Raw genomic sequence first — 57,671 nt, forward strand, 5'->3', positions numbered from 1 at the left:
GGTAGGTGCCGGCCGTGACTTCTACCCAGGGCAGCATGCGCAGCAGCCAGCGGGAGGAGATTCCCGCCATCTGAGGTGCGGACTTGGTGGTGGTCGCCAGATTCCGGGCAGCAGCCGTATCAAGGCTCGTATGGGACGGGCTGTTTCCCTGAGCGGGCGCGGATTCCGGACGGGCTTCGATCGACATGGATGGAGTCCTTTGCCGTGGCGTTCTTTTATGTCCGTGGATTGCTTTTCCCACACGAAGTACGGCGTCAGTTCCTGAATGCGTATGCCGTGGTGACTCGGAGGAATTCCTGTCGCCGGGGCCGGCGGCCGACCTGGTGCCGTCTTCGGCCCAACTCTCGTGATTGCAGGGGAACTCGCCGGTTGAAGTATTGCTGATCTTCCTCCGCCGCGCTATCACTCGATCGAGTGAGTGTCAGATGCAGCCATGACGGTAATGATTCAGCCCAGGCGCTGCGCCCACATGGCTCAGAATCAACTTATTCATTGGGTTACCGCGAAGGATTCCGGCGTGGCGCGTGAACGGCATCGAACCTATCGCCACGTCAGGCAGGGAGAGCCACGCAATGACCACCACCGGCCGGGGTCAGCCCCCGGCCGAAGCGCTGGAACGAGTCCTCGCCGGGCCGACCGGTCTGGGAAGCGCCGCCAGCCGCTTCGCACGTCCGCCCCACCCCCCGGCCCGCCCGGCACAGCCACCGGCAACGGCGCCGGCCCACCCGGCACCTGCGACGGCACAGCCACCCGCACTCGCCCCGGCCCCAACGCCTACGTCGGCACCTGCACCTGCGCGGATCGAGGGCCTGCACTGCCCGCCCGCGGTCCGCGACGACCGAACGCTCGCCGACCTGATCAATGAGCAACTTCTCCAATGGGCCGACGACGTGGACCTGTTCCGGTCTCCGGACCTGCGCGCCGGTCTGCTGCAGTTCGACCCGGGCCGTTCCGTCGTGCTGTGCCACCCCGACGCCCCCACCACCGGCCACCTTCTGACCGCCGCCAAGCTCCTGGCCGGCGAGAACGCGGTGGACGACTACTTCTGCGAACCCGAGTTGGGCGGCACACCCGACGGCCTCGGCGCCCGTCTCGCGGTCGCCCAGTCCGCGATCGACCCCAGCCACATGCCCGCCCCCTACGACGCCGACTGGCGGGCGGCCCTGGCCGCGCATCCGGCGCTGCGCGCCATGCACTCGGCGATGGAGTCCTTCACCCAGCTCGCCACCCCCGCACAGTCCCACCGGTACCGCCATGAGATCGCCAGCCTGTACCTCGGCTACGAGGCCGAAGCCGCCTGCGTCCAGGAGGAACGCACCCCCCGGGTATGGGAGTACCTGGTGCAGCGCCAGCTCAACTCCTTCCGCCCGTGCCTGGCGATCACGGACGCGATCGGCGGTTACGAACTGCCCGCGGAACTGTTCGCCCTGCCGTCCGTGCAGCGCGCGACCGCGCTCGCCTCCACCGCGTCCACGGTCCTCAACGACCTGTACTCCCTGCGCAAGGAACAGGCGTCGGGCCGCTTCCACTACAGCCTGCCGACCGTCATCGCGGAGGAGGAGGACTGCGCGATCGAGGACGCCTTCACGAAGGCCATCGAAGTGCACAACGAGCTGGTGCGCGCGTTCGAGACCGAGGCCGCCGCGCTCACGGCTCATCCGGTCGCCGCCCGGTACGTGGCCGGGCTCTCGAACTGGATGGGCGGCAACCACGAATGGCACGCCGGCCACGTCGGCGGCCGGTATGCCACCTCGCCCTGAGAGCGGAACCCGCCCCGACGAACGACGCCGCACTCCCGCATGCGTCCTGCCCAGCCTGCCCGGCCCCTGAGCCGAGCCGCTGAGCCCAGACCTTGAGCTCAGCCCCTGAAGTGACCTGACGATCAAAGGAGCAAGCCCGCACATGACCATCGACCACATCACCGCCCCCGCCCCTCTCCTCAACACCAGCCCTTACCAGCGGTCCGTCGCCGCCTACTGGAACGCTGAGAAGAACCCGGTCAACCTGCGCCTGGGCGACGTGGACGGCATCTATCACCACCACTACGGGATCGGTGACGTCGACTGGTCGGTCCTCGACGCGTCGGAGGACATGCGCGAGAACCTGGTCACCAAGGAACTCCACCGACTGGAGTGCAACCAGACCGAGTTCCTGCTCGACCAGTTCGGCGCGATCGGTCCCGAGGACCGGCTGCTGGACGCCGGATCGGGCCGCGGCGGGGGCAGCATCGTCGCGAACCAGCGGTTCGGGTGCTCCGTCGACGGGGTGTCCATCTCCCAGTCCCAGGTCGACTTCGCCAACGACCAGGCCGTCAAGCGGGGTGTGGACGACAAGGTGCGGTTCCACCTCAAGAACATGCTGAGCACCGGCTTCGACTCGGGTACGTTCCGCGGGATCTGGAACAACGAGAGCACCATGTACGTCGATCTGGCGCAGCTGTTCGCCGAGCACTCCCGGCTGCTGGCACGCGGCGGGCGGTACGTCACCATCACCGGCTGCTACAACGACACCTATGGACTGCCCTCCCGGGCGGTGAGTCAGATCAACGCGCACTACATCTGCGACATCCACCCCCGCAGCACGTACTTCAAGGAGATGGCGGCCAACCGCCTCGTCCCGATCAGCGTCGTGGACCTCACCGCCGCGACGATCCCGTACTGGGAGCTGCGCGCCAAGTCGTCGCTGGTCACCGGTATCGAGGACCCGTTCCTCACCGCCTACAAGGACGGCAGTTTCCAGTACCTCCTCATCGCCGCCGACCGCGTCTGATCACTCAGGCCCTCACTGCCCCTCTGCCGGACCGTCGCGCGACGGTCCGGCAGAGGTCCTTCCGTACGGACAGCCGCCTCCCTGGATCGCCCGGTCAGCGTGGCGGGTCGGCCAGCGCCCACAGCGGCGACGTGTGTGCTCCACGGGCGCGCTTGGCGGCCAGGGACTTCATCCCGGCGTGGAGATGTGTGCAGCCGTGCCGGTACGCGTCCTCGATCGGCAGGTAGTAGGCGAGGTTGAAGTACTCGAACGCGTCCCCGGTGTGCTCGGGATCATGGCCGACGGCCCGCAGCCACGCGGTGTTCCCGAAGTGGTAGACGAGAGAGAAGCCGACCATGGCGGGGCCGTCGTAGGCTGCGGTGACCTGGGCGTCCTCGCCCATGGCCTGGGCCTGGCGGCGCATGACGCCGGTCATGGCCGCGGTGTCGGTGACATGGCCGTGGCGGCGCTGCAGGATCGCCAGCAGCCGTCCGGCGTCGTCCACGCAGTTCGCGAGCGGTTCGGTGCGCACGGTCAGGGCCCGGGCGTCGAACGCGCGGCGTTCGCCGCGGATGCCGCTGCGCCGCTTGGCCGGGAGCGCGGCGAGGTAGTCGTCGAAGCCCGTGCCGGGCAGCGAGATGGTGGCGTCGTCCTCGATCCGGCGCGGCGCCGTGCCATAGGAATCGCCGAGTTCCGTGGCGGCCCGGTCGGTGAGGTAGGGCCACCAGTGCCAGGTGCTGTACCGGGCGGCGTGCTCACGTGCGGCGTCGCGCAGCATCGTCAGGCAGTCGGCACGTTGCCGGCCGTCCAACCCGGGGGCCAGCAAAGGGGCGTTGTGGTACCCGCGTCTGGCTCCGGCGATGACGCGCGGAGCTTCGTCCTGCCCCACGTCCAGATGGTGCTCCGGCCGGTAGTTGGTATTGGGCTCGTCGTGCACCAGGTACAGGGGGGCGGCGGCGGTCAGCCGGCCGTGCGGGTCCCGGACGAGGAGGTAGGTGCAGGTCGCGCTGGGGTCGGTCTCCTCGCCCGCCAGCCAGCGGTGGGAGAGGTACAAGCTCGTGTCACGGGCGAGGTGGTCCCACTCGGCGGCGGGGACGGCGGTCAGCGTGGGGACGGTCTCGAGGTTCACCGATTGCGCTTTCGACGGGGGCGGCTGGACGGGAACGCTGACCCCGAGGGGACCAACGGGAGGACGGCCAGGGCGGCGAGGACGCAGAGGATCGCCTCGAAGGCCCACGGCAACAGCGACGAACGGTGCAGCAGCACGGTGAAGAGCACGGGCGCCGCCGCGCCGCCCACGGACCACGACATCTGGAACAGCGCCTGGTGGGATCCCCGGGCGGCCGCCGGACCGAGCGTGGTGGACAGTTCCGCCATGGCCGGTGAGCAGAGGATCTCCCCGACGGTGAACAGCACGATGCCGACCGCCAGCGCGGGCCAGGCCAGTGGGCGCAGGCCCGGCAGGGCCGGTGCGGCGAACGCGGCCATCGACAGGGCGAGCACGGCGTAGGCGACGGAGACCGCGTGCCGGGCGGCGCGCGGGGCCAGGTGTGCGGTCACCGCTGTCGCGGTGAGGGCGACGGCCACGGTGTTGACGAGCAGCAGCACGCTGGCGGACCAGGCGGACAGCCGCAGAGCGCTCGTGGCGTAGAGCGCGAGCAGGACCGACAGGATCGCCTGGGCGAACACATAGGGCAGGTTGAACAGGACCAGGGCCAGGTAACGGCGGTCGATGGACCATGTCGTGCGTCCAGGAGGTGCGTTGGGGCGTCCGGACGCCACATTGAGGGTCGCGAACAAGGTGGCGGCGAGGCAGTAACTCGCCGCGTCGGCGACCACCAGAGCGGTCAGTGCTCCGGTGCCCCACAGGGCGAGGGCCGCGGCGGCGATCGCGGCTCCGGCGGCGAGACCCGTGTTGCGCAGCGAGGAGGTGAACGCGAACCAGGTACGCGGTTCGTCCCCCGCCGCCACCAGCAGGGTCAGCGACCGCTGGCTGGTGTAGTAGCCGTTGATGCCCGCCTGGACCGTGAAGTACGCGGCCGCGATCTGCCACGGCCGTTCCGCGACGAGAAAGCCGCCGAAGCCCGCCGCGCAGACCAGATTGGAGGCGACGGCGAGGTGCTTCGGTCCGGCCCGGTCCATGATCCGGCCCGCGAGGGCGGTGAGCGGGAGGGCGGCCAACTGGCCCGTGCTCGCCGCCGCGCCCGCCGTCGCGGCCGGGATGTGCCGGACGGTGATGAAGAACAGCAGCCCCAGCGGCAGCAGCAGCCCGTTGCCGATGGAGTCGATGACGTGGGCGACGACGAACCGCCCTCGTCCGCGCAGCTCGGGCAGACCGGCGACACCGGCGATCCGGGCGGCCCGGCGGCGGCGGGCACGGCGGCCGGTCGCTCCGGTCACGGGCCGCACAGCAGAGCGCGGACCTTGTCCATCATGACGGGGGCGAGGATGCCCGAGTGGGAGTTGATCGTGTCGAGTTCCTTGACGGCGCGCTGCTCGTCACCTTCCTCGCAGGTGAAGGTGACGATGTCGCCGTGGCTGGTGCCGTCGATGACCAACTCGTGCGCGGTGACCAGGCCGAGGCGGTCGCGGAGTTCGTCCGCCGCCTGTCCGACGGGCCGGTCGGCCAGGAACTCGATCGCCCAGCGCTTGCGCCGGGTGTCGGGTCGCGCGGCGTCCGGGTACCGGCCGCGTGCCATGTCGGCGAGCGTCGCGAAGGTGTTGGTGCCGGAGGCGGCGCAGGACAAGGTGGTGGCTCCGCCGATGCGCGGATTGATCTCCAGGACGACGTAGCGGCCGTTGACGTGGATCATGTCGACGTTGACCGAGCCGTACACGCCGAGGCTCTCGCACAGCCCGACGAGACGCTCGGCGACCGGGGCGAAGTCGGCGTCCGCCTGCGGGCGCGGTCCGCACCAGCGCAGGTCGGCGAAGGTGAACGCGGCCCCGCCGCCCGCCTGTCCGGTCCAGCACAACGGCAGGACGCTGTAGTTCCCGGGCGCGCCGACGATGTCGACGGAGCACAGCTCGCCGGTCAGACACTCCTCCAGCACGGCGCTGACCGGGGGCGGGTCGGCGAGATAGGCGTCGAGCGCGGCGCGGTCCGGAAGGAAGCGGATGCCCATGCTGGTGGAGTCCCACAGCGGTTTGGAGAGCAGCGGGTAGCCGATCTCACCGGCGGCGACGAGCAGGCTCTGACGGTAGGCGGGCACGGGCAGACCGCGCCCGGCCGTCAGATCGCTGTCCGCCCGGATCCCTCGGGCGACCTCGAGTCCTGCGGCGATGAGGGCCTGCTTCGTCTCCCACTTGTCGCAGAGCAGCCAGGTGGCGGCCAGCGGTGTCATCACGGTGGGGATGCCGCGTGCGTCCAGGAGTGCTTTGGCGGTCGCGTCGCGCAATGCGTTCTCGCAGGGCAGCGAGACGGAGACGGCGGCGTCCGCTCCCCACGCGCTCACGGCGTCGGCCAGTTCCAGGGGTGTCACCGCGGGGTCGAGGTGCTCACCCCCGGCGGGGAAGTCGGCCGGGCCGCACGTGCCGTGGGTGCGGAACAGCCGGGATTCGATGCCGTCGGCGGTCAGTTCGCGGACGGCCTGCTGGATGTAGGGGTCGGCGCGCTGGATGTCGACGGAGCGCAGGAACGCGATCTTGTGCATGGGTCAGGCCACCTCGATAGTCGTCTGGGATATCGCCCGGTCGGCCAGCAGTTCGGCCTGGGCGGGGTTCGGGGCTGTCGCGATGACATGGCCGATCCGGCAGGAGTTGTCGACCGGGGCGCGCAGCGGATCGCCGGGTCGTACGGTGAACTCGCTGTACACACCTGGGAGATCGGCGGTGCGCAGGGTGCGCAGGATGCCCGCTCGGGGCGGGACGAGGAAACGGATCGCGCAGGCGGCATCCCGCAGGGCCGTCGTCTCCGGGGCCTGGCCGAGGACCACGCGCAGATAGGCCCGGGCCTCGCTGATGCCGGTGGCGTGCTCCACCACTTCGCAGATGTTCCCGCCGGGCAGCCGTGCCCCCGTCTCGATGACGACGGGGCGGCCGCTCCCGGGGGGAAGCTTCAGTTCGGTGTGGGCGACGCCGTCGCGTATCCCCACCGCGAGCGCGGCGCGGGCGGCGACGGCCTGAATCTCGTGCGCGGCGGCGTGGGGGAGCGGTGCGGGGCAGGTGTGCCCGATCTCGATCCGATACGCGTCCACGGTGGTGTGCTTGCGGACCACCGGCAACGGGAACGGCCGGCCGTCCTGGACGACCGTGTCGGCGCTGTACTCGGGGCCGTCGACGTACTCCTGGACGATGACGCGGGGGTCGAGCGACAGGCCGTGCGGGGCCGCGACGGTGTACTGCTGGGCGGCGTCGACGGCCGCCCGGACCTCGTCAGGACCCCCGACGACGCTCACGCCCCAGGAACCGCCCTGCTCGGCCGGTTTGATCACCAGAGGGAAGGCGAGATCCGCGGCGCCGATGAGGTCGAGTGCCTCGTCGCCGGTCCCGGCGACGACGGTGCGGGGAACGGAGACGCCGGCGTGTTCCAGCGCGGCGGCCATGGCGATCTTGTTCCGGGATGCCTCGGCCCGGTCGGGGTCGTTGCCGGGGAGGCCGAGGCGGTGCGCGAGCCGGGTGGCGAGCGGAGTGAGCAACTCCCAGCAGGCGGCCACCGCGTCGACGCCCTCGGCCCGGCAGTAGGCCTCCATCTCGTCCAGGGCGCGGTCGGGGTCGGCGAGATCGGTGCGGCAGACACCCGCGAGCTCCGCGCGCAGACCGGCCGGGTAGCTGTCGTAGATGTCCTTGTGCGTACCCGCGTGGACGACCGCGCCGAGGTCCCGGGCGGCCGCGGTGAGAAAGCGGCCGGAACTGCCGAGCGGCTCGACGACGAAGATCTTTGCTGTGGCGTTCCCCCAGGTGCGGTGCATTGGACCACTAAAACCGGGATGCGGTCCGGCGGTCCATCGGGACGTCGTCCGAAAGATCGTGCTCGTCCGACCGGGGTTGTTGGAGATACCTATGAACAACTCGCCAGTAGGGCAGGCCAAGTTGGGCCATGCCGCCTATGGAGGAACCGGTCGCCGGTGAGGTGGAGTGGAGCGCACAAGGTCAACTTCGATGACCTCACGCCCAGGAGAGGGAATCCGTGAGCAATCCGACCGACCAGCTCGCCGACTGCATAGCCCAAGGTGTGATTCCGCCCTACAACTACTCCTATCCGCCGCGGTCCACCTATCGCCCGCTGGCTCCCGGCCAGTGGGATCTACAGGAACTGTGGGCACAGGATCTGACGAAATATCAGGTACCCGAGCTCAATCTGTACCTGCACGTGCCCTTCTGCCGCTACAAATGCGGCTTCTGCAATCTCTACACGGTTATCTCCACCGATCAGGACCTCTACGACGCCTATACCGACGCGCTGTGCACCCAGATCCGTGACCACGCCGAGATCATCCAGGCGCGCCGCCTGCGGACCGTCTACATCGGCGGCGGCACCCCGGCGCTGCTGTCCCTGCGGCACTTCGAGCAGATATTCGCCACGATCGCCGAGATCTACCCCAACTGGCGCAGCACCGTCGAAGAGGTCGCCGTCGAGGCCACGCCGGACTCGATCGTCGCCGACCCGGACGGCTTCGAGGGGCTGATACGCCTCGGGCTGACCCGGGCGAACATCGGCATCCAGTCGCTGGTGCCCCAGGAGATCCGCGAGGCCGGGCGCGGCCAGGCCGGGCAGGACGTGATCCGCGAGGCGATCCGGATCGTCCAGGACAAGGGGCTGCCGGACCTGTCCACGGACCTCATCATGGGGTTCGCCGGACAGACCGACGAGAGCTGGCGGCACTCGGTCGACGAGCTCGCGGCGCTGGCGCCCACCACGATCAGCACCTACTTCCTCACGGTGCGGCCCGACGCCTGGTTCTCGAGGACCGGTGCGTACCAGTACATGTGGAAGCCGGAACTGTACGACCGCTACGACTACGCCCGCGAGGTCTTCACCGAGCACGGCTATGTGCAGGAAGGCTCCGTCCGGTACAAGACACCGGGCCGGGGCGGCTATGTGCAGAAGGTGCTGACGTTCCACGGGGTGCCGCTGCTCGGGCTCGGGGTGGGAGCCCGCTCCTACACCGGCGTGCTCGACTACATGACCGGTTCGGTCAAGCCGTCGATGAGTGAGGTCGCCGACTACATCACGCAGGCCAGGAACCATTCCCTGGTGCCGACCACCGGGTTCGCGCTGACCCCGGAGGAGATCGTCCGCAAGCGCCTGGTCCTGGACAGCTTCGACCTGGATCTGGGCGAGTTGGACGCCATCGGGCTCGCCGGGCTGCGCGACCGCATCGACCCCGTCCTGGAGGCGGCGGAGGCCAACGGGCTGATCCACCGTGTCGGACCGCGCAGGATCCAGCTCACGCCCAAGGGGTTCAAGTACCGCGACATCCTGTCGTGGTCGTTCTTCTCCGACCGGGTCATCGAACTCGACCGCGAGCACTACGAGAACCTCCACGACAGGAACAGCCGCGCGAAGAGGAACATGGGCACTCCCGTGCGGATCACCGGCGTCACCACGCAGGAGAACCCGCAGGAGAACCCGCAGGAGAACCTGCAGGAGAAGAACGAGCAGCGGGAGAAGTCCGCTTGAGCGACCTGCTGATCGCCGCGGGAGGCGGCGGAGATCCCGTCGGCACCGCCATCGTGCACGCCGCCACCTCCCGCGACCCGCACGCGGTCATCGCGACCTACGCATGGGAACGGCTCGAGGTCGACCCCACGCCCGGCCCGCTGGGGCCGGCCGCCTTCACCGGGTGGAGAGGGAGCGCCGGCGGACACCGGTTCACCGGGCGGACGACCGCCGTTCCACCGGCCGGCTCCACCCTGCCGCGCCTGTCGGAGAGCCTCGGTCCGTCGCTCCTCCTGCTCGATCCGTACCAGGGGGTGCCGGGACTCGCCCGGCAGATCCGCCGTGCGGCCGACGCCTCCGGCTGCGGGCAGGTCAGGATCGTGGACATCGGAGGCGACATCCTCACCCACGGCGACGAACCCACCCTGCAGAGCCCGCTTCCCGACGCACTGACGCTGGCCGCCTGCGCCACCGCCGGGGTCACGGCGAGCGTCCATGTCGCGGGTCCCGGCCTGGACGGTGAGATCCCGGAAGGGGTTCTCCTCCCTCGGCTCACCGGCGGACACCTGACGCCGACGGACCAGGACGTCCGGGCCGCGGCAGCGGCACTCGCCTGGCATCCCTCGGAAGCCTCCGCCCTGTTCGCCGCGGCGGCCACCGGCCGGCGCGGCACGGTACGGACGGTGGGCGACGAGGTCCGGCTCACCCCGGCGAGCGGGCAGGTCCACCATCTCACCCTGGACCAGGCGCTCGCCCACAACCCGCTGGCCCGTGCCCTGTACCAGGAACAGCCAGGAAGCCTGGAGGACGCGGAACGCCTCGCTCTGCGGACGTGCGGCTTCTCGGAACTGGCCCGCGAACGCGAGGCTGCCGAACGCCTTTCGGCCACCGCGCCCGCCTCGCGAGCGGTCCCCGTACCCACCAGCAGGGACCAAGTCCTGTACACGCTCTGGCAGTCCGCACCGGGAGCCGGCTGCGTCACCTTCCGGTACGCGGCGCGCGTTCTCGGCCTCTCCTGGCGGGACATCCCACGGCTACGCGAACTCACCAAGGCCGACGGACCGTTGCTGCCCCTCGTGATGTGAACCGTCAGGGGTTCCTCCTCCTTCGAGTGCTCTGCGGCCCGGCGACGTAACTTCGGTTTCCTTGGAGAGTTCTCACCTCGTCCGACCGATCCGCAGTCGGTCCGAAGGCTCCCGCCGCGAGGAACCGTATGTCCCAGCACCACCGCACCGCCCCCCGGACCCGCAGTGCCGAGCACGCGGCACCGCGGACGGCAATGTCGCCGGCTCCGGCCCGCCGCGTGCTCGCGTGACCGGCGCGGCACACGGCGGGCACCAGGAGGCGAAGGCCTACACGACGGGCACGGCGCCCGGCAGGTGGTGGCTCCTGGGCCACGCGCCGCGCATCATGAAGGATCCGCTGGCGTTCCTGACCTCGCTGTCCGCCCACGCGGACCTGGTCCGCATCGGCATCGGTCCGTGGCACGGCCTGGTCGTGTGCCATCCGGACCTGGTGCACCGGGTGCTGATGGACGACCGGACCTTCGACAAGGCCGGACCGATCTACGAGCAGAGCAAGCGCACTCTGGGAGAGGGCCTGGTGACCTGTCCCCACCAGGCCCATCGGCGCCAGCGACGCCTGCTGCAGCCCGCCTTCCGGCGCGATCGCCTGCCGGCCTACGCCGCGACGATGACCGGGCACATCGACACCATGACCCGCTCATGGACGGACGGGCAGACCATCGACGCCTTCTCGTGCATGCACGCGAACTCGGCGCGGGTGGCCACCGCGACGCTGTTCGCCGCCGGGCCGGACGAAGCGGCGATCGCGGAGATGGTGCGGTGCATCGACATCATCGTCAAAGCCGGGTTCTGGAACATGTTCGCGCCGCTCGGCAGGCAGCTGGCCCCGTGGAGCCGGCGCTGCGCGCGGGCCCAGGCCACACTGAACGCGACGATCGACGGGATCATCAGCGACTACCGCCGACGCGGCCAGCGCCACGAGGACATGCTGTCCCTGCTGTTGGAGGCCAGGGACGGGGACGGCTCGGACGGGGACCGGGACGGCTCGGACGGCGAGGGCACGGACGGCCTGGCCCCGTCCGAGATCCATGACCAGGTCATGTCCTTCCTCATGGCGGGCATCGACACCACCGGATCGACCATGGCCTGGGCCTGCCACCTCCTGGCCGGCAACCCCGGGATCCAGGAGCGCGTACGCGCCGAGGTCCACACCGTGCTGCGCGGCAGGGCAGCCGAGTGGCACGACCTGCCGCGGCTGGAGCTGACCGGCCGTGTCATCTCCGAGGCGCTGCGTCTGTACCCGCCCGGCTGGATCTTCACCCGCAAGGTGACTCAGGACAGCCGACTCGGCGACACGGTCCTTCCCAGGGGTACCACGGTGATCTTCAGCCCCTATCAGATGCACCGTCAGGGAGGACTGTTCCCCGACCCCGAGCGGTTCGACCCCGACCGCTGGCTCACCACCCCCGCGAGCCGGTTGCCGCGCGGGGCGTACATCCCCTTCTCCGCCGGCGCCCGGCAGTGCATCGGCAACGACTTCGGACTCACCGAGGCCACCCTCACCCTGGCAACCGTCATCGACCGGTGGCACCTGAACCCCCTGCCCGGCTCCCCTGTCCGCCCGGTCCCCGGCCTGGCCCTGCGCCCCACCCCGATTCCGCTGCGCCTGCACCGCACGAGCCACGACGCATCGACCGGCGCATGAGGGAGGACCACCGGCGTCACGCCAGGTCGAGCAGCTGCTCGTAGAAACCGCCGAAACCGTGCTGCTCGTCGATCAGATGGATCTCCAGGATCCAGTGGCAGCGCCGGCCCGCGCGGTCGGTGCGGCGGATCGGGGTGTCGTTGTCCGGAGCGATGTACGACTCGGCCTTGGCGCCACAGATGCGAGTCGGGTGATCTGTCCGTTCCTCCGGAAGGACTGCCAGGCGTCGGGCCAGTGGTCGGGCCAGGCGTGGGACGGACTCAGCCTGCTCGATGCCCGGCGTCGTCCGGGCGCGCGCCGGTGGTGCGGCCGGTCGCGGCCAGCAGGGCGAGTGCGGCGAGTACGGCGAGGAGGATGAGCACCAGCAGCAGGACGGTGAGCACCGTGGGGTGGTTCCAGAGGGCGAAGATCAGCGCGAGCAGCAGCAGCACGCCGGTCGTGAGCCACTTCCGGTAGCGCACCGTGAAGGTGCCGGCCTGGCCGGTGCGCACTCCGTGGGCGGCGCCCCAGCGCGCGGCGGAGTCCGCTGTGCGTTCGGCCGTGCCACGGACGGCACGCGGCAGCCGCCCCATGCCGGACAGGTAGGCACCGAGCGCGACGACCACGCCAAGGACCAGCGCGGTGCGGATGCTGACCTTCAGGAAGTGCAGGAGGGTGTCGAAGACCGCTGCGGCCGCGGGGGACTGGACCTGTGCGGGCAGGTGGTCGAGGTAGTAGTGCCGGGCGACGGCGAGGCCGATGGCGAAGATCAGGCAGATGCCGGCGGCGCCGAGCATGACGGTCACCAGTGCGCGGCGGCGTCGGCGGGCGAGCAGCACCCCGGCGGTGCCGAGCAGGGCGGTGAGCGCGGGCAGCCAGTTCCCGACGACGTCGAGCAGATGGGCCGCACCGCGGACCTTGGCGATCTTGTCGGACTGCAGGAGCACCATCTGCTTGTCGACGTCGGGGATCTTCGCAGCCGGTGCGAGGCCGGCGTCGACGAGTTCCTGCTTGACGCTGTCCACGGCGGCGCCGACATCAAGGGTGACGGTGCCGTCGTCGACGCCGACCGCACCGCGCCCTTCGCCGGTGAGGGCGTGCACGATGGAGGAGTGGGCACGCCGGTTGGTGTTGGTCCAGATGGTGGCGAACTTGTCGCTCCGCACGAACTTGCCCGCCACTTTTTCGACGACCTGCTGTGCGGCGTCGTCGATCTTGGGACCGAGCGCCTTGAGAGCATCACCGGCGCGGGGCGGCAGGCCCTGGGATTCCAGCCAGGCGGCCAGGTCGGAGGCGACCTGCCTGCCGTCGACCCGGACGCCCACGGCCTCGCCGATCCGGTTCACGGCGGCGTCCTGGATCGCCGGGTTCTCCGCGAGCGGGGCGACCGTGGAGACGTACCGGTCGGTGTCCAGCGCGATGTCGTGGACCCAGACGGCGATCAGTGAGACCGGCACGAGGATGCAGGTGAGCGTGATCAGCACGATCGAGAGGGTGCTCTTCACGATCCGTCCGGCGCGCGAGCCCCCCGTCCGGTCGGCTGCCGGCGGATCGGGCATGGGCGTCGCGGGCGGGGTGCTCATAGCGCTCCAAAGGCAAGTGCGGCCAGCCTGCCGCTACCTTCCATTGGCAGGCCGGGCCACCGTCCCCGCATCCGGGGCTAGGCCTCCCGGGCGACTGGCCGTCCCGGAGGAAGCGGGCGCGGGGGAGTGCGGCCGGTCGGTGCTCGCGTCGGCGTTGGGGAGCAGGATCACGGTCGCCGCGAGCACGGCCGCCGCGGTGCCGGCGATGATTTCGGACCGCTTGTTCGCCTGTCGGTGGCTCATCTCGCTGACCTCCAGCTGGATCACGAAGAACGCCCACGGGTGTCCGGCACGGTGCTGCCCCGCAACACCGTCGACGGTTGCTACGTGGTCCTACGCGGCCGGTCCGCACGGGACTCACGACCACTCACTCTTTGACAACCGCCGAGTGGTGCGGCGGCGCGGCGTGTCGGTCTTGCCGCGCAGGCCCGGGGCGGGGCGCGCGGTTACCGTCGGTGGCATGGTCGGTGATCGCCAAGGGTGGCGCCTGTGTTTCCTCGGCGGGGCGGTGTTCGCCGTGTGCATGGCCGGCACCACGTTGCCGACCCCTCTCTACGGTCTCTACCAGGAGAAGTTCGGGTTCTCCGAGCTGACGGTGACGGTCGTGTACGCCGTCTACGCCCTCGGGGTCATCGGTGTGCTGCTGCTGGCGGGCAATGCCTCGGACGTCGTGGGCCGGCGGCCGGTGCTGCTGGCGGGCCTGGGATTCGCGGTGGCGAGCGCCGTCTGCTTCCTGTGCGCGGTGGGGCTGGGCTGGCTCTATGCCGGCCGGCTGTTCTCGGGACTCTCCGCCGGACTGTTCACCGGGGCCGCCACGGCCTACGTGATGGAGCTGGCACCGGAGGGTGGCACCTCCCGGGCCACGTTCGTGGCGACGGCCGCCAACATGGGTGGACTCGGCTGCGGCCCGCTGCTCGCCGGAGTGCTCGCGCAGTACGCCGCCTGGCCGCTGTACCTGCCGTTCATCGTGCACCTCCTGCTGGTGGCGGTCTCGGCGGCCGCGCTGCTGCGCCTTCCCGAGACCGTACGGGAGCGGCGACCGCTGGCCGCTGTACGGCCGCAGCGGCCGGGACTGCCGCAACAGGTGCGCGCGGTGTTCGGGCCGGCGGCGATCGCCTCGTTCGTGGGGTTCGCCCTGTTCGGGGTGTTCACATCGGTCAGCCCCGCTTTCCTCTCGCAGTCCCTCGGAGTGGACAACCACGCCGTGAGCGGGCTGGTCGTCGCACTGGCCTTCTTCTCGTCGACCGCGGGGCAGCTCGCGGTCGGCCGGGTCGGGGTGGAGCGATCGCTGCCGCTGGGCTGCGCCGGGCTCTTCGCCGGGCTGGCGCTGCTCGCCGGCGCGTTGCGGTGGGACCTGCTCCTGCTCGTGGTGCTGAGCGCGATCGTCGGTGGTGCCGGGCAGGGGCTGGCGTTCCGCGGGGCGCTGTCCGCGGTGGCCGCGGCGTCTCCCGCCGACCGGCGCGCGTCGGTGATCTCGACGCTGTTCGTGGTGGCGTACGCGGGTATCTCGGTGCCGGTGATCGGGGTGGGGGTGCTGACCGGTCCGATCGGTCTGGAGGGTGCGGGGCTGGTGTTCATCGCGTGCATGGCGGTCCTGGTCTCGACCGCGGCCGTCTATCTGCTCCGGCGGCCGGAACGGGCGGCGACGTGAGCGCGGGCCCGAAGTCGGTCCGCCCGTCGGCCTGATGGGGGCTGTGGGTCGGGTGCGGGGGAGCGGTAGCCCGCTCGCGGTGTCCCGATCGAACACTTGAGGCATGGCGAACCCGAACGATGGCCGATACGGTCTGGGGGCCCGACCGAACCGGACGGCCCGATTCCGGCCGCCGGCTCCCGCGGGATCCCGGGACCACTACAGTGGCCCGCCGGGCCTCGCCCGATCCGATCCGTCCCCTCTGATGTGCGGTGTGTGAACATGGCGCGACCCGGCGAGCGTCCGTCGTGCTCCCATGGATGGCCGGCCGCGGTCGGGGTGCTCGCTCTCAACTGCCGAAGACCCGACGAGGAACGTCCGCACCAGGTTGGTCCCTCAAACGAGCAGGGCCGGGGGTGACGGCGTGGCCGACCGGGCAGAGCAGGAGGCAGTCGTCCCCCGGCGGGGCGGGAGCCGCACGGCGTGAGCGCCGACGCGGCACGCCGTCCCTGCCGGGCCCGCTCGTCGGCACGTCCGCGTCATGACGCCCGGCCGCAGGAAATGGGTAGTCCATGAACACGGCCACGTCAGGTCCGGTCGGCCGCGACACGGAGATCGCCGAGGTCGAGGCGATGCTGGCCGGAGCGGCCGAAGAGGCCGGCCGCGTAGTGGTGGTCAGCGCCGGTGCCGGGACGGGGAAGACGGCTCTGCTCGACGACGCGGTCCGCCGCGCCCGGCGGAGCGGCTTCACCGTGCTGACCGCCCGGGGCAGCTCGGCCGAACGCGACCTGTCCTTCGGACTGGTGAGCAGACTGTTCGAGCCCGTGCTGCCGGACCTCGTGGAAGCCGGCCTGGTCACCTGTGCCGGCTCCGTGTCCCGGGCCCGGGAGCTGCCGGTCACCAGGCCTGCGGGCGAGGCGTCGCTGACCGAGCTCTACGCCCTGCACCGCGGGCTCGCGCATCTGGCGTCCCGGGCTCCGGTACTCGTGGCGGTGGACGACCTGCAGTGGCTGGACCGGCAGTCGCTGCGCTGGCTGAGCACCCTCCCGCAACGTGTCGAACATGCCCGGATCGCGGTGCTGCTGACGGTATGCCCCGGTGAGCCCTGCACGGATGCCGCGGCCCTCGACGAGCTGCTGGCCGTCAGCACGGTGGAGCTGCACCCGGCGAGTCTCGGCGCCCCGGCCGTGGCGACGCTCGTCGAACGCGCCCTGGCCGCCCCGCCGGACGCGTCGTTCGTCGCCTCGTTCCTGCGCGAGACCGGCGGCAACCCGCTGTGCGTGACCGAGCTGACCGCGGTCCTGAAGGACCGGGCGGTCACGCCCACCGCTGGCCCGGCAGCCGTGCTCGGCGATATCGCGGTACCCCGGCTCGCCTCCCGGCTGCACGCCCGGCTGCGCCGAATATCGCCGTACGCGCTCGATGTCGCCAGGGCCGTCGCCGTCCTCGGCGACGATGCGGACGTGGGCCGCGTCGCCGCCGTCTGCGGTGTCGAGCCGCCGGTGGTCATGGAGGTGACGACGGCACTCGGGCGGGCGGGACTGCTGCGCGTGGAGGACCGGTTCCTGTCCTTCGCGCAGCCGCTGCTGCGCGGCACGGTGATCCAGCACCTGCCGTTCGCGGAACTGCGGACCCTGCGTGGCGCGGCGGCCCGGATCCTGCGGGACACCGGCGCCCCGGAGGACCGGGTGGTCGAACAGCTCATGGCCACTCCCGCACCGGCCGAACCGTGGGTGGTCGCCGTGCTGCGCGATGCCGCCGAATCCGCCCTCGGCCGGGGCGAGCCCGACATGGCCGTCGCGTATCTGACCAGGGCGCTGGGCGAGCCGGTCCCGGACGAGGACCGCGTACCGCTCCTGAGGGCGCTGGGCCGGGCCGAGGGGTATCTGGACTTCGGCGCGGCGATCCGCCATCTGACCGCGGTCTCCTCCCCTCCGGCGGAGCCGGAGGGCCGGCCGGGTGTGGTGCGGGAGCTGGCGGAGCTGCTCGCCATGACAGGACGCCACGAGGCCGCCGTCGAACTCGTCCGCACGCAGGCGGGTTCCGGCTCCACCGACATGGCGCTCTGCTCGGTGGAGCTGCGGTTCGACTGCGAGGCGACCGCCGAGTCGGCGGCCAGGCAACTGCACCGTCTGCCCAGGCCGGCCCCCCAGGGCGGCGCGGCCGACGGGCGCTATCTGAGCCTGCTCGCCCTGCGGACCGGGTGGGCGGGCAGGTCCCGCTCCCGCGCCGTGGCCCTCGCCCAGCAGGCGTTGATGGTCCTGCCCCTCACCCCCGACGCGATGCGGCCCATCCTGCGCAGCGTCCTGGTGCTGGCCCAGGCCGGCCGGGCCGAGGAGGCCCACGAATTCTGCGACGCGATGGTCGGTCACGCCGAACGCTGGCAGCACCGGCCCGCCCTCGCCGCGGCCCGGTCGCTGCGCGGTGTCGTCGCCCACCGGCTCGGCCGGCTGCCCCCCGCGGCCGAGGATGCCCGGATCGCGTTCGAGATGCTCATCGGCTGCGGGGCACCACGGCGAACGGGCGCGGCGGTGGAACTCCTGGCCCGGCGGGTGGAGATCCTGGTCGACCTGGGCGCGTACGACGAGGCGGAGAGCCTGGTCGAACTGTCGGACCTGTGCGGCGATCTGCCGAAGACCTGGGGCGGCACCGCCCTGTTGCTCGCCCGGGGCCGGCTGCGGGCCGTCGCGGGACACCCGGCCGAGGGGCTCCGGGACCTGCTGGCCGCCGGCCGCCGGCTGCCGTCCTGGAACGTGCTGAACCCCGCCGTCGCAGCGTGGCAGACCGAGAGCGCGGCGGCCCTGCTGACGCTCGGTGAGACCGCCGGGGCGCGTCGCAAGGCCACGGAGGCGGTCGAACTGGCCCGCCGATGGGGTGCGCCCGGTCCGCTGGGGGTCGCGCTCCGGACTCTGGGGGCCGCTGTCGGCGGGCCGCAGGGGCTGGCCGCGCTGGAGGAGTCGGTCTCCGTTCTGCAGCGCTCCGCCGACCGGTTCGAGCTCGCACGGTCCCTGGCCGAGTACGGCACGGCCCTCAGCCGCGACAAGCGTCCGGTGCCGGCGAGGCGGGCGCTGCGTGCCGCGCTCGACCTGGCGGAGGAGTGCGGCTGCGAGGACCTGGCGACCCGCTCCCGTATCGAGTTGTCCGCGTCGGGCGGCCGCCCGCCGAAGTCCTCGCACACGGACGGAGTCGCCGCGCTGACGGCCGCCGAACTGCGTACCGCCATGCTCGCCGCCGAGGGCAAGTCCAACCGGGAGCTCGCCGAGGTCCTGTCGGTGGGGCAGCGCACCGTCGAGATCCATCTCACCAACGCCTACCGGAAACTCGGCATCGGCGGACGCGACCGGCTTCCCGCGGTCCTGCAGGGCATGCCCACGGCACTCGCCGACTCCCGGTGAACCGGCGGCGACCATCCGTGACACCCCGCCGCCCCCGGTGATCCTGCACAGCGCGCACGCGGAAAACGCACAGCGGCCCGGCGGGATCACGCCGCCCCGGACGGGCGCCGAACCCTAAACGCGGATATGTCCGTTCAGGATCGACGGCAGGACCGGCCCGTGCGAATGGCCCGTTTCCGGCATGTGAAGAAGTCGTCGGCATTCGGTGGGCAATGCCGTCGGTGCACGTCTCGCGGTACCGAAACGCCGACCGAAACACTGTGACGGGCAAGGTGGCCCGGCAGCGCGTTGACGTGGTTGTGTCTTGCGACATACGGGAGTTGCGAAACGGATTTCCGAATTATTCGGGCATCGGACGACCGTTGAACCGGCCGGACCGGCTTTCCGCCGAACCGGCCGACGCTATTCATGAACCCCCCACCGCTATGAAGGGAACCGCAAGTCATGCGCAACGACTTCACCCCCCAGGTCGAGACCCGCGAAATTGCCGACAGCGACCTGGACAACGTCTCCGGCGGTGTCGGCGTCGGTGTCGGCGTCGACGGTCTGTCGGCCAGCTCCATCGTGGGCACCGTCGAGTCGGTCCTGCCGGTCTCGCTGCCGCTCTCGACGGTCACCGGTCTTCTCCCGGCGCAGGTCAACGGTCTGGCCGCCGGTCTCTGACCGTCAGGTTCGCCACGAGACGTCATAGCGTCAGCAAGACCCGGCCCAGCGGTGCTTCTGACGCATCGTAAGGCTGGACATAGGCCCCGGAACCCCTCGTTCCGGGGCCTATGAATGCCGCACCCGAATGCAGTTGAAGGAATACTTCCGTGCAGTTCCGCCAAAGGGCGCTGTCCAAGCTGCAATCGCCAGAGGACCTCGACGTACCGGTGCTTCTCGCCCGGCCGCAGGGCTGGCTCGTGCTGACCGTCACAGCGGTCGTCATGGCCGTCGGCTGCTTCTGGGCGGTGACGGGCACGGTGTCGTCCAAGCTGAACGCACCCGGAATCCTGACGCATGCGGAAGGCAGTTACCTTCTGCAGAGTCCGGTCGCCGGCCAAATCACCGCGACCCTCGCCAAAGAGGGCGACACGCTGCCCGCGGGCGCTCCGTTGCTGACCGTACGCACGGACGGGAAGGCCGAGACCGTTCGCACGGTGGCGGCGGGCCGGGTGACCGCGATCATGGCCAGGACCGGCGCCGTCGTCGCCACCGGCGCGGACCTGGCGACGGTGGAGCGCATGGACAAGCCCGACGACCCACTGGTGGCGGTGTTGTACGCGCCGGGCGGCAGCGCGCCGACGATCCCGGTGGGCGCTTCGGTGGAGCTGACCGTCCAGTCGGTGCCGGCGCAGCGGTTCGGTGTACTGCGGGGCCGCGTTCTGGCGATCGGCCGGATTCCCGAGACCCGGCAGCAGATCAGCAACTTCCTCGGGGACCGCCAGCTGGGCGAGCAGTTCTCGGCGCAGGGCCCGCCGGTGGCGGTCATGGTCCAGTTGGAACGGTCGGCCGGCACCACATCCGGCTTCACCTGGTCGTCGGCGCACGGACCGCCGTACCCGATCGATTCCACGACGTTGGTCAGCGGCGCCATCCACCTGACCGCGCAGCATCCGATCGATTGGGTCCTTCCGTGAGCGCGCAGCACCGCCCGACCCCGGCAGGCCGCGGTCGGCACCGCCCCGAGCCGATGCGTGCGCCGGGACCGACGCCGGCGCCCAAGCGTCGGAAGCAGCAGAAGCCGAGGAGGCCGAAGAGCCGGAAAACCGTCCGCAGTCCCACCGTTCTGCAGATGGAAGCCGTGGAGTGCGGTGCCGCCTCGCTCGCCATGGTGCTCGGCCACCACGGCCGGCACGTCCCTCTCGAAGAACTCCGCATCGCCTGCGGTGTGTCCCGTGACGGCTCCCGGGCCAGCAACGTGCTGAAGGCGGCCCGCAGATACGGTCTGGACGCCAAGGGCATGCAGATGGAGCCCGCCGCCCTCGCGGAGGTGCGGGCGCCGGCCGTCCTGTTCTGGGAGTTCAACCACTTCGTCGTCTTCGACGGGATGGGACGGCGGTTCGGCCGCCGGGGGATCCACCTCAACGATCCGGCCCGGGGCCGCCGTTTCGTGTCGTGGGAGGAGTTCGACTCCAGCTTCACCGGCGTCGTGCTGACCTTCGAGCCCGGCGGCAGGTTCCGCTGCGGCGGCCGCAAGCCCGGGGTGATGAGCGCCCTGCCGGCCCGGTTGCGCGGCACCACGGGCACGATGGCGGCAGCGCTGATCGCCAGCTTCCTGCTCGTCGTCGTCGGAGCGTCGGCGCCGGCCCTCAGCCGTACGTACATCGACCTGTTCCTGTTCGGCAATCAGACGTCGCTGCTGCCGGTGCTCTTCGGGTCGATGGCCGCCATGGTCGTGCTGACCGTCGTGCTGACCGCCGTTCAGCAGGCGAACCTGCTGCGCGGCCGCATCATCTCGTCCACCTTCGGCAGCGCCCGGTTCATGCGGCATCTGCTCAGGCTGCCGGTCACATTCTTCGCCCAGCGCAACCCGGCCGACCTCGTCCAGCGCCTGCAGTCCAACGACACGGTGGCCGAGACCCTGGCCAGGGACCTCGCCGCCGCCGGGGTGGATGCCGTGGTCGTGGTGCTCTACGCGGTCCTGCTGTGGACCTACGATCCGCAACTGACGGTCGTCGGCGTGCTGATCGCGCTGCTCAACGTCGCGGCGATGCGCGTGGTGGTACGGATCCGCGCCACCGGTACGCAGAAGCTGCGTGCCGACAGCGCCCGGCTGACCAACACCTCGTACGGCGGGCTCCAGCTCATCGAGACGATGAAGGCGACCGGCGCCGAGAACGGCTACTTCCGCCGCTGGGCCGGCCAGCACGCCACGACCCTGGACGGGCAGCAGCGGCTCGGCGTGCCCAGCGCGGTACTCGCCGTCGTCGCGCCCACCCTCGCTGCGCTCAACAGCGCACTGATCCTGTGGATCGGCGGGCTGCGGGCGGTGGAGGGCCATATCTCCATCGGTCTGCTCGTCGCCTTCCAGGCGCTGGTGACCAGTTTCACCGCACCGGTCACCCGGCTCAACGGGGTGGCCGGCCGGATCCAGGACTTCGCGGCCGACGTGGCCCGGCTCAAGGACGTCGAGAGCTTCCCGGTGGACGGGCTGTACTCCCGCAGCGAGCCGGCCGCGAGCACCCGCAGGCTCAAGGGGCACGTGACACTGGAGAACGTCACCTTCGGCTACAGCCCGCTCGACAAACCGCTGCTCACCGACTTCTCGCTGTCGGTCGGCCCCGGCCGGCAGGTCGCGCTGGTCGGCGGCTCCGGCAGCGGCAAGTCCACGGTGTCCCGGCTGATCTCGGGTCTCTACAACCCGTGGGAGGGCGCGATCCGCATCGACGGGCAGCGGCTCGACGAGATCTCCCGCAGCGCGCTGTCCGCCTCGGTCTCCTTCGTCGATCAGGACGTCTTCCTCTTCGAGGGCACCGTCCGGGACAACGTCGCGCTGTGGGATCCGTCGATACCGGACGACGACGTCATCGCCGCGCTCAAGGACGCCGCCATCCACGACACGGTCGCCCGGCGTCCCGGCGGTATCCACAGCCGGGTCGAGCAGGACGGCCGCAACTTCTCCGGCGGCCAGCGGCAGCGGCTGGAGATCGCCCGGGCCCTGGTCCGCCGCCCCAGCGTCCTGGTCCTCGACGAGGTGACCAGCGCCCTGGACGCCGAGACCGAGCAGGTGATCATCGACAATCTGCGGCGGCGGGGCTGTGCCTGCGTGGTGATCGCGCACCGGCTGAGCACGGTGCGCGACAGCGACGAGATCGTCGTGCTCGACCACGGCACGGTCGTGGAGCGCGGTCGGCACGAGGACCTGGTCGCGGCCGGGGGGCCGTACGCCGAGCTCGTCAGGGAGCACTGAGATGACATCCGTCCAGCACCCCGTGATCGCCGACGCCGTGCCGGGCGCCGTGCCCGGCGATGTGGTGGTCGGTGCCCTCGGCGGTCTGGGACAGCCCGTCGACTGCGCCGGCGCCCGCAGCATGAGCCTGGAGGGGCCCCATGTGCTGTGGCTCGTCGTGGGCGGGGCGATGGACCTGTTCGCGGTCGACGCCGGAAACCAGGGGCACTGGCACTTCCTCGGCCGGCTCGAAACGGGAACCCTGGTGCTCGGACCGGCGGAAGGCCCGCGCCACACCCTCGTCGGACGGCCCCTGCAAGGGTGCGAACTGCGCCGGATCCAGCTGCGGGAACTGTTCGGGCCCGGGTACGGCGAGCCCGGTGGGTACGGCGGAGGCGGGTACGCCGGATACCCGGACCAGCAGGCGTACAGCGGCTACGAAGTGCCCCTCAGCCCGCTGGAGGACGCGTTCGCCCGCGGGGTCGGACGCAGCCTGCGCGTCCTGTTCGAGGCGCCCCACGACGGTCAGCCGGGCCACCGACCGGGAGCGGCGGAGCCGGCCGCCATGTACGAAGCGGCCGACGACAACATCCTGTGGATGCCGGTGGCCCCCGGCAGCGTGCAGTACGGCGCCGCGTTCAGCAGCGAGGCGGCCGCCGACCTGCTCATCGACGGTGCGATGTGGCAGCGGGTGGTCAATCAGCAGTCCCGGCTGCTGTTCGCGCTGGACCGCTGGATCGAACGCATCGAGCGCGCCCATGAGAACCGGACAGCGGCCGGCATCGAGGCCGGCCGGACGGTGCGCGCGCAGGCGGACCAGGCGCTGCTGGCCTCCATCGACAGGCCGGGAGGCAGGGCCCCGTCCCACCCGGCCGAGGGCACCGACGACGCCACACTCGCCGCCTGCCGCAGAGTCGCCGACGCGGCCGGGATCACCGTCTCGGCGCCAGTGGAGGGCGGCTCGGCGAACGGCCGGTCGAGCCCGGTCGAGCGCATCGCGGTGAGCTCGGGCTTCCGCACCCGCACGGTCCGACTCGACGGCCGCTGGTGGCGGGAGAACTCCGGCCCCCTGCTGGGCCACCGGGCCGGTACGGGCGCCCCGGTCGCGCTGCTGTGGCGGCGCGGCAGATACGAGGCGGTGGATCCGGTCACCGGCGAGCGGACGCGCATCGGGAGTACGGGCGGGGGCGCGGGCGCGGCCGCGTTCCAGCCCCGCGCCGTCATGTTCTACCGTCCGCTGCCCGACCAGCCCATAGCCGCCTGGCGGCTGCTCCGCTTCAGTCTGCGCGGCACCCGGGCGGACCTGCGCAACCTGATCCTGGGCGGTCTGGTCGCGGTCGGACTGGGCGCGCTGGTGCCCATCGCGACGGGACAGGTGCTCGGCGTCTACGTACCGAACGCCGAGAACAGCCTCATCGTCCAGACCTCGCTGGCGATGGTGGCCACCACCATCGTCTCGGCCGCCTTCATGCTGCTGGAGAACATCTCCATCCTGCGCATGGAAGGGCGCATCGAGTCCACGCTCCAGCCGGCCGTCTGGGACCGGCTGCTGCGCCTGCCGACGAAGTTCTTCGCCGGGCGTTCCACCGGAGAGCTGGCCAGCGCCGCCATGGGCATCAGTGCCATCCGCCGCGTGCTGTCCGGCATCAGCTCGGTGGCCGTGCAGGCGGGCACCGTCGGCGCCGTGAACCTCGCTCTGCTGCTCTGGTACAGCCCCATGATGGCCCTGCTGGCGATGGCGATGCTCACCGTGATCGGCGCGGTGTTCCTCGGCCTGGGGCTGTGGCAACTGCGGTGGCAGCGCCGGCTGATCGTGCTCGGCAACAAGCTCAACAACCAGGCGTTCCAGACGCTGCGCGGACTGCCCAAACTGCGTGTCGCCGCGGCGGAGAGCTTCGCCTACGCGTCCTGGGCCCGCGAGTTCGCCCGCAGCCGCGAGCTGCAGCAGCGCGTGGGCCGGATCAAGAACATGATCACGGTCGTCAACGCGGTCTATCTGCCGCTCTGCACCCTCATCATGTTCATGCTGCTCGCAGGTCCGGCCCGCGGGACCCTGTCGGCCAGCAGCTTCCTCACCTTCAACACCGCAGTGACGATGCTGCTGACATCGGTGACCCAGCTGACCGGCGCACTTATCTCCGCCGTCTCCGTCCTGCCGCTGTTCGAGCAGATCAAACCGCTGCTCGACGAGGTGCCCGAGGTCGGCGGCGGCACCATACAGCCGGGCGTCCTGTCCGGCGAGATCGAGGTCAAGCAGCTGTCGTTCCGGTACGCCGACGACGCGCCACTGGTACTCGACAACGTGTCGTTCCGGATCCTGCCGGGCGAGTTCGTCGCGATCGTCGGGTCCAGCGGCTGCGGCAAGTCGACGCTGCTCCGGCTGCTCATCGGCTTCGACCGGCCGGTCTCCGGCAGCGTGCTCTACGACGGTCAGGACCTGACGGCCCTCGACCCGGCGGCCGTGCGCCGCCAGTGCGGGGTCGTCCTGCAGAACGCGCAGCCGTTCACCGGCTCGATCCTGGACTGCATCTGCGGTTCCGAGACGTTCTCCCTGGAAGAGGCCTGGGAGGCGGCCGCGATGGCGGGCCTGACCGAGGACATCAAGGCCATGCCGATGGGCATGCACACCGTCCTCTCCGACGGCGGCGGCACCGTCTCCGGCGGCCAGCGGCAGCGCCTGATGATCGCCCAGGCCCTGATCCGCCACCCGCGCATCCTGTTCTTCGACGAAGCCACCAGCGCCCTCGACAACGAGACCCAGCGCGTCGTGACCGAGAGCACCCGCAAGCTGCGCTCGACACGCGTCGTCATCGCCCACCGGCTGTCCACCGTCATGGACGCCGACCGCGTGATCGTCATGTCGGAGGGCCGGGTCCTCCAGCAGGGTCCACCCGCGGAACTCCTCGCCGACACCGGCGGCATGTTCCATGAGCTGGTGCGCCGTCAGATGCGCTGAACGAGCCACGCGCCAGCCGGGGAGCGCTCCTCTGCGGTCCGCGGCGCCCGGCGTGACACGCTGGGGAACCCAGCGTTCCCCGTCCCATGAGGAGGTGCGGTGCACGTGCCGCAGAGCGAGCCGCAGCGTGCTCCGGACGCCCCCACGGTACTGAGCGAGGAACGCCGGCTCCGCAAGGAGCTCGGGTTCTGGAGCCTGGCGGCGATCGGGTTCTCCAACATCCTCGGCTCCGGCTGGCTGTTCGCGGCCATGTTCGCCGCACAGACCGCAGGGCCCGCCTCGTTGCTGTCCTGGGTCGCGGCGGGCGTGCTGTGCGGCCTGGTGGCGCTGGTGATGGTGGAGCTCGGCGCCACCCGCCCCGAGGGCGGCGGAACCGTGCGCTGGCCGCTCTACGCGAGCGGCCGGCTGGTGGGCACCGTGATCGGCTGGTCGGTCCTGCTGTCGGTCGGCGGCACGGCGGCGGAGATCAGCGCGATCATGCAGTACGCCGCGCACTACCTCCCCGGCCTCTACGACAACGGCCGGCTGACCGCGTCCGGCCTGGCCGTGGCCTCGGGACTGAGCATCCTGCTGACCGCGCTCAACTGGTTCGCGGTACGCACCTTCGCGCGGCTGAACAACCTGGTGTCGCTGTTCAAGGTCGTCGTGCCCGTCGTCACCGTGGTGGCGCTGTTCCTCTCCGGCACGCACTCCGGGCGGCTCACCGACTACGGCGGCTTCGCACCGTACGGCTACGCGGCCTGTCTGACCGCGCTCGCCAGCGGCGGCATCGTGTACTCCGTCAACGGCTTCCAGGCGCCGCTCGACTTCTCCGGCGAGGCCCGCAACCCCCGGCGCAATGTGCCGGGCGCGGTACTCACCGGCATCGGGCTGGCCGTGCTGGTCTACCTGGGACTGCAGCTCGCCTTCCTCTACACGGTGCCGGACTCGCTGCTCGGCCACGGATGGCAGGGCGTGAACTTCGAGTCCCCGTTCGGGCAGCTCGCCCTGGTGCTCAACCTGCACTGGCTGGCCACCCTGCTCTACGCCGACGCGGTGGTCTCGCCCGGCGGCTCGGCCTACGTCGGGGTCGCGATCGACGCCCGGCACATCTACGCCCTGGCGAAGAACGGCCTGCTGCCGCGCTTCTTCATGCGGATCGACGCCCGCTCCGGCATGGCCCACCGGGCGCTGCTGCTCAACCTCGTCGTGATCGTCCTGTTCATGCTGCCGTTCGGCGGCTGGCAGGACATCGTCAGCGTGATGGGCGACATGTATCTGCTCATCTACGCGGCGTCCGCGGTCGCCGTCGCCGTGTTCCGGGCGCGGGACAGGGAGCAGGGAGTGACCCGCAAGGACGGCCAGGTGCCCGGGGTGCGCTGGATCGCGCCGATCAGCTTCGTGGTGGCCACCGAATTCGTCTACTGGTCGGGCTGGCACGATCTGCGCCTCGCGCTGCCGCTGGTTCTCGCCGGTGTGCCGCTGTTCCTGCTGCTGCGCCGCGACGCCGCCGGGCGGCCGGTGCGCGAGGAGCTGCGGGACGGCGCCTGGCTGGTCTGCCAGCTGGCCGCGCTGACGTTGCTGTCCTGGCTGGGCACCTTCGGCGGCTCGGGCCGGCTGCCCGCGCCGTACGACACGATCGTGGTCGGTGCCGTCGCGCTCGCCGTGTTCGGCTGGGCCGTGCGCTCCGGGACGGCGCACCTCCGGGTGGAACCGGCCCCGCCCGTCCCGGCCACCTGACCGGGGCCCGTGCTGGGGCATTCCGTGATGAACGGGGCCCACCCGGTGAGGAAAACCCAAGTGGAGGCGAACAAAAACACATGTACTCCGGCTCGCGCAGGCGGTGGGATCAGGGCGACCCCCCGCTTGCCCTGCTCCGGCCCCCACCGCCGGACCAGCACACCCGGACGGAAAGGACTATCTGTGTCCCGTCCCCGAAGAGTCCTCGCGGCGCTCGCCGTGACCCTCCCGCTGCTCACCGCCGGCCTGCTCGCACCGGGAACGGCGTCGGCGCTCCCGCCCGGCGCCACGTACACGGTCTCCGTCGGCTCGAAGGCCTCCTACGCCCATCCGACCGACACCTCCGCGGTCCCCTACATCGACAAGGACGGCGCGTTCTACTTCCAGCAGTCCGCCGCCCTGTACGGTGCCACGGACCCCCGCTACTGGGACTTCTTCACCGGTACGAACTTCGACGACGCCTCGCGGTCGAGTGCTATCAGCAACGCGGTGAACCCGGCCAACTCCAGCGACAGGAACAACGACACGACCTGGCGCTGCAACAACAGCCCGACCGGAGTGACGGCGACCGCCGCGCCCTCGGGCTCGGGGTACGCGCAGAAGAACTACTGCGACCTGACCGGGGTGTGGGTCGATCCGGACACCGGTGACTGGTACGGCCTGGTGCACAACGAGTTCACCCCGCAGCCGTTCGGCGACGGCCTGCACTACGACGCGATCGACTACGCGCGCTCGACGAACCAGGGCAAGGTCTGGAACATCCTGGGCCACGCGATCACCTCGCCGTACAGCACCGCACGGGGCGACACCACGGCCTTCCCGAACCAGACGTACGACTACGGTGACGGCGACCAGCGGCTCTTCGTCGACACGGCGTCCGGCTACTTCTACATCACCTACGGCTCGCGCATCGTGGACAAGAACGGCGGCTGGAAGGCGTTCTACGCCCATGCCGCCCGCGCTCCCATCTCGTCCAAGATGGCGCCCGGCTCCTGGCAGAAGTGGTACAACGGCTCCTGGTCGCAGCCCGGACAGGGCGGCCTGGAGAGCAACGAGGTGCCGGTGACCTCCGCCGGCGGCACCGGATACACCCCCGCGTCGGCCGAGTACGATCCGGCCAACACCGGCACCGTGGACCAGCAGGTCGCGGCAGGCAAGATGCCGCCGACCTCGCCGCTGTTCGTCATGGACATCACCTACAACGCCTATCTGGGCCTGTACATCGGTGAACCGCAGGCGGTCGACCAGAGCGGCAACGCCCCACAGCAGATCTACGCCACCGACGACCTCTCCACCCAGAAGTGGACGCTGATCGGCGACACCGGCAGCCACCACACCGCCTCGTGGTACCGGTGGTTCCTGGACAGCGCGAACAGGACCAGTTCGACGATCGTCGGCAAGAACTTCCGCTCGTACTGCTCCTTCGGATGCTCCGGCGGCGCTTCCGGCGAGTACGTCAACCTCACGATCGACTCGTCCGCCCCGGCACCGTCACCGGTCGACCCGGCGAAGACCTACACGATCGGCAGCGGGTCCGGCCGCGTCCTCGCCCAGGCCACCGGCAGCTCGGCCACCACCTCGGTCACGGCCGCGACCGGGTCAAGTCTCGAATCGTGGAGCTTCACCGGCAACGGCGACGGCTCCTACCGCATCACCAACGCCGCCACCGGCCAACTGCTCGGGGTGAACTCCGCTGCGACGGCCAACCGTGCCTGGGCCACCAAGCCGACCGCCACCACGGCGGGGTCCGGCGGTCCCACCGTCGGCCAGCAGTGGTTCCTCATCAAGAACGTGAACTCCGCGGGCGCGCAGACCGGCACATACCGCATCGTCAACCGGTACAGCGGTCTCGTCCTCGGCATGTCGTCCGACACCGGCCGGCTCGCCGAGACCACCCCGGCCCGCACCTGGACCAACGGCACGGGCAACCCGGTCGGCGGCTCCCGTACCGCCGCCGAGCAGGCCCTGACCCTGACCGCCACCGCGGCCGCGAGCAACCTGAACGGCACGCACACGATCTCCGTGTCCGGCAAGGCTCTCGATGATCCCGACTGGCACACGGAGCCCGGCGTCCAGCTCGACACCTGGTCGCTGAACGGCGGAAAGAACCAGAACTGGGTCTTCACCCAGCAGTCCGACGGCTCCTACACCCTCGTCAACGCCCACTCCAACCTGTGCGCTGACGATGACGGAGGCGCCACCGCACCAGGCACGGCAGTGGTCCAGTGGACCTGCACCGGCGGTGCCAACCAGAAGTGGCGGGTGACGAAGCTGGCGTCCGGCGCCTACACGATCACCAACGTCCACAGCGGACTCCTGCTGACGACCTCGTCGACCTCCGACGGTGGCACGGTCACCCAGCAGACGGACACCGATCTGCCGCGGCAGCACTGGACCATCGCCTGACCCCGCACCGAGTCGGCCATCGGCCGGCATCGCACTGAGCCAGGGAAGCGCACCCGATCGGTACCACCGATCGGGTGCGCTTTGCTCATGTTCCAACAAAATGCTGCGGAACTCAACGGGCGGCGCCGAGGGCGGAAGTCGGGGGTCCCGGCCCGGTGCGGGCTCTCCACGGGTGGCGGCGGCGCGGACCGGGGCCGAGGTGCCGTCGGCGTGCCCTCCGGGGTGCCGCGTCCGGCGGCCGGACCCGTGCCGGGGGGCGTCCTCGGCGTGACGCCCTTGGGTAACGGACGAACGCAACGATGGCCCGCTCCTGAGGAAGGCCGGATCGCCCTCCCGGAACGTCGGCGGAAGACGGGCCCGGCCTCGACACATCGGCCGTGCGCCCTGGCCGGCCCGGATGCCCAGGGGTGGCGACCGCGATCCATGGTGCATCTTGAAGCAACGTATGTGAACTTGTTTGACCGGTCAGGGCGTGTCCTGACCCCCTTTCCCGTCACCCGTGAGTGCTCCGGGGAAGGCCGGATGTCGATTTCCGCAGTCCGGAGCGGCTCGTACCGCTACATCACGGTCCCACAACACCACCGGGTCGGAGCGTTGACGCCCCTGGGTAAGGGGGCGTAGAACTACCCCTGCGAGCGAGGTCCCGGTTAATCCTGTTGAATTTTGTTCGAAACCATCAGGTGCTAGGAGGTCCCCAGCGGGACCCCCTTCCGTCTCTTCGCCGCACCGCATCCCCTGCACCGCATCGTGACCGCAGACCACAGCAGACCGCAGACCACAGACCACCCATGGAGGCACCATGTCGGATGTCGGCTCGCCGGGCAGCAACAATCCGGGGTCATCGCCGAGTCGCCGCACCCTGCTCAGGGGAATGGCCGGCATCGCAGGTCTCTCCGTCGCGGGCGGACTGCTCTCGGCCTGTGACAGCTCCTCGTCCACACCGAGCGACAGCGGTTCGGCCGGGGGTCAGGTGACCTTCGGCTCCAACTACTCGGACCCCGCAGCGAAGACCGCGTTCGCGGCGCTGGCGGGCGCGGCCACCAAGGCGTCCGGTTCACCGATCAAGATCAACACGGTCGACCACAACACCTTCCAGACCAACATCACCAGCTATCTGCAGGGCACGCCGGACGACCTGTTCACCTGGTTCGCCGGCTACCGCATGCAGTACTTCGCGGCCCAGGGCCTCGCGCTGCCGATCGACGACGTCTGGGAGAAGATCGGCGGCAACTTCGGCCCCGCCGCCAAGAAGCTGTCGACCGGTCTGGACGGCCACCAGTACCTGGTGCCGATGTACAACTACCCCTGGGTGGTCTTCTACAACAAGAGCGTGTTCAGCGCGAAGGGCTACACCGTCCCCACCAACTGGGACCAGTACCTCGCCCTGGCCAAGAAGATGAAGACCGACGGCATGATCCCGATCGCCTTCGCCGACAAGGACGGCTGGCCCGCGCTGGGCACCTTCGACATCCTCAACATGAGGATCAACGGCTACGACTACCACATGAAGCTGATGAAGCACGAGATCCCCTGGACCGACCCGGGGGTGACCCAGGTGTTCGATCACTGGGCCCAGCTCATGCCGTACGTACAGAGCGGCGCCAACGGCCGGATCTGGCAGGACGCCGCCAAGGCCCTGGAGACCAAGCAGGCCGGCATGATGTTCCAGGGCACCAACCAGGTCGCCGCGCAGTACGTCACCGACAAGGCGAACCTCGACGACCTGGACTTCTTCGTCTTCCCCGAGATCAACCCGGCCTACGGCACGGACTACATGGACGCGCCCACCGACGGCTTCATGCTCAGCAAGAAGGCCAAGAACACCGTCGCCGCCAAGAAGATCCTGGAGTACATCGGCACCGGCGCGGCCGAAGCCGAGTTCCTCAAGACCGACCAGTGGGACGTCGGCCTGGCCACCGGACTGAAGGTGCCGTCCTACAACGCGATCCAGACGAAGTCGGTCGCCGAGATCGCCAAGTGCAAGGCCGTCGCCCAGTACATGGACCGCGACGCGGACCCCGCCATGTCCAACGCGATGATCTCCATCATCCAGAAGTTCATCGCCGACCCGAGTTCCGGCAACATCGCCTCGTTGCAGAAGAGCGCGGAGAGCCAGGCAAAGGCCATCTACACCTCATGACGACCACCCAAGCGCGACCCCCGGCGGCGAAGCAGCGCCGCCGGGGCGGCGTGCGCAAACTCTCCGGACGCGACAAGCTCGTCGTCGCACTGCTCCTCGGCATCCCGCTGCTGATAGAACTGGTCTTCATCTGGTTCCCGGCACTGGGCACCGTCCTGCTGTCGTTCACCAAGTGGAACGGCGTCGGAAGCCTCGGCACCAAGTCGTGCCTGCCCAACGTGCCCTCGATCATGAACAACGGCTGCCTGTACGGGGTGCAGAACTACCACCAGGCCGCCACGATCTACCCCGAGTTCTGGCCCGCCGTCCAGCACAACCTCATCTGGCTGGCCGTCTTCATCCTCTTCGCGACCCCGCTGGGCATGCTGTTCGCCGTCGTCATCGACTACGGCATCAAGGGCAGCCGGATGTACCAGAGCATCCTCTTCCTCCCCGTGATGCTCTCCCTCGCGCTGATCGGCATCATCTGGGAGTTCATGTACTCCCAGAACTTCGGGCTGATCAACACGGTCATCGGACGCAACGGCGACAGCAACGCCATCGACTGGCTCGGCGATCCACACCTCAACCTCTGGGCCGTCCTGGTCGAGGCGACGTGGCGTCAGTCCGGCTATGTGATGGTCCTGTACCTCGCCGGACTCAAGGCGGTGGACCCGACGCTGCGGGAGGCCGCCAAGGTCGACGGGGCCAACGCCTGGCAGACGTTCTGGCGCGTGGTCTTCCCGGTGATGAAGCCGATCAACATCGTCATCATGGTCGTCACCGTCATCGAGTCGCTGCGCGCGTTCGACCTCGTCTACATCACCAACAAGGGAATCAACGGCCTGGAACTGCTCTCGGTGCTGGTCACCTCCAACATCGTCGGCGAGACCCAGCGGGTGGGCTTCGGATCGGCGCTGGGCGTGGTGCTCCTGGTGATCTCACTGGTCCCGATCAGCATCTTCCTGTTCCAGACGTTCCGCCGTGAGGACACCCCATGACCACCGACACCCTGCCCCGCGTCACAGCGCAGCAGAGCTCCGGCGAACGGCCGAAGTCCCGCCCCTGGGGGCAGGTCAGCGCTCAGCTGTTCCTCGTCAGCGCCTCGGTGCTGTGGCTGCTCCCGATATTGTTCGCCCTGTACATCGCGCTGCGGCCGTACGCCGAGACGCAGAAGTACGGCTATGTCTCACTGCCGCACCACCTCACGCTGAAGAACTTCTCGCAGGCGTGGACGCAGTCGGACATGCTGCACTACTTCCTGAACTCGGTACTGATCACGGTTCCGGCGGTGGTGGTCGCCCTCGCGCTCTCCACCGGGGTCGCCTTCATACTGACCCGGGTCAACGTGAAGCTGAACGTCGCCCTGCTCATCCTGTTCACCGCGGGAAACCTGCTCCCGCAGCAGGTCATCATCACCCCCCTGTACCGGCTCTTCCTGAAGGTCCCGCTGCCGGAATTCCTCAGCGAGAGCGGTCTGCTGTACAACTCGGCCTTCGGCCTGATCCTCATCAACGTGGCGTTCCAGCAGGGCTTCTGCGTCTTCGTGCTGAGCAACTACATGAAGTCGATCCCGGAGGAGATGTACGAGGCGGCGCTGGTCGACGGCGCCGGCCTGTGGACCCGGTTCTGGAAGCTCACCGTGCCGCTGTGCCGCCCCGCGCTGGCAGCCCTCGCCACCTTGCTGACCACCTGGATCTACAACGACTTCTTCTGGGCGATCACCCTGATGTCGTCAGGTGACAAACGACCGGTCACCTCCGCACTGGCCAACCTGCAGGGCCAGTTCGTCAGCGATCAGAACCTGATCGCGGCCGCGGCACTGATCGCGGCCGTGCCCACCCTGGTGGTCTACGTCCTGCTGCAGAAGCAGTTCATCGCGGGCCTGTCCCTGGGATCGAGCAAGGGCTGAGCGCAACACCGCAAGTGCTCCCCGAAAGACGGCCGGTCACCCGGCCGTCGGTCCGTCAGCTGGCGTTCGGCGCCGCGTGGACGCGCTCGCCGCCGACATAGGTCAGTGCCACGGTGGTGTCACCGATGGCCTCCGGCGGGCCGTTGAAGGGATCACGGTCCAGGACCACCAGGTCGGCCAGCGCGCCGACGCGGATCGTGCCCGTGTCGTCCAGGTGGTTCACGTAGGCGGAACCCGCTGTGTACGCCGTCAGCGCGGTGCCCAGGTCGAGACGCTGCCCGGGCAGGAAGGCCGGGCGGTCCTCGCCGTGGCCGACGCGGTTGACCGCGACATGGATGCCCTGCATCGGGTCGGGGCTGCTCACCGGCCAGTCGCTGCCGGCCGCCAGCGTGGCACCGGCCCGCAGCAGGTCGCCGAACGGGTACTGCCAGGAGGCCAGTTCACCTCCCAGGAACGGGATGGTGAGCTCGTCCATCTGCGGTTCGTGGGTGGCCCAGAGCGGCTGCAGGTTGGCGACGGCGCCGAGGCGGGCGAAGCGCGGGACGTCGTCGGGGTGGACCACCTGCAGATGGGCGAGGTGGTGCCGGTTGTCGCGGCGGCCGTTGGCGGCGAGGGCCGCCTCGACGGCGTCCAGCGCCTCGCGCACGGCGCGGTCGCCCAACGCGTGGAAGTGGACCTGGAAGCCCAGGGCGTCCAGCTCCACGACATGGTCGCGCAGCGCCGCCGGGTCGACGAAGCTGAGGCCGCTGTTGGCGGTGGCGCAGCCGCAGGAGTCCAGATAGGGCGCCGTCATCGCGGCCGTGAAGTTCTCGGTGATGCCGTCCAGCATGATCTTCACCGAATCGGCCCTGAAGCGCCCGGCACGCAGCTGCTCGCGACGCTCGACCAGCTCGGCGATCTGCTCCGCGCCGCGTGAGCGGTCCCACCACAGGGCGCCGTTGACGCGGGCGGTGAGACGGCCGTCGGCGGCGGCGGTGAAGTAGGCGTCGGAGGGGTCGGGCTGGCCGTTGAAGACGCCGAGGATGGCGTCCTGCCAACTGGTGATGCCGAGGCCGTGCAGCACCTGCTGGGCGCGGAGCAGTCCGGCGAGGCGGTCGGCCGCGGTGGTCTTCGGGACCAGGCGCGCGACGAGCCCGGTCGCCCCCTCCTGCAGCATGCCGCCGGGGGCGCCGTCGGCCTCGCGCTCGATCCGGCCGTCGGAGGGGTCGGCGCTGTCGGCGGTGAGCCCGGCGAGCTCCAGGGCGCGGGTGTTGGCCCACGCACCGTGATGGTCGCGGTTGAAGAGGAACACCGGCCGGTCGGCGACGACGGCGTCGATGAGGTGGCGGGTCGGCACCCCGCCCTCGAAACTCTCCAGGGACCAGCCGCTGCCGGTGATCCATTCCCGCTCCGGGTACGCCTCGGCGTAGGCCGCGATCCGGCGCTGGTACTCGGCAAGGCTGGTGGTGCCCGTCAGATCGCACTCGCCCAGCTCGACGCCCGCGTAGACCGCGTGGACGTGGGCGTCCTGGAAACCGGGGATCAGCAGCCGCCCGGCGAGGTCCACCACCTCGGTCTTCGGACCGACCAGTTCGCGCACTTCGTCGTGCCCGACGGCGACGATGCGCTCGCCACGGACGGCCACGGTCGTGGCGCGGCTGCGGGCCGGATCCGTGGTGAGGGCGGGGCCGCCGGTGAAGACGAGGTCTGCGGCGTGGGTCATGGACTGCTCCATATGTCGTTTCGGTGGGGCGGAGGGCGTCAGGTCGTCGGGTGGGTGGTTCAGATGGTCGCGGAGGTTGGGACGGTGGTGGGCTCGGCGGAGAGCAGGTCCGCCGCGCCGGCATCGGTGGCCTGGCCGGCCACGAAGTAGGGCGACTTGCGGCCCCACTTGGCCCAGCCGGCGACCAGCAGACCGGAGAGGATCATCAGCACCGGCATCAGCAGCAGGAACCAGCCGTTGTCCGCCCGCAGAGCGAAGTGGTCGGCTGAGGTGGCGTACCCCCAGCACATGTACCCGGCGAGGGCGAACAGGACCAGTGCGCTGAGCACCGGCAGCACGACCGCCCGCACACCCTCCCAGAGGGTGTTGCGCAGCAGCCCGCGGAAACGCACGGCGGCGGCGACGGCGGTCAGACCGTAGGAGAGCGCGACGACGATGCCGATGGCACTGACCGAGGCGCTGATCAGCTCGCTGACCTTCGGGATGACCAGGGAGAGCGCCGCGACCACGGCGGCGATCGCACCGAGGAGCAGCGTTCCCGCCGCGGGCGTCCCGTACTTCGGGTGGATGCGGGTCCAGACCGGGCCGACGGTGCGGTCGCGGCCCATGGCGAACAGCCCGCGCACCGTGGGGATCACTCCGGCCTGCAGCGAGGCCACGGCGGAGAAGGTCAGCGCGACCAGGGGCAGTGCCGCGAGCGGCTGGTGGGCCAGCTGGTTGCCGAAGTAGGTCAGCCCCTGCGCACCGTTGTCGACGAGCTGGCCGGAGGAGAGGACCCGCTGGAAGGCCACCGCGCCGAGAAGGAACAGACCGAGCATGGTGAACACCGTGATCAGGCCGCCGCGGGAGGCGTCACGCGGGTCGCGCACCTCCTCGCTGACGCTGAAGGCGGCGTCGAAGCCCCAGTAGCAGAACACCGCCACCACCATGCCCTGGGCCAGCGCGGCGAGCGAGGGGATCGTGAAGGGGTTGAACCAGTCGAGGCTGAACGGCTGGGTGCCGGCGAAGAGGCCGTACCCGCAGAAGCCCAGCAGCACCAGGTACTCGAAGCCCAGGAGATAGCGCTGCAAGCGCGCGGCGACGTCGGCCCCGGTGACGGCGGCGAGCGTGGCGGCCACCAGCACCGTCATCCCGAGCAGCGTCGACTGCAGCGTGCTGTCGGGATTCAGGGTCAGTCCGGCCAGGCGGTGCAGTCCCGCCTGGCCGGCGAGCTGGATCAGGGCCGATCCGGTCACGGTCGTCGTGTAGGCGAGGAAGACGACGGTTCCGACGACGTTCACCCAGCCGGAGAGGAACCCCAGCCAGGGGCTGACCGAGCGGCCGACCCAGACGTAGCTGTTGCCGCAGTTGGGCTCGACCCGGTTGAGCCGGGAGTAGGCCGCGGCGATCCCCAGGATCGGCAGGAAGGCGAGCAGCATGATGATCGGCAGATGCAAGCCGACGATCCCGGTGAGCAGCCCCATCCCGAGGCCGATGCTGGTGGTCGCGGCGGTGGTGGACGCGGCGATGACCACGCCGTCCAGTACGCCGAGCGACCGTCTCATGTCTGTTGCCATCGGGCCACCGCTTCGCTCGGGACTGGGTTGGAGCGACATGCAATCCTGCGGGCTCTTAACACGTCAATGGTGTTGACATAAGCTCCCGCCATGACCGACCGGCAGATCCCGGGGACGGCGCGGCCGCGCCGCCGCCCCACGAAGCAGGGCACGGTGCTGTCCGAAGCACTGATCGTCGAGACCGCGCTGCGGCTGATCCGCCAGCACGGATCGGCCGCGCTGACCGTACGGCGGCTGGGCGCGGCACTGGGCGCGGACCCCAGCGCGCTCTACCGGTACTTCCGCAACACCGACGACCTGCTGCTCGCCGTCGCAGACGAGCTGATCGGCCAGGCCTTCGCCGGCTGGGCCCCGGCCGGCGACTGGCGCGCCGACCTGCGCGAACTGGGCCTGCGGATCCACTCCGCCTATCTCGAGCACCCGCAGGCCGCGATGCTGGCGGCCTACCGGGTCACCGGACGGCCGCACGAGGCCTTCGCCATCGAGTCGATCCTGGGCGTACTGCGCCGCGGCGGTTTCCCGGACCCCGAGGCGGTCCGGATGTACCACACCTTCGTCGACACAGGCCTGGCCTACGCGGCCCTCGACGCCGCCAGCGCCGCGCTCCCGCCGCAGGCCCGGGAGGCCGAGCGGCAGGTCTGGGAGCGGACCTACGCCTCCCTGCCGAGCACCACCCACCCCCACATCGCCGCCACTACGCGCCTGCTGCAGGCCGAAATGGGCCGCAGCGCCTACACCAAAACCCTGGACCTCGTCCTGGACGCGGCAGCGGCCCGCCTCGACACCCTGACGACCGGCAGGCCGTCACCGCCTCTCGCTAGCATGGAACGATGACCACATCTCATGTCCTGACCTGGGCGGTCAGCGAGAGCGACGGTTACGAGACAGCGTGGATCGAGGTCGACGACACCTCACTGCGGGCACGTGGCCGCGTGGTCGGCACAGTGCCCGAGCCCTACTGGATCACGTACGAACTCGACACCACGGAAGACTTCGTGACCCGCCGACTGCGGGCCACCTCCGAAATGGCGAGCAGGACCGTCGAGTTGGACCTGCGTCGCGCCCAGGACGGACGATGGACGGTGAACGGTGAACCGGCGCCCGACCTGGGCAGCGCGCTCGACTGCGACCTCGGCCTGTCCCCGCTGACCAACACCATGCCGGTGCTGCGCCATGCCCTGCACCGCGTCCCGGGCGAGCAGGACTTCCTGATGGCCTGGATCCGCGTCCCGGACCTCACGGTCCAGCCCAACCGACAGACCTACACCCACCTCGGCGCGAACCGCGTGCGCTACGCCTCGGGCACGTACCGGGCGGATCTCACTCTGGACGCCGACGGTCTCGTCGTCACGTACCCGGGTTTGGCTCAGCGCAGGTGAGTGCCTCCTGCTCCGCTGACCGCCCTGGATCGCAGGAGATCGCCGATGCGTTCGGCCGGGGCCGTACCGGCCCCGGCCGAACGCATAGGTGCGAGCGCCCCGCACGGTGCGTCAGCGACGCATCAGCACAGGACGCGAAGCGCCCCGGGCTGAACCCTTGCCGTCATGGGGAGGACGTTGTCGACCTCGCCGTCCGCGCCGAAGGGGATCTCGCGGTCCGCCACGATGCGGACTTCCTTGCCACGGAGGACCTCGATCTCGGGGCGGTTGATGTGCGCGCCGGTCTTCAGTTCGTTCATGATGGTGAAGAAGAGGCGCTTGGGCGCTTCGCGGATGATGACGACGTCCAGCAGCCCGTCGTCGAGGCGCGCGTCCGGGGCGATGAGGCGGCCGAAGCCGTAGTAGGCGGAGTTGGCCGCCACGACCGTGTAGCCGCGTCGCTCGCGGGAGACGCCGTCCACGGTGATGCTGAAGTCGGCAGCCCACCAGGTGGCCACCGCGCGCAGGCCGCCCGCGTAGTAGGAGGCGGAACCCCGCAGGAGGCGTGAGGTATTGGCGTGACGGTTGGCCAGCGCGTCGACGCCCGCGTAGACGCTGCCCAGGACGACGGTTCTGGTGTGGGCCGCCGACTCGACCGCGATCGTGTCGATGCGGCGCGGTGTGCCCTTCAGGAGCAGTTTGGCCAGCGCCGGGGGCTCGTTGGGAAGACCGAGGGCGCGTGCGAAGTCGTTTCCGCGGCCGGCGGGGACGATTCCGAGGACGGCGTCGGTGCCGCTGAGGGCGCCGCCGACGCAGCCCACTATTCCGTCGCCGCCGACGGCGAGGACGATGTGCCCCTGCTCGGCTGCCTTCAGCGCGATTTCCCGCGCGTGTTCCAAGCTGTGGCTGTACTGCGTGTCGAGCTGCGCTCCCGCTTGCCGGAGCAGGCGGGCCAGCGGGAGCAGGGCTGCTGTTCCGGTGGCGCCCCCGGCGGTGGGGTTGACGACCGCTGTGAACTGTCGCATGAGAGTGCCTCCGAAAGGCATGAGTGACCAGTCAGCGGATGGGAAGCAGGATGCCGGGGTTGAGGATGCCCGCGGGGTCGAGGGCCGCCTTGACGGCCTGCAGGACGTCCACCCCGAGCGGGCCGATCTCCTGGGTGTACCAGTCGCGATGATCGGTCCCCACGCCGTGGTGGTGAGTGATGGTGCCGCCGGCCGTGAGGATGGCGTCGTTGGCGGCGCGCTTGGCCGGTGCCCAGTGGGCGACCGGATCCTCGCCCTGGGCCGAGACCACGGTGAAGTAGAGGGACGCGCCGGTCTCGTAGACGTGGGAGATGTGGCACATGACGAGCGGCGGGGTTCCCGCCGCGGTCAGGGTGTCGTTGAGCGCCTTGCGCACGGCTTCGTAGAGGGCCGGGATGCGGGACCAGAAGGCCGCGGTCTCCAGGGTCTCGGCGAACGCACCCGCGTCGAGCAGCGAGTCGCGGAGGTAGGGCGCTGAGTAGCGGCCATGGGCCCACTTCTCGCCGGCCGCGTCCACGAGTTCGCCTCCGCAGGAGCGCAGGACGGCGGCTGCCTGGGCGCGCCTGTTCTCCGTGTCCTCGGCGGTGCCCTCGTACCCGGCGACGGCCATGACGCCGGCGGGTTGGGGGGCGGCCGGCTGTCCGCCGATGCTGTCCGGCTGAGCCAGTCCGACCAGCGTCTCCGTCTCGTCCGAGAGACGCAGCACGGTGGGCAGCGGGCCGTCCTGGGCGAGTCGGCGCAGTGCGGTTGCGCCCGCCTCGAAGGTGGCGAATCTCCAGCCCTCGTAGACCTTGACCACGGGGACCGGTCGGATGCGTACGGTCACCGAGGTGATGACGCCGAACGCGCCCTCGGAACCGAGGATCAGCTGACGGAGGTCCGGGCCGGCGGCGGACCGGGGCGCACGGCCCACTTCCAGGGTGCCTTCAGGCGTGGCCACCGTCAGGCCCAGCACCATCTCGTCGAACCGGCCGTAGCCGGCCGACGCCTGCCCGCTGGAGCGGGCCGCGGCGAATCCACCGATGGTCGCCCACTCGTAGGACTGCGGGAAATGCCCCAGGGTGAAGCCGTGTGCGGCGAGCAGTGCCTCCGCCTGCGGTGCGCGGAGCCCGGACTGCAGGGTCGCGGTGCGGGAGACCTCGTCGACGGAGACCAGGCTGTCCAGGCGGCGCAGGTCCAGCGCGACGAAGGGGCCCGGTCCGGTGGGAGCAAGTCCACCGACCACCGATGTGCCGCCGCCGAAGGGGACCACCGCCACGCCGTGCTCGGCGCAGACCCGCAGAACGTCGAGGACGTCCTGGTGGGATCCCGGCAGCAGCACGGCATCCGGTAGGTCGTCGACCTCGCCGGCGCGGATCCGCAGGAGGTCGGGGGTGGACTTGCCGCGGGTGTGCCGGATCCGGGTCTCCGCGTCGGTCCGCAGCTGGGCCGGGTCGCCGAGGCAGTCGGCGAGAGCCCGGCGGGCCTCGGCACCGAGGCCGGACTCCGGCACGACGATGTCGCCGAGCACGGTTGCCTCGGCGCTTCGGGGCTTGACGCCGAGCAGGTCTCGCAGCAGGCCGAGCGCTGAGTCGGGCAGCGGTGCCGCCTTGGCCGGGTCGCCCCAGCCACTCCACAACATGTCCACCATCAGTGCTTCCTTACCGATCGGATCCGCGGGCGCTGTGTTCCTCGGCCCCCGCTGGCATTACACTGTGACAGATGACGCCCATTCGTCACAAGCACTCGGACAGCAGCGCTGTACTCGACGCGGCACGCGACTGCGTTCTGGCCGTCGGCGTTCGCCGGACCACCCTGACCGACGTGGCCCGGCGTGCCGGGGTCTCGCGTATGACGCTGTACCGCAAGTGGCCGGACGTACGGACACTCGTGGGCGACCTGATGACCCGCGAGTGGGTCGCCGTCGCAACGGACGCCCTGCCCGGGCACGACCCCTCGGCTCCCACCCTCGTGCGGCTGGTCGACGGCCTGACGGCCGGCGTACGGGCGTTCCGCGCCCATCCGCTCTTCCACAAGATCATCGACGTCGATCCCGAACTGCTGCTCCCGTATGTGCTCGACCGCCGGGGGGCCAGTCAGGACGCACTGCTGGAGCTCCTCGTCGCGGCCCTGCGGGAAGGGCACGCCGACGGATCCGTCCGTGCGGACCACCCGGTCCGGCAGGCCCGTTCCCTGCTGCTCATCGCCCAGGCCTTCACGCTTTCGTTGCGCACGATGTCCGACGAGACCGACCCCGACCTGACCGCGGCAGCTTTCGACGATGAACTGCGGACGATCCTGGAGAGGACCCTCACGCCATGAGCTCCCACCCGCTGCCCCGTCCGGCCCGAGCCTCCTCCTCCCTGAACGCCGGGCGCCGGTCCCGGGAACTGGCCGAGGTCGCCGACGGCATGAAAGTCGACGTCCTGGTCGTCGGGCTCGGTGCGACCGGCGCCGGCGTCGCCCTCGACGCAGCGTCCCGCGGCCTGTCGGTGGCCGCGATCGACGCCCACGATCTCGCTTTCGGGACATCCCGGTGGAGCTCGAAGCTGATCCACGGCGGCCTGCGCTACCTCGCCTCCGGCCAGCTGGACGTGGCCTACGAAAGCGCGGTCGAGCGGGGGGTGCTGATGGAGCGCACCGCCCCGCACCTCGTCCATGCCCAGCCCTTCGTTCTGCCGCTGACACCGTTGGTCACACGGCAGCAGGCCGCACTGACCTGGGCCGGATTCAGAGCGGGCGACCTGCTCCGCGCGTCGGCCGGCACCTCCCGCCGCGCCCTGCCGGCCCCCCGCCATCTGTCCGCGGTGGAGACCCGGCATCTCGCCCCCGCTCTGCGCCAGTCCGGGCTGCGGGGCGGACTTCTGTCCTGGGACGGCCAACTGAGCGACGACGCCCGGTTGGTGACCGCTCTCGCCCGCACCGCCGCGACCCGCGGCGCAAGGATCCTGACCCGTGTCCGTGCGCTGGAGCTCACCGGCGCCGGAGCCAGGGTGCGGGACGAACTGACCGGTGAGGAAACGCAGATACGGGCCCGCGCCGTGATCAACGCGGCAGGAGTATGGGCAGGCGGTCTCGTCGAGGAGGTACGACTGCGCCCGTCCCGCGGAACCCATCTCGTGCTGCGATCCCAGGACCTCGGCATGATGACCGCCGGGATGCACATCCCGATTCCCGGCGAGAGCAACCGCTTCGCACTCGTGCTGCCGCAGGGCGACGGACGCGTCTACGTCGGACTGACCGACGAGCCCATCGAGGGACCGGTCCCGGATGTCCCGGACGTGCCCGAGACGGACATCGGCTTCCTGCTCGACGTCCTGGGATCAGCTCTCGAGGTGTCCCTCGACCGTACGCATGTCGTGGGCGCGTTCGCCGGCCTGCGTCCGCTGCTCGACATCACCACCTCGGAGCCGGGCTCCCACGGACCGGATCGCACCGCCGACATCTCCCGCCGACACGCGGTGCTGACCTCGCCCCAGGGCGTCACGACGATCGTCGGCGGCAAGCTCACCACGTACCGGCGGATGGCCCAGGACGCGGTGGACGCCGCCGTCACCACCCGCCGCCTCGCCGCCGGACCGTGCCGCACCGCATCCATTCCGCTGGTCGGAGCGGCGCCGCCGCGAACCCTGACGACGCTCGACGCCCCCGCCCGCCTGATCGAGCGCTACGGAATCGAGGCACCGGCGGTCCACGCCCTGGGCGCCGCTGAACCCGAACTCCGCACCCCCGTCGCCCCCGGCCACACCGTCACAGCAGCCGAGTTGGTCTGGGCGGTGCTCCACGAAGGAGCACTGGACGCGTCCGACCTCCTGGATCGCCGTACTCGCACCGGCCTGGTTCCTGCCGACCGGGAGGCGGCCATGGGCGCGGCGAACGAAGCACTCGCCAGGGGCGACGCGTCGGATCGGCTCTCCACCTGAGGGTCGGTCACCACGGGCCTGGGCGTGACCTCACGCGCAGGTGTCGTGGACGGGCGAGCACGCGGGGGATGCGTCCGGCCAATTCGTGGCGACTACTATGAGGTACGAGTCGATCACAAAAGGTAATGGAGGCGGCGTGATGCTGGGTCTGGTTCCTGGAGCGAAAGCCGAGTCAGGGATGCGCAGCCTGGGGCTCGATGAGATCACCTCGCGGCCCACGGCTCTCAAGTGCATGGGCCGCAGCTACACTGCCGCACGGTCCGACGGTGCGGTGGTCATCCAGGACGTCACCGACATCACGCGTCCGCTCCCTCTGGGTAGAGCCGAACCCCGCTCGGGAAATCTGTGGAGCGTCCGCACTCCCCGGGGCCTGTTGGCCGCCTGCACCGATGAGACCCTGCACGCGATCGCGGCGCTGAGGGAAGCCAACTGGCCGCCCCGTGACCCCTGTCCGCAAGGGGGTCGGGGGTCGGGAACCGTCTAGCGGAGGCTGTGTTCTGCGGCCTCAGCCCGTGCTGTCCGCGCGGTCCGCTCAGTGCGGGCGGTGTCAGTGCGCGCAGAGTCAGTGCGCGCGGTGAAGGAAGGCGTCCACGAGCCGGTCGGTGAAGGCGCGGTCGATCGGTTCGCCGGTCACCAGGAAGCGGTAGTAGACGGGGCCCACGATTTGGTCCGTCTCGGCTGCGACGTCCAGGCCGGCGGGCAGGTTGCCGCGGTCCACGGCGCGGTCCAGGGGGAGGCGGTCGCGGCGGCGCTGTTCGTCCAGGTACCGGTCCTGGAGGTCGGCGGCGAAGACCGGGTCGAGTTGCGCCTGGGCCATCAGTGCCTTGAGGACGGCTCCGGAATCGGACCGGCTGAGGAAAGCGGCGAGCCAGCTCAGGTGGTCGCGCAGATCGCGGGCGACGTCGCCGTGGTCCGGCGGGGCGGGTTCCTCGGTCACGTCCTGGAGGAAAGCCTCCATGAGGATGTCGGTCTTGGTGTTCCACCAGCGGTAGATCGTCTGCTTGGCCACGCCGGCACGCGCCGCGATGCCTTCCACCGTGACGCCCGCGAACCCCTTCTCGGCGAGCAGGTCGTCGACCGCCTCCAGTACCGACTGCCGGGCCTTCGCGCTCCTCCCGTGACGGTTCCCGTGGTGGCCCCGGCCCGCGGTGCCGACGGAGCTGTCCGCTGCGGCGCCCTTTGCGACTCGGCCCGCCAGGTCATTGGCCGTCAGGTCACTGCCCGCCACGCCACTGCTCGTCACGACGGTGTCCTCCTCGGCGGTGCTCTCCTCGGCGGTTTCTGCCGAACCTGCTGTGCCGCCTGTGCTTCGCCCCAGGATAGACCTCGCCCTAGACGCAACGCAACGGTGCGTCTAGCCTAGAGCCATGACGCACACCAGCACCCTTACCGACCCCCGTGTCGAGGCCGCCCTGCGCCGGATGTTCGCGGAGGCGGCGCAGGACGACGCGACCGTGGCCCGCATCATGGCCGGGCGGCACGGCGACCGCGGATGGCCGACACCGCAGGAGCACGCCGACGCCGTGGCCGAGGTCTACATGCCGATCTCCGCAGCGGGTGGCCAACTGCTCTACAACCTGGTCAGGGCGATCCGGCCGGCCACCGTCGTCGAGTTCGGCATGTCCTTCGGGATCTCCACGCTGTACTTGGCGGCCGCAGTCCGGGACAACGGCACCGGGCGCGTCGTCACCACGGAACTGAGCGAGGCCAAGATCGCGGCAGCTCGCCTCACCTTCTCCGGGACCGGCCTGGAGGACGTGGTGACCGTGCTGGAGGGCGACGCCCGCGACACCCTCGGCCGGCTCGGCGCCCCCGCCGACTTCGTCCTGCTCGACGGCTGGAAGGACCTCTGTCTTCCCGTACTGGGGCTACTGGAACCGCACTTGAAGCCCGGCACCCTCGTCGTGGCCGATGACGTCGACCTGCCCGCCCTGGGCCCGTACCTGGAGTACGTGCGCACGCCGGCGAACGGCTACCAGAGCGTGACCTTCCCCGTCGAGGACGGCATGGAGATCAGCTGCCGCCTCTGAACGGCGGTTGAGCGGACAACCACCGGGCCGATAGCCGCCGGCGGTACCCCGCTGTCATCATCACGTCCCACGGGACGGATCATGGTCCCGGCCAACGGAATCCGCCGAACCGGGCCCCGTACAGGCCGAACCCGGCCCCTGCACAGGCCGACCCGGGCCCCGTACAGGCCGACCCGCTCACCGGGTGATCGCGGCCGCTCACCCGTTCCGCCGCGATCCCGCGGTGGGCCGATCCCGAGAGGAGGAGACCGAGGATGTGTGCCGCCTGCGGAATCTCCACCCACATATCCGAGCGGGAAGCGACCGCGCCCGACGCGGAGCTCGCCGTACCGTCGCTTGCAGCACCATCGGTCGCGGCACCACCACCCCCGGCGAACACGTCCCGCCGGTTCGCCGCCCTGCGCAACCGTGACTGCCGGCCCTACCTCCTCGGCTCGATGCTGGCGATGATGGCCGACAACATCGAACACGTCATCACGTACTGGGTGCTCTGGCAGACGTTCCACTCACCGGCGCTGACCGGCTTTCAGGTGATCAGCCACTGGGTGCCGTTCCTGCTGCTCTCGATGTGGTTCGGCTCGCTGGCCGACCGCTACGACTGCCGCCGCGTCATCCAGGTGGCCCAGGTGGTCTTCATGGGCGTCTCCGCAGCCTGGGGAATCCTGTTCCTCACCGGCACGCTGCACATGTGGGAGGCGTGCGTGCTGCTCGTCCTGCACGGCCTGGCCGGATCACTGTGGGGTCCGGGCGAGCAGTTGATGCTCCACGACTTCGTCGGTCCGTCGGAACTGCCCAGTGCGGTGCGCCTGAACGCGACGTTCCGCAGCCTGGGTGTGCTGTTCGGGCCGGTGATCGGGTCGGCGTTGCTGCTGGGGCTCGGCCCGACCGCCGGCATCTTCGCCAACATCGCCTTCTACCTGCCGCTCACGCTCTTCCACTTCCGCACCAAGTTCACCGGCCACACCCGGGACCGGCACAGCCGCCCCCGGGTCGGAGCCCTCGAATCACTGCGTGTACTCCGGGAAGTCGGATCCAACCCCACCCTGGTCAGCATGATCATCCTGGCCGGCCTGGGCTCGTTCTTCGTCGGCTCGTCCATACAGTCCTCGATGCCGATCTTCGCTCACGACCTGGGGGCCGGCGGCGCGGGTACCGCCTACGGTGTCCTGCTCTTCGCCAACGGCGCCGGCGGCGTCATCGGCGGCATCGTGCTGGAAGCCACCGGCTGGGTCAGGCCCCGTGTGGCCGCCGCCGTCCTCAGCACTGTCCTCTACAGCGTGACCAGCATCCTCTTCGCGCTCACCACCAGCTACCCCCTCGCCCTGGCGCTCCTGTTGGTCGGCGGCGTCGCCAACCTCGCCTCGATGTCGATCGGCCAGACCGTCGTTCAACTGCTCGCACCGGCCGCCGACCGCGGCCGGGTCCTCGGCGTCTACGGCATGTCCGCGAACGGCCTGCGCGCCGGCAGCGGCTTCACCGTCGGCCTCCTGGGCGCTGTCATCGGCGTCCGCACGTCACTGGCGTACAGCGCCACCGCACTGTGCCTCGGCACAGCCGCCGCCGGACTCCACGCACTGCGCGCACCGCGCACATCGGGTGGACGCGCTACCGCGCACGAGGACCACAGCGAGACCGCGCCACGTCCGTGACGTCTCTCGGTGTTCCATCATCGGGAGCTCAAGGAGCTGGTGGACTGCGGCAACGCGATGGTGGACCACCAGAGGAAGCCCGCTGCCTGCCCGTTGAGCGCACCGCCGGCCCACAAGGTCAGGCTGGTGTTCGTACAGATCGACAACGGCTACAACAGCGTGGCCGCAACGGCGGCGCCCGGACGCCCCCATGAGTTGTCGGTCCCTGTCCAGAGCCTGCGGCAGGCCGCCGCCACCAAGGACGCGAACGCCCGCCAGCGTGTCTACGAGGCCTTCGGTTGCCGCAACTACCTGCGCATCGCGAATGTCCGGGGCCCCGGAGCCCAGGCTCCGCTCGGATGGGTGATGTCCTTGACCGCCCGTGCGGACCTCGACCGGCAGCTGAAGACCGTGGCGGATTCCGGAGGGGGTGCGCACACGCTGGCGGGACGCCTCCGGGCAGCGGATGCCCGCTGCCCGGAGGGTGATTGAGAGGCGGCTTCGACGATGTCGCAGGGTCGCACTGCCGGGCCGCGCGGTGGGAGCCGGTCAGGCGGGGACCAAGGCGGACCAGCGGATCCGGGTGGCGCACAGGGAGACCAGTGCCGCCGAGACGGCGATGGCGCCCATGCCCCACGTCAGACTGCTGCCGCTCGCGATGAAGCCGATCACGGGCGGTCCGGCCAGCAGGCCGATCGTCCCCATCGCGGCGACCAGGGCCAACGCGTCCGGCCCCTGCCGGGCCGCGGCGACGTAGACGCACGGTGTGACGGCCGCGACGCCCAGGCCCACGCAGGCGAACCCCAGGAGCGCGGGGAGCACACCGCCGGCCAGCAGGGCGACCGCCAGGCCGGCGCCCGCAAGTGCGCTGCCGGCCACGACGATCCGTCCGTCGCCCCAGCGGGCGCGCCAGCCGTCGGCGAAGATCCGGGCGAGCACCATCATTCCGGAGACCACGGCGATCCCCAGCGGTGTCACCTTCGGTCCCGCCTCGGCGATGTCCTTCAGGTAGAGGGAGGACCAGTCGTTCATCGCACCTTCGGTCACGGTGCCGAACACCATGGCGAGGCCCATCCAGATGGTCACCCGGGTCGGCAGGACCAGCCGGCGCTTCGGCTGCTCCTCTTGCTCCGACGCGGAGTCCGCCGCCTGCTCCGCCGCCTTCTCCGGCGTGGCGTCCGGCTGCTGGTCCTGCGGCAGCAGCCCGGACTGCGTCAGGCCCACCGCGAGCAGCAACAGCAGGGCGGCCGCCGTGAAGTGCACCGCCAAGGACGAGGTGAACAGGTTCACGCCGACGGCGAGCAGCGCCGCGGAGAGCGAGCCCGCGCTGAACGTGGCATGGAACCTGGCCATCACGGTCCGCCCGTACTGGACTTCGAGCGCGGCTCCCTGCGCGTTCATCGCGACGTTGAGGAAGCCCACCGCCACGCCGTCGAGGCAGATGACCAGCAGGGTGACCGGGTAGTTCGGCGTCACGGCCAGGACCAGCAGGATCAGGCCCAGGGCGAGGGCGGACAGCAGCGACACCAGCCGGGAGCCCAGCCGCTTCATCGCCGGCGGAACCAGCGGGAACGAGATCACCGCCCCCGCACCACCTGCCATCAGCAGCAGGCCGACCTGCGCCGCGCTCAGGTCGAGGTCCGTCTTCAGCGCGGGCAGCCGTGAGACCCAGGTGGCGTACTGGAACCCGAGAAAGAGGAACAGCGCCGCGATGGCCAACTGCGCTCTGCGGAAGGGGTCGTGCATGCGAATCATGAGTGAATCAGCCTACTTCGTCCGACGATGGTGATCCGCGCGGCGGATCCGCTGGGTACTTCTGTCCCGGTCCTGGGCGCGCTCTACAGCGCCTTGGACATGTAGACGGCCTCCGTGCCGTAGCTCTCGGGGAGGCCGACCTCCGCGTGGGCGGCGTAGCCGAGGCGACGCCAGAGGACATGGCTGCGCTGGACGGCCACCATGGAGATCCGGTCGAATCCCTGCGACCGCGCCTCCTGCTCGATCTGGCGCACGAAGTGCGGTGACAGGCCCCTGGCGCGGAGCGCCTCGGTGATCACGAAGTCGTGCGCGTGCAGATTCGCCGACTTGTGGTCGGATGCTTCTGCCGTCGTGAGGTCCGGGCACTGGCCCGGCGGGTAGGGGAGGGCCAGCAGATAGCCCCCGAACTGCCCGTCGTGCTCGAGTACGAAGCAGGTGGTGGGTGATACGCGGCCCCTGGACCGCAGCACCTCCCGTCCTTCGGACAGACCGCTCTCGGCGTAGGCGCGCGCTTCCAGCGCCACGACCTCGTCCCAGTCGGTGTCTGCCAGCCGGCGGAGGCGGATGGTGTCGTCGGCCACTCGTCAGGCCCTTCCGATGGATGGACCGTTGGATGGAGCGATGGGTTGACCGATGGCCCTGCTCGCCGCCACCAGTGGACGCCACGCGTCGATCAACAGCGCGAAGTGCTCCATGTCGACCTGGGCCCGGTCGAGCAGGTCCTGCCGCAGCGGCATCAGATGATCGGCGAACTCGGCGTACCTGCCGCCGAGTTGACGGTAGCGGCGGTCGATGACATCCAGCCGCCGGATGTTCTCCGCACGGTCCTCGCTGGTGGATCGCCGCACGAAGCCGGCGATCGTGTCGGCCCGCACATGGTGCTGCGGGTCGAGCAGTGCCGGACCGGCTTCCTCGAGGTCGAAGTAGACGGGATGGAGGTAGAGCATCGACAGCAGGAACTTCACGAACCGCATCTGGTAGGCGGTGAATCCGCTGCCGGTCCGCCGCTCCGCGGTGTAGAAGTTGACGATGTGGCGGTTGTGCACGACCGCGGGCAGCGGGGCGTGGCGGACGACGTGCAGCAGGAAGTAGTCACTGCCGATGGTGTCGGTCGCGGGCGGCAGCGGGACGCGCTCGTACAGCTCGCGGTCGAAGCCGATGTTGCACATGTCCAACCGCCAGATGTCCGGGACGTCCAGCACCGACCGGTCGACGCTGAACGGCTCGGTGCCGGCGCCGATGAACGACTCCTGGACCAGGCCCTGAACCTCCTCCGCCGGCCACTCGGGCGGCGCCCACAGGCTGACCACGTCGTGGTAGATCCCGGGGTCGGCCTCCTTGATCTCGCTGACGTCGACCGACAGTTCACCCACGAACGAGCCACCGACCATCGATACCGGCTTCCGGCCGTGCACCGGGTCCAGAGTGTTCTCGGTGACGCCGTCGGCCGCGTCGGTTCCCGTTCTTCCGAGTGAGAGCAGCTCGTGGTGGACCGGGAAGACCGGCTTGCCGTCCAGGGACTGGTAGCCGCTGTCCGAGTCCCGGCGGTGGATCGACTCGCAGCCGAGTGCGGCGGCGAGCAGGAAGGCCCGGTTGGTGCAGGCTCCGTAGGAGACGGCGTCCGGCAGCATCAGGTCGAGCAGCAGCTCGGGTTCGGCATGACCGGAGCGCTCGATCACCTCCCGCAGGAAGTCACGCTGCCGCCCCTCGTCGAGGTGGTGCACGATCACGCCCGATACAGCGGGGAGCTCGTCGACGGCCTTTGCGTGATCGGCGAACGTCGAGACGTCGGAGGAGTCGAGGATCAGCAGGTGGACCTCGACGCCGAACTCCCCGGCGGCGTAGGCGGCCTCCTCGCCGACGTCGGCGATGGCCGGGGTGCAGGCCCGGTTGGTGGGAAGGGTCAGGCAGATCCTGCGCAGAGCGGTACGACGACTCACTGTGCGGACTCCGCTCCGTGCCGGGCGGTTCCGTGCCCTGAGGTTCCGTGCCCTGAGGTTCCGCGATCCGACGTTGCGTGCCCGGAGGTTCCGTGCCAGGAGGTGAGGCCCAGCAGCTTCTCTCCGAGTTCGTTGAGTTCGGCGGCCTTGTACCGGAGCGACTCGTGCGTGACGGCGTCGCCGACCAGGGTTCCGTTCCAGTCCGGAGTGCTGAGGGTCTCCCAGGAGCTGATCCGGGAGCGGCGTATCTGCTCGCTCTCCTCCAGGGCGGGCATCATCGAGACGTACTGGACCGCCCGGACGCCGCGTTCTGAGGTGTTGCGGGCGACGCCGTGCGCCAGGGCGCCGTTCCAGATCAGCAGGTCGCCGGCGGACAACTCCGGTCGGACCACCGGGTATTCGTCCCGGTCGACGGCGGGCCGGATCGGATCGCGGCCGGCCGGCTGGCCGAGCTTCCACTCGTCGAACCGGCGGAACAGCTCGGGGTTGCACTGGAAGCCGCCGTGGTCCGGCTGGGTGTCGGTGAGCGCGATGATGCCCTGGACCCGCTGCGGTATGACACCGAGCGTGCTGTCGATGTCCCAGTGGAGTTCGATGTCGAAGCCCTCTTCGGTGGGTTCGATGAGCGCGCGGTCGCGGTTCTTGATGTTGGGCGGGTTGAGGTTGAGACGGTCGAGGGTGACCCAGAGCTCCTCGCAGTCCCACACGTCGGCGAAGGCGTCGTAGACGCGCTGGGTCTGCCGGCTGTCCCAGATCAGCTGGTGGTGGTACGCCTCGACGAAGCCGTAGACGTGCAGATGGCGGTCCAGCTCGTCACGGTAGGGCCGCTGCTCGTACCAGCTGTCCGGACGGTGCGGGTCGAGGCCCTGGAAGTCCCAGGCGAAGTCCAGCAGGCGGCCGGCGGACTCGGCGGGGATCGCCTCCTTGACCACGACATACCCGTAGGTCCGCCAGAAGGCGAAGTCCGCTTCGGAGAGCACGCGCAGGGGCTGCTCCTTACGGAGGTCCCTGAGCGGGGTCGGCGCCAGGTACGTCTCACCGTCCGCACTGAAATACGGGCGGCGGGAGGCGGCTCGGTGAAGATGCTGATCGGGGGCGGGCATGTATGAACTCCAGAAACCGGGTGGGTCAGGTGGGTGTAGGGCACGCGCACTCCGCGCCGGTGACGGCGAACAGTGCGAGCGTGCCCGCGGGGGATCAGGCCGGCGGACTCGCCTCGTCGTCCGTCACCGCGGACTCGCCTCGTCATCCCTCGCCGCGGGTCTTTCGGGCTCACCGGACGTCCAACCGCACGGCAGCGGATCGAAGCCGTTGAACCCCTGGGTCATGTAACTGGTCGCGTAGGCGCCGCTGGAGAGGATCCACACCGGATCTCCGGAGGCGACCGCCCTCGGCACCTGGACACGACTGTGTTCCTGGGCGTAGGCGTCGTCGCTGTCACAGCTGGGGCCCGCGACGACGGCCGGAACGTACTCCCCGTCCGGGTGGGACGGAAAGACCAGCCGGTACTGCAGCTCGTCCATCTCGTAGAGGCCGTTGAACTTCCCGCAGCTCAGGTAGAGCCAGTACTCGCGGCCGCCGTCGAGCTGCCGGCGCGACGTCAGGCGCAGGACGTGCGCCTTGATCGCGCCCTGGTCGGCGACCAGGTAGCGGCCCGGCTCCATGACGAAGTCCAGCTCGGAGCCCGAGATCTCCCGCAGCCGCTGCATGCCCTCCCGGATCACCACGAACATCTTGTCCAGCGGCGGGTCGAGCGGGTTGCCCCGCCGGTCCAGATAGCCGAGGGCTGGCAGGCCGCCGCCGAGGTTGACGTGGTCCAGCACGATGCCGCTCTGCCGCAGGCTCACCAGCAGGTCGCCGAGGTGATCGAAGGCTTCCCGCCAGGCGCCGGACGTCATCTGCTGCGAGCCGACGTGCACCGACAGGCCGGCCGGCGTCAGGCCGGCCGCCCGCGCGGCTTCCAGGACGAGCACCGCATCGTCGGCTGAGCAACCGAACTTCCGGCTGAGCCCCCAGAGCGCACCCTCCCCGGTGGTGGCCAGCCGGCAGAACACCCGGGCGCCGGGAGCGTGGGCTGCGATTGCGGCAACGTCCTCCAGGCTGTCCGTGGCGAAGTCCCTGACACCCAGGCGGTACGCCTCCGCGATGTTTCGGTCGGACTTGACGGTGTTGCCGTAGTGGATCCGACCCGGCGGCACGCCGGTCCTGACCGCCTGGGCTATCTCGTTGGGGCTCGCGGCGTCGAAGCCGGCACCCTGGGCCACCAGATGGGCCAACACCTCGTCGACGGGGCACGCCTTCATGGCGAACCGGATGTCGACACCCGGCAGTTCCTCGGTCAAAAACCTGTACCGCTCGCCGATCCCGGCGAGGTCGTAGATGATCCGGTCCTCGGACGCGGTGGCGAGGGCGGCACACAGAGCTGCGCTGATCGGGGCCGGTCCCGTGCTGCTCATCGCTGCACCCGGCCGATGCCCGTGGCTCCGGTGCTCGTGGCTCCGGCCGTCCGGGCCGGTGGTCCAGCCCCTCGGATTCCGCTCGCCGCCAGGACGCGACATGCTCTCGTTCCCTGCGGAGGCAGACACCTGCGCAAGGTCCCGGACCGCCGCCTGGACGGCTTTCTTGGGGCAAGTGCGCGCGATGCCCTGCGGGAGGGGTGGAGGTGGTATCGGTCGGACTCGGTCATGCGGTCCTTCCAGGCTCGGATCTTCGGTGGCGGGGCGGATCGAGGGCACAGCGAATCCAGGGTTGGCTGCCGACAGGCAGCTCGCTGCGGGCGTGTTGGTTTCACTACCTTCATGGGCCCGCGGAGCTCATGGCGGTCGGAGGGCGGCGGACCGCACCCCTCGCGAGGATGAACACGCGCACGGACCCTGGTCACAACATTGGACTAGACCAGCTTGGGGAGTCAACCCTTTCCAGTCGACAACTCGCCTCCACGGACGGCAATCCGCATTTAACTCCCGGGCGCCGGCCGAGACTTGACGCTGCGTTATGTCTGCTGGTCAGTCGGTTAGCACGATGGGTGTCATCCAGGCGTTACCGCCCCACCCGATCCTGCTGCGGATCGGTCGCCGCTTCGGGCGGGGTCGGCCGTGGACGGGCCGATCGGGACCGGTTCTCGCCGCACGGCTGAGCTCCTCCGACGCCGGCGGCGCGGCCGGCCAGGCAAGTCCGGAGATATTTCACCATGTCGCTTTGGTGCACCCCGCGAACCCCTAATGTCCTCAATGGAGCGGGAAGTGGAAAATTCCGCGAGGGGGCTGAGTGGACACGACCTTACTGATCACGCTGGGCGCCGGTGGCGGATCGCTGCGCGGCCTGGTCGACGCGTACAGCCAGACGATCGCCTGGCAGACCGCGCGCCGCGAGCAGCGCAAGGCCTCTTCCGAACTCAGCCCCGATCCGGTCCTCGACCCGACGCCCGAGGTCGTGCCACGCCCCCTGCCCCGTTTCGCCGAGTACTTCGACCCGGTGCCCGATGCGGTCGCGATCGCCTGTCACATGGTGCTGGGCGCCGCCTGCGCCGCGATGTTCGGGCTGACGGGGCAGATCACCGGCGCCTACGCGGCGGTCGCGGTCGGGCTCTCCGCCCCCGCCCTGCTGACGCAGTTGGGCCAGGTGCAGAGCGTCAACGACGCGGTCGCCGGGCCGCAGCGGACGGCCCTTGAGCCGGATCGTCCACAGCTGGCCGGTGTCCCGGACGAGGGACCGCGGCAGGAGCGCACTCCTTGACGGCCGAGGGAAGCAGGGGAAGTACCGGCAAGCGCACGGCCGCCGCCGTGTTGGGCCGGAACCACCGGGGCGCCGCCACGGCAGGGCCCCGGCCGCACGGCGGCTACAGCGTCGTCCGTCGTTGCGTCGCCGCCATACTGGGGATGTCGCTGCCCCTTGCGGAACCCGCACGGCAGCTTCCTGCGCAAGCCGCGGTCCGGGGCCGGGTCCGGGTCGGGCCGGAGGCCACGGGCCGCGACATCTTGCCCACCGTGGTCCTGGCCCCGGGTCCCACGCACAGGCGTCCCGGTCGTCGGTCCGTCGTCGTGATGCTGGCAAGTGTCGTCACCGCGGCCTGCGTCGCGGTCGGCTTGTCCCTGTCGCCCATCGGCGACTCCGTCCCCCGGGACCCCGAGGACTCCTACCGGCTTCACCAGCAGCTGCCGGCATCGATCCAGGCCAGAGGCTTCATCGTGGTCGGAGTGGATCCCGCACAGCCTCCGTTCGACTTCACCTCGCAGGGCAGGCTCGTCGGCTTCGACACCGATCTCGCCCAGCTCCTCGGTGCCCAGCTCAGAGTGTCGTTCCGGTTCCTGCAGGCCCCTTCTGCCCAGCTGATCTCCGGGGTCACCGAGGGGCGATACGACGTCGTCATGACGAAAGGCGCCACTCAGGAGCGTCGCAAGTACGTATCGTTCGTCAATTACCTCAGGTTCGGGTCGTCGATCAGTGTGCCCAAGGACAACCCCCGGAACGTCAGGTCACTCTCCACAGTGTGCGGCAATATTGCCGTCATCGGCGGCAGCACCGGCGCGGAACTCCTCCGGAACAACCGCCCGTCCTGCGCCACGCTCATGCAGTTCGCCAACGCCTCGGCGGCCCTGGCGGCTGTGCACGAAGGCAGGGCGGACGCCGCGATCACCGACTTCCCGTCGGCCGCCCACGCCGCCAAGGGCCCCGGCAGCACGACCGAGATCGCCGGCGAGCAGCTCGCCGTCGGCCCTGCCGGCATGGCGGTCCGACTGAGAGATACCGAGCTCAGCAACACTCTGCTGGACGCCCTCGTCGTCGTCTACAACAACGGGAGCTACTCCAGATTGCTCGAGAAATGGGGCTTGGAGGACGCTTTCCTGACCCCCACGCTGTAAGCCGTGCCGGCTGAATCCAGGAGACCCACGGGACGGCTCCGTCCGCCGACCTGTCGACCCGTCGGCCAGTCCTTCGTCAGGTGGAGCGGCTGCCGGGGATCTTCCACCACAGGAGCCAGGCGCCGGTGCCGTAGAGCAGCAGGTTGATCACCATCTCGCTCGGGACCTCGCTCAAGCCGGTTTCTGTCTCGCCGTGGAGCAGCGCCGGCACGACAACTTGCTTGACGGCGAAGTAAAGGGCCAGATCGAACACGACGAAGACCAGCCAGGCCACTGCCGGGTGCCACCGGGGCCGGGGCACCGCGTTGATGAGCGAGAACGCGCCGGTGATCGCCAGAACCGTGGGCAGGAACTCCGACGGCACCGTGTCGAGATAGTTCCACGGCAGTACGGAGCCGATGGCCCACAACAGCGCCATGCAGCCGATGAAACGCAGCACCACCGCCCCGAAGGGGCTGACCGCCGAGCCTGCCCGGGCCCCGGTCGGTGCTCCGGCGGCGGCCGTCGGCTGGAAGTGGAGGCCAGGGCCGGCGGGCGGCAAGGACTGGGCCGGCGGCCGGCCGCCGACCGACGGTGCGTGGGACGGCTGCGGAGGGAGCCACGCCCCGGCGGGCGCAGGCGCCGCCGAAGACACGACCGCGGTCGGGGTCGGGATCGGAGCAAGCACGGCTGCTCCCGTTCGTGCCACCTCGTCGAGCGCGGAAAGCGCCTGCTCGGCCGTGGGACGGCGGGCCGGGTCCTTCGTCATCAGCGCGGCAAGCAGCGGCTGCAGCGCGCCCGCTCGCACCGGCGGGCGCGGTTCCTTGGTGACGACGGCTATGACGAGCGCACTGAAGGTGTCCCCGTGGAATGCCGGTGCGCCCTCGACGGCGCTGTAGAGCGTTGCGCCCAGCGACCACAGGTCACCTGCGGGGGCCGGCGGCTTGCCTTCCAGTTGCTCGGGGGACATGTAGGCCGGGGTGCCGATGACCGCGCCGGTGCGGGTGAGGGCTGTGGTCGCGTCGGCCATGTGCGCGATGCCGAAGTCGGTGATGATCACCCTGTCGCCCATCAACAGAACGTTGTCCGGCTTGAGGTCACGATGGATGATGCCCGCCGCGTGGGCCAGTTGGAGCGCCTTCAGCATCGCCGCGCCGATCTCGGCGACCCGCTGAACCGGCAGCGCGCCGTCCTGGGCGATCAGCGCCGCCAGCGACGTACCGGTGACGAGTTCCATGACGATGACGGGCGCGCCCTTGTGCTCGACCACGTCGTGCACGGTGATGATCCCGGGGTGGTTGAGCCGCGCCGCGGCGCGCGCCTCGCGCGCCACGCGCTGGAGGAAGTGGTCGCGCTCCCCACTGGTGAGGCCCTGCGGGAGCAGCACCTCCTTCACTGCCACGTCCCGCTCGAGAGCCTTGTCCCGCCCCCGCCACACCCGGCCCATACCGCCCTGACCGATCAGCTCGACAAGCTGGTACCGGCCCCCGATCAGCGCCCCGCTCACTGCTTCCACGGGAAGCCACCCTAGCGGGATCCCCCACCGGGCAAAGGTGCTTTCGATCACCGCTGACGATGCCCCGGGCCCGGTGCTCGATACGCCCGCAGCAGTTGCGACGCACGGTTGAATCGCTGGTCCGCCAACTCCCCGGTGTTCTGGGAGTACGTGGACGAGGGTGAGAAGCGGGACGATGCCGCGACCGAGGGGATCGGCCTGTAAGCGGCCGGAGAAGCCCGGGCGGGATATCCCGCTCGCCCTGCTGTTGGCCGCCTGAGCGTGCGGTACGACACAGGTGACCGCAGCCCAGGGGGCTGGGTGCGGTCGCCTTTCGACGGTACGGCCAGTCCAGGACCCGCCAGGGCTCCCGGCCGTCCTTGTCGGGACCAGATCGTGCCACCGCCGCACGGTCGAACTGCTCGTACGCCTCCGGTAGATATTCGGGCGACAGGTGGGATCCACCTGCCAGAGACTCGAAGCTCTGACCGTGGGCGAGCGCCTTCTCGACCGGTTCGTGCAGGCTGATCTGGGCACGCCGGTTGACCTCGGCCAGGTTCGCGACCAGGTCCACAAAGCGGCCGTCGCGCAGGCTGGCGGCCGCATGGTCGGGTGATCATGCCAGCGGCCATGGCCAGGTCGGCATCCAGCACCTTCAGGTCCTCGGAAGGGGCTTCTTCTTGCCGGAAGTCTTCATGACGGCACAGTAGGCCCCGCCACCCTCCACCCGCAGGGGTCCGCCGGTAGGACACCCATCAGCGAGGTCACCGCCGTCCGGGGCCTGCTCGCC

The 57,671-nt window shown here is 70.2% G+C and carries 43 protein-coding genes and 2 pseudogenes; 26 read left to right on the forward strand and 19 right to left on the reverse strand.

All coding sequences use genetic code 11. From position 1 onward, the window contains the following. Positions 1-187: pseudogene (locus tag G3I60_RS25300) on the reverse strand (Crp/Fnr family transcriptional regulator); the annotation flags it as partial. Positions 188-572: 385 nt separating this feature from the next. Between G3I60_RS25300 and G3I60_RS25305 the strand changes: the two are divergent. Both G3I60_RS25305 and G3I60_RS25310 read left to right on the forward strand, forming a co-directional pair. Next, positions 573-1,760: a family 2 encapsulin nanocompartment cargo protein terpene cyclase gene (locus tag G3I60_RS25305; RefSeq protein WP_164296888.1), complete on the forward strand. Its 1,188-nt coding sequence runs from the start codon at positions 573-575 to the stop codon at positions 1,758-1,760. Positions 1,761-1,902: 142 nt separating this feature from the next. Further along, positions 1,903-2,769, forward strand: a complete 867-nt coding sequence (locus G3I60_RS25310) for a geranyl diphosphate 2-C-methyltransferase (RefSeq protein ID WP_164296890.1) — start codon at positions 1,903-1,905, stop codon at positions 2,767-2,769. 94 nt (positions 2,770-2,863) lie between these two features. Here G3I60_RS25310 and G3I60_RS45685 read toward each other — a convergent pair whose 3' ends face one another. From G3I60_RS45685 to G3I60_RS25330, 4 genes are read right to left on the reverse strand one after another with little or no spacing between them, the layout of a single operon-like run. Beyond that, on the reverse strand, positions 2,864-3,877 hold the full coding sequence (locus G3I60_RS45685; RefSeq protein ID WP_164296892.1) for a GNAT family N-acetyltransferase: 1,014 nt from the start codon (positions 3,875-3,877) through the stop codon (positions 2,864-2,866). Beyond that, positions 3,874-5,148, reverse strand: coding sequence for an MFS transporter (locus G3I60_RS45690; protein WP_164607747.1), 1,275 nt, complete (start codon positions 5,146-5,148; stop codon positions 3,874-3,876). Before G3I60_RS45690 ends, G3I60_RS45685 begins: the two co-directional genes overlap by 4 nt. Beyond that, positions 5,145-6,401: an acetyl-CoA carboxylase biotin carboxylase subunit family protein gene (locus tag G3I60_RS25325; protein WP_164296896.1), complete on the reverse strand. Its 1,257-nt coding sequence runs from the start codon at positions 6,399-6,401 to the stop codon at positions 5,145-5,147. Before G3I60_RS25325 ends, G3I60_RS45690 begins: the two co-directional genes overlap by 4 nt. A gap of 3 nt (positions 6,402-6,404) precedes the next feature. Continuing rightward, positions 6,405-7,658 (reverse strand): ATP-grasp domain-containing protein, encoded by a 1,254-nt coding sequence (locus tag G3I60_RS25330; protein ID WP_164607749.1) that lies wholly within the window; start codon positions 7,656-7,658, stop codon positions 6,405-6,407. Between the two features lie 218 nt (positions 7,659-7,876). On the opposite strand from G3I60_RS25330, the gene G3I60_RS25335 reads away from it, so the two are divergent. From G3I60_RS25335 to G3I60_RS25345, 3 genes are all read left to right on the forward strand, one after another. Continuing rightward, positions 7,877-9,370 (forward strand): radical SAM protein, encoded by a 1,494-nt coding sequence (locus tag G3I60_RS25335; RefSeq protein WP_164296900.1) that lies wholly within the window; start codon positions 7,877-7,879, stop codon positions 9,368-9,370. Next, entirely contained in the window at positions 9,367-10,434 is a 1,068-nt protein-coding gene (locus G3I60_RS25340; protein WP_164296902.1) for a DUF1152 domain-containing protein, read from the forward strand. Before G3I60_RS25335 ends, G3I60_RS25340 begins: the two co-directional genes overlap by 4 nt. 226 nt (positions 10,435-10,660) lie before the next feature. Continuing rightward, entirely contained in the window at positions 10,661-12,079 is a 1,419-nt protein-coding gene (locus G3I60_RS25345; RefSeq protein ID WP_164296904.1) for a cytochrome P450, read from the forward strand. Positions 12,080-12,095: 16 nt separating this feature from the next. On the opposite strand, the pseudogene G3I60_RS45695 reads toward G3I60_RS25345, so the two are convergent. From G3I60_RS45695 to G3I60_RS25360, 3 genes and pseudogenes are all read right to left on the reverse strand, one after another. After that, positions 12,096-12,254: pseudogene (locus G3I60_RS45695) on the reverse strand (aminopeptidase); the annotation flags it as partial. A gap of 85 nt (positions 12,255-12,339) precedes the next feature. Further along, positions 12,340-13,641, reverse strand: a complete 1,302-nt coding sequence (locus G3I60_RS25355) for a hypothetical protein (protein WP_239070210.1) — start codon at positions 13,639-13,641, stop codon at positions 12,340-12,342. Between the two features lie 33 nt (positions 13,642-13,674). After that, a complete protein-coding gene (locus G3I60_RS25360; protein ID WP_164296906.1) occupies positions 13,675-13,884 on the reverse strand; it encodes a hypothetical protein in 210 nt (69 codons plus the stop codon). A 217-nt stretch (positions 13,885-14,101) separates the two neighbouring features. Here G3I60_RS25360 and G3I60_RS25365 point away from each other — a divergent pair, with 217 nt between their 5' ends. From G3I60_RS25365 to G3I60_RS25415, 11 genes are all read left to right on the forward strand, one after another. After that, positions 14,102-15,292 (forward strand): MFS transporter, encoded by a 1,191-nt coding sequence (locus G3I60_RS25365; protein ID WP_164296908.1) that lies wholly within the window; start codon positions 14,102-14,104, stop codon positions 15,290-15,292. 551 nt (positions 15,293-15,843) lie between these two features. After that, on the forward strand, positions 15,844-18,666 hold the full coding sequence (locus tag G3I60_RS25370) for an AAA family ATPase (protein WP_164607753.1): 2,823 nt from the start codon (positions 15,844-15,846) through the stop codon (positions 18,664-18,666). A gap of 444 nt (positions 18,667-19,110) precedes the next feature. Beyond that, the gene (locus G3I60_RS25375) at positions 19,111-19,329 is read left to right on the forward strand and encodes a type A2 lantipeptide (RefSeq protein WP_164296912.1); all 219 of its coding nucleotides are present in this window, start codon (positions 19,111-19,113) and stop codon (positions 19,327-19,329) included. 149 nt (positions 19,330-19,478) lie between these two features. Next, on the forward strand, positions 19,479-20,285 hold the full coding sequence (locus G3I60_RS25380; RefSeq protein WP_164296914.1) for an HlyD family efflux transporter periplasmic adaptor subunit: 807 nt from the start codon (positions 19,479-19,481) through the stop codon (positions 20,283-20,285). A gap of 53 nt (positions 20,286-20,338) precedes the next feature. Next, entirely contained in the window at positions 20,339-22,558 is a 2,220-nt protein-coding gene (locus tag G3I60_RS25385) for an NHLP family bacteriocin export ABC transporter peptidase/permease/ATPase subunit (RefSeq protein ID WP_164296985.1), read from the forward strand. A 1-nt stretch (position 22,559) separates the two neighbouring features. Beyond that, a complete protein-coding gene (locus tag G3I60_RS25390; protein ID WP_164607755.1) occupies positions 22,560-25,493 on the forward strand; it encodes an NHLP bacteriocin export ABC transporter permease/ATPase subunit in 2,934 nt (977 codons plus the stop codon). Positions 25,494-25,598: 105 nt separating this feature from the next. Then, positions 25,599-27,212, forward strand: coding sequence for an APC family permease (locus G3I60_RS25395; RefSeq protein WP_164296987.1), 1,614 nt, complete (start codon positions 25,599-25,601; stop codon positions 27,210-27,212). A 183-nt stretch (positions 27,213-27,395) separates the two neighbouring features. Next, positions 27,396-29,618 (forward strand): RICIN domain-containing protein, encoded by a 2,223-nt coding sequence (locus G3I60_RS25400; RefSeq protein WP_343241782.1) that lies wholly within the window; start codon positions 27,396-27,398, stop codon positions 29,616-29,618. 799 nt (positions 29,619-30,417) lie between these two features. Next, positions 30,418-31,758 carry an ABC transporter substrate-binding protein gene (locus tag G3I60_RS25405; RefSeq protein WP_138355499.1) on the forward strand — a complete coding sequence of 447 codons (1,341 nt, stop codon included), beginning with the start codon at positions 30,418-30,420 and terminating at the stop codon, positions 31,756-31,758. Then, positions 31,755-32,738, forward strand: a complete 984-nt coding sequence (locus G3I60_RS25410) for a carbohydrate ABC transporter permease (RefSeq protein WP_138355498.1) — start codon at positions 31,755-31,757, stop codon at positions 32,736-32,738. The genes G3I60_RS25405 and G3I60_RS25410 overlap by 4 nt, the downstream gene beginning before the upstream one ends. Continuing rightward, positions 32,735-33,649: a carbohydrate ABC transporter permease gene (locus G3I60_RS25415; RefSeq protein WP_138355497.1), complete on the forward strand. Its 915-nt coding sequence runs from the start codon at positions 32,735-32,737 to the stop codon at positions 33,647-33,649. The genes G3I60_RS25410 and G3I60_RS25415 overlap by 4 nt, the downstream gene beginning before the upstream one ends. Positions 33,650-33,704: 55 nt before the next feature. Here the strand turns inward: G3I60_RS25415 and G3I60_RS25420 are convergent, their stop codons facing one another. Next, a complete protein-coding gene (locus tag G3I60_RS25420) occupies positions 33,705-35,351 on the reverse strand; it encodes an amidohydrolase (RefSeq protein ID WP_164296921.1) in 1,647 nt (548 codons plus the stop codon). Positions 35,352-35,410: 59 nt separating this feature from the next. After that, complete coding sequence (locus G3I60_RS25425; RefSeq protein WP_203673828.1) at positions 35,411-36,895, reverse strand: APC family permease; 1,485 nt, start codon at positions 36,893-36,895, stop codon at positions 35,411-35,413. Positions 36,896-36,997: 102 nt separating this feature from the next. Here G3I60_RS25425 and G3I60_RS25430 point away from each other — a divergent pair, with 102 nt between their 5' ends. Together G3I60_RS25430 and G3I60_RS25435 are read left to right on the forward strand one after the other, a co-directional pair. Then, positions 36,998-37,741 (forward strand): TetR/AcrR family transcriptional regulator, encoded by a 744-nt coding sequence (locus tag G3I60_RS25430; protein WP_164296925.1) that lies wholly within the window; start codon positions 36,998-37,000, stop codon positions 37,739-37,741. After that, positions 37,738-38,286 carry a putative glycolipid-binding domain-containing protein gene (locus G3I60_RS25435; protein WP_164296927.1) on the forward strand — a complete coding sequence of 183 codons (549 nt, stop codon included), beginning with the start codon at positions 37,738-37,740 and terminating at the stop codon, positions 38,284-38,286. Before G3I60_RS25430 ends, G3I60_RS25435 begins: the two co-directional genes overlap by 4 nt. Before the next feature lie 122 nt (positions 38,287-38,408). Here G3I60_RS25435 and G3I60_RS25440 read toward each other — a convergent pair whose 3' ends face one another. Continuing rightward, a complete protein-coding gene (locus G3I60_RS25440) occupies positions 38,409-39,290 on the reverse strand; it encodes a YegS/Rv2252/BmrU family lipid kinase (protein ID WP_164296929.1) in 882 nt (293 codons plus the stop codon). 31 nt (positions 39,291-39,321) lie between these two features. After that, entirely contained in the window at positions 39,322-40,917 is a 1,596-nt protein-coding gene (locus G3I60_RS25445; protein WP_164296989.1) for an FAD-binding oxidoreductase, read from the reverse strand. A gap of 74 nt (positions 40,918-40,991) precedes the next feature. Here G3I60_RS25445 and G3I60_RS25450 point away from each other — a divergent pair, with 74 nt between their 5' ends. Together G3I60_RS25450 and G3I60_RS25455 are read left to right on the forward strand one after the other, a co-directional pair. Further along, on the forward strand, positions 40,992-41,591 hold the full coding sequence (locus G3I60_RS25450) for a TetR/AcrR family transcriptional regulator (RefSeq protein WP_138355491.1): 600 nt from the start codon (positions 40,992-40,994) through the stop codon (positions 41,589-41,591). Next, entirely contained in the window at positions 41,588-43,192 is a 1,605-nt protein-coding gene (locus G3I60_RS25455) for a glycerol-3-phosphate dehydrogenase/oxidase (protein WP_164296931.1), read from the forward strand. Before G3I60_RS25450 ends, G3I60_RS25455 begins: the two co-directional genes overlap by 4 nt. Before the next feature lie 562 nt (positions 43,193-43,754). On the opposite strand, the gene G3I60_RS25460 is transcribed toward G3I60_RS25455, so the two are convergent. After that, the gene (locus G3I60_RS25460; RefSeq protein ID WP_343241783.1) at positions 43,755-44,435 is read right to left on the reverse strand and encodes a TetR/AcrR family transcriptional regulator; all 681 of its coding nucleotides are present in this window, start codon (positions 44,433-44,435) and stop codon (positions 43,755-43,757) included. Positions 44,436-44,559: 124 nt separating this feature from the next. On the opposite strand from G3I60_RS25460, the gene G3I60_RS25465 reads away from it, so the two are divergent. The 3 genes from G3I60_RS25465 to G3I60_RS25475 all read left to right on the forward strand — a co-directional run bounded on the left by G3I60_RS25465 (position 44,560) and on the right by G3I60_RS25475 (position 47,342). Next, complete coding sequence (locus G3I60_RS25465; RefSeq protein WP_164607757.1) at positions 44,560-45,222, forward strand: O-methyltransferase; 663 nt, start codon at positions 44,560-44,562, stop codon at positions 45,220-45,222. A 254-nt stretch (positions 45,223-45,476) separates the two neighbouring features. Next, positions 45,477-46,871, forward strand: a complete 1,395-nt coding sequence (locus G3I60_RS25470) for an MFS transporter (protein WP_164296933.1) — start codon at positions 45,477-45,479, stop codon at positions 46,869-46,871. A gap of 9 nt (positions 46,872-46,880) precedes the next feature. Then, the gene (locus G3I60_RS25475) at positions 46,881-47,342 is read left to right on the forward strand and encodes a hypothetical protein (RefSeq protein WP_164296934.1); all 462 of its coding nucleotides are present in this window, start codon (positions 46,881-46,883) and stop codon (positions 47,340-47,342) included. Positions 47,343-47,399: 57 nt separating this feature from the next. Here the strand turns inward: G3I60_RS25475 and G3I60_RS25480 are convergent, their stop codons facing one another. The 5 genes from G3I60_RS25480 to G3I60_RS25500 form a co-directional block, all read right to left on the reverse strand. Then, positions 47,400-48,605, reverse strand: a complete 1,206-nt coding sequence (locus tag G3I60_RS25480; RefSeq protein WP_138355486.1) for an MFS transporter — start codon at positions 48,603-48,605, stop codon at positions 47,400-47,402. Positions 48,606-48,688: 83 nt separating this feature from the next. Continuing rightward, entirely contained in the window at positions 48,689-49,186 is a 498-nt protein-coding gene (locus G3I60_RS25485) for a GNAT family N-acetyltransferase (RefSeq protein ID WP_164296936.1), read from the reverse strand. A gap of 3 nt (positions 49,187-49,189) precedes the next feature. Beyond that, complete coding sequence (locus G3I60_RS25490; RefSeq protein ID WP_164296993.1) at positions 49,190-50,527, reverse strand: DUF6271 family protein; 1,338 nt, start codon at positions 50,525-50,527, stop codon at positions 49,190-49,192. A 14-nt stretch (positions 50,528-50,541) separates the two neighbouring features. After that, positions 50,542-51,648, reverse strand: a complete 1,107-nt coding sequence (locus G3I60_RS25495) for a YbiU family protein (RefSeq protein WP_164296938.1) — start codon at positions 51,646-51,648, stop codon at positions 50,542-50,544. A gap of 123 nt (positions 51,649-51,771) precedes the next feature. Beyond that, positions 51,772-53,001 (reverse strand): type III PLP-dependent enzyme, encoded by a 1,230-nt coding sequence (locus tag G3I60_RS25500; RefSeq protein ID WP_164296941.1) that lies wholly within the window; start codon positions 52,999-53,001, stop codon positions 51,772-51,774. Positions 53,002-53,812: 811 nt separating this feature from the next. On the opposite strand from G3I60_RS25500, the gene G3I60_RS25505 reads away from it, so the two are divergent. Then, positions 53,813-54,280, forward strand: coding sequence for a hypothetical protein (locus G3I60_RS25505; protein ID WP_138355482.1), 468 nt, complete (start codon positions 53,813-53,815; stop codon positions 54,278-54,280). 308 nt (positions 54,281-54,588) lie between these two features. Then, positions 54,589-55,407, forward strand: a complete 819-nt coding sequence (locus G3I60_RS25510; RefSeq protein ID WP_164296943.1) for an ABC transporter substrate-binding protein — start codon at positions 54,589-54,591, stop codon at positions 55,405-55,407. A 76-nt stretch (positions 55,408-55,483) separates the two neighbouring features. Here the strand turns inward: G3I60_RS25510 and G3I60_RS25515 are convergent, their stop codons facing one another. Next, the gene (locus G3I60_RS25515) at positions 55,484-56,902 is read right to left on the reverse strand and encodes a serine/threonine-protein kinase (protein WP_164296945.1); all 1,419 of its coding nucleotides are present in this window, start codon (positions 56,900-56,902) and stop codon (positions 55,484-55,486) included. Positions 56,903-57,371: 469 nt separating this feature from the next. Between G3I60_RS25515 and G3I60_RS46505 the strand changes: the two genes are divergently transcribed. After that, positions 57,372-57,497 carry a hypothetical protein gene (locus G3I60_RS46505; protein ID WP_275405986.1) on the forward strand — a complete coding sequence of 42 codons (126 nt, stop codon included), beginning with the start codon at positions 57,372-57,374 and terminating at the stop codon, positions 57,495-57,497. The last annotated feature ends 174 nt before the right edge of the window (positions 57,498-57,671 follow it).

This window comes from Streptomyces sp. SID13666 (genome assembly GCF_010548325.1).
Classification (GTDB): Bacteria; Actinomycetota; Actinomycetes; order Streptomycetales; family Streptomycetaceae; genus Actinacidiphila; species Actinacidiphila fildesensis.

Coding starts and splice junctions, on each gene's coding strand:
- G3I60_RS25405 (WP_138355499.1), top strand. CDS start 30,418: ATGTCGGATGTCGGCTCGCCGGGCAGCAACAATCCGGGGTCATCGCCG.
- G3I60_RS25385 (WP_164296985.1), top strand. CDS start 20,339: ATGCGTGCGCCGGGACCGACGCCGGCGCCCAAGCGTCGGAAGCAGCAG.
- G3I60_RS25330 (WP_164607749.1), bottom strand. CDS start 7,658: ATGCACCGCACCTGGGGGAACGCCACAGCAAAGATCTTCGTCGTCGAG.
- G3I60_RS25310 (WP_164296890.1), top strand. CDS start 1,903: ATGACCATCGACCACATCACCGCCCCCGCCCCTCTCCTCAACACCAGC.
- G3I60_RS25390 (WP_164607755.1), top strand. CDS start 22,560: ATGACATCCGTCCAGCACCCCGTGATCGCCGACGCCGTGCCGGGCGCC.
- G3I60_RS25425 (WP_203673828.1), bottom strand. CDS start 36,895: ATGAGACGGTCGCTCGGCGTACTGGACGGCGTGGTCATCGCCGCGTCC.
- G3I60_RS25375 (WP_164296912.1), top strand. CDS start 19,111: ATGCGCAACGACTTCACCCCCCAGGTCGAGACCCGCGAAATTGCCGAC.
- G3I60_RS25420 (WP_164296921.1), bottom strand. CDS start 35,351: ATGACCCACGCCGCAGACCTCGTCTTCACCGGCGGCCCCGCCCTCACC.
- G3I60_RS25430 (WP_164296925.1), top strand. CDS start 36,998: ATGACCGACCGGCAGATCCCGGGGACGGCGCGGCCGCGCCGCCGCCCC.
- G3I60_RS25325 (WP_164296896.1), bottom strand. CDS start 6,401: ATGCACAAGATCGCGTTCCTGCGCTCCGTCGACATCCAGCGCGCCGAC.
- G3I60_RS25500 (WP_164296941.1), bottom strand. CDS start 53,001: ATGAGCAGCACGGGACCGGCCCCGATCAGCGCAGCTCTGTGTGCCGCC.
- G3I60_RS25415 (WP_138355497.1), top strand. CDS start 32,735: ATGACCACCGACACCCTGCCCCGCGTCACAGCGCAGCAGAGCTCCGGC.
- G3I60_RS25480 (WP_138355486.1), bottom strand. CDS start 48,605: ATGATTCGCATGCACGACCCCTTCCGCAGAGCGCAGTTGGCCATCGCG.
- G3I60_RS25435 (WP_164296927.1), top strand. CDS start 37,738: ATGACCACATCTCATGTCCTGACCTGGGCGGTCAGCGAGAGCGACGGT.
- G3I60_RS25455 (WP_164296931.1), top strand. CDS start 41,588: ATGAGCTCCCACCCGCTGCCCCGTCCGGCCCGAGCCTCCTCCTCCCTG.
- G3I60_RS25370 (WP_164607753.1), top strand. CDS start 15,844: ATGAACACGGCCACGTCAGGTCCGGTCGGCCGCGACACGGAGATCGCC.
- G3I60_RS25305 (WP_164296888.1), top strand. CDS start 573: ATGACCACCACCGGCCGGGGTCAGCCCCCGGCCGAAGCGCTGGAACGA.
- G3I60_RS25410 (WP_138355498.1), top strand. CDS start 31,755: ATGACGACCACCCAAGCGCGACCCCCGGCGGCGAAGCAGCGCCGCCGG.
- G3I60_RS25470 (WP_164296933.1), top strand. CDS start 45,477: ATGTGTGCCGCCTGCGGAATCTCCACCCACATATCCGAGCGGGAAGCG.
- G3I60_RS25465 (WP_164607757.1), top strand. CDS start 44,560: ATGACGCACACCAGCACCCTTACCGACCCCCGTGTCGAGGCCGCCCTG.
- G3I60_RS25510 (WP_164296943.1), top strand. CDS start 54,589: ATGCTGGCAAGTGTCGTCACCGCGGCCTGCGTCGCGGTCGGCTTGTCC.
- G3I60_RS25365 (WP_164296908.1), top strand. CDS start 14,102: ATGGTCGGTGATCGCCAAGGGTGGCGCCTGTGTTTCCTCGGCGGGGCG.
- G3I60_RS25495 (WP_164296938.1), bottom strand. CDS start 51,648: ATGCCCGCCCCCGATCAGCATCTTCACCGAGCCGCCTCCCGCCGCCCG.
- G3I60_RS25450 (WP_138355491.1), top strand. CDS start 40,992: ATGACGCCCATTCGTCACAAGCACTCGGACAGCAGCGCTGTACTCGAC.
- G3I60_RS25355 (WP_239070210.1), bottom strand. CDS start 13,641: ATGAGCACCCCGCCCGCGACGCCCATGCCCGATCCGCCGGCAGCCGAC.
- G3I60_RS25440 (WP_164296929.1), bottom strand. CDS start 39,290: ATGCGACAGTTCACAGCGGTCGTCAACCCCACCGCCGGGGGCGCCACC.
- G3I60_RS25360 (WP_164296906.1), bottom strand. CDS start 13,884: ATGAGCCACCGACAGGCGAACAAGCGGTCCGAAATCATCGCCGGCACC.